We start from the raw sequence: 57127 nt of genomic DNA, 5'->3' as shown, positions 1-57127 counted from the left end.
CCGCGGCGGCCTTCGCCGCTGCCACCACGGGGCCGCCCCGCATCGCGCCCGCGATTGCCACGGGCTGCGGATTGAACGCCTCTCCAACCTGTGTTCAGGACCATGGGGAAGCGCGCCCGCATCCGCCTCATGGGCCCCGGCGCGCCGACAACGATAAGCTCCGGGAAAGCCTGCCATGAACTTCGACCTCACCGACGAACAGGAAATGATGCGCGACACCTTCGCGCGTTTTCTCGACGAGCATTCCAGCACGGTCCGGGTCCGCAAGGCGCAGGACACCGGCGGCTTCGATGCGGCCCTGTGGAGCGGCCTTGCCGAGCTTGGCGCCTTTGCAATGCGCGTGCCCGAAACGGCGGGCGGCATGGAGCTGGGCCTGTTCGACGCGGCGCTGCTGATGGAGGAGGCGGGACGCACGCTGGTTTCCGGCCCGCTCGCCGAGGCCTTGGTCGCCACGCGGCTGCTGGGGCAGCTTGGCGGGCAGGACGACCTCCTCGAACGGGCGATCGGCGGCGAGGCGGTCGTCACCATCGCCCTGCACGACATCGCGGACAAGCCGGTGCAATGGATCGCCGGCGGCGCCGTCGCCCAGGCCGTCGTCGCGCGGCGCGGGGCCGAGGTGGTGCTGGTGACGGTGGACGGTGCGGGCAGCGCCGAGCCCAATCTCGCCACCACTCCGATCGCCGAGATCGACCTCGCCGCCGCCGCGACGGAGGTGCTCGCCGCGGGCGAGGAGGCACTCGCCACGTTCGCCGCGGCGGTCGAGGAATGGAAGCTGCACATCGCCGTCGGCCTATCCGGGATCGGCCGCCAGGCGCTCGTCATGGCCGCCGCCTATGCCGGCGAGCGCAAGGCGTTCGGCCAGCTCATCGGCACGTTCCAGGGCATCTCGCACCCGCTGGCCGACCTGCTGTGCGACGTGGACGGCGCCAAGTTCCTCGCCTGGAAGGCGATCCGCGACATCCACGACGGTTCGCACGAGGCCGGGGCGACGATCTCGCTGGCCTACTGGTACGCCTGCGACGCCGCCGCGCGCGCGGTCGCGCAAGGGCTGCACACGTTCGGCGGCTTCGGCCTGTCGAGCGAGTACGACATCCACCTCTACAACTTGCGCGCCAAGGCCTTGCCGCTGGTGGCGGGCGACCCCGCGCTGGCGCTGGAGGAGGCCGGCCGCCGCCTCTACGCCGACGAGACCCCTGCCCTGCCCGCCGCCGGCGACGTCCCGCTCGACTTCGATCTCGGCGAGGAGGCCCGGCAGGTCTGCGCCGAACTGGCCGAGCTTTTCGCGACCAAGGTGACGCCGGAGATGAAGGCCAGGTTCCACTATTCCTGGGAAGGCTACGTCCCCGAAGTCCACAAGATGCTGGCCGACCACAACCTGCTGTTCCCCGGCCTGCCCGAGCACCTCGCCGGCCGCAGGATCACCCCCTACGCGCGCATCGCGGCGATGGGCGAACTCGAACGGCAGGGGTACAACACGCCGGGCGCCAATGTCGCGGCGATGGTCGCGATGATGATCGACAAGTACGGCAGCGACGAACTCAAGACCGAGGTCCTGCCCCGGATCACGGGCGGCGACGTGCTGTGCTCGCTCGGCTATTCGGAGCCCTCGTGCGGCTCCGACGTCTTCGCCGCGCAGTGCAAGGCGACGCAACAGGAGGACGGCTCCTGGCGCATCGACGGCACCAAGATGTGGACCAGCGGCGCCAACCTTTCCAGCTACGTGCTCATGCTCACCCGCACCAATCCCGATGTACCCAAGCACAAGGGGCTGACGATGTTCATCGTGCCTCTCAAGACCGAAGGGGTCACGGTCCAGGCCGTCCACACCTTCCAGGACGAGCGCACCAACATCACCTTCTACGACGGCGTGGTGATCCCGGACTCCTGGCGCCTGGGCGAGATCGACGGCGGCGTGAAGACGATGAGCGCCGCGCTCGAACTGGAGCACGGCGGCGGCTTCTCCAAGGTCATGAAGGCGATGATCGAGGCCGCCGAGGACCTGACCCGGCAGATCGGCATCGCCGGCGAGACCCGCACCCAGTGCCGCCTCGCGCGCAGCGTCGCGCACTTGTGGATCTCGGACATGCTGACGTATCGCGCGCAGTGGTCGAGCATCGAGAAGAAGCCCAACCATGCGTTCGGGCCGATGGCGAAGATGTACTCCTCCGAGAAGTTCCTCAGCGACAGCCGCGACCTGCTCGACCTGACCGCGCCGCTCTCCCTGTCGAAGCGCGAAGGGGCCGCCCGACTGCTCAACCAGTGCTACCGCCATGCGGCGGGAACCACGATCTACGGCGGCACCAGCGAGGTGCACCGCTCGATGGTCGCCGAACGCGGGCTGGGCCTGCCGAGAACGCGGGGTTGACTTTGCCTCTCGCGCCCATCGTCATTGCCAGGGAATGGGCCGGGGAATGGCCCGGGGAATGGGACGCAGTTCTGGATCGTTGCCGGAAAATGGAACCAACACGATGACCGACGAAGCACCGCATCTGCTGACCGAGGACGTCGAGGGCATCCTCGTCGTCACGCTCAACCGCCCGGACAAGCTCAATGCGATCAGCCGGCCGATGATGGACCTGCTGACCGAGGCCGTGCTGCGCCTGCGCGACACGCCCGAACTGAAGGTCATGCTGATCCGCTCGGCCGGGCGCTACTTCAGTTCCGGCGCGGACTTGCGCGGCGACGACCGCAACCTCGTCTCGCCGGTGCACGACGGCTCCAGCGCAAGGGGCATCCGCGAGAACCACCGGCTCAACCTCAACAACATGCAGCAGTTGTGGGACGAGATGGAACACGTCGAGAAGCCCATCGTCGTCGCACACCATGCGATGTGCGTGGGCGGCGGGCTGGAGATGAGCCTCTCGTGCGACTTCCGCCTCGCCGCGAAAAGCGCAGGCTATGCTTTCCCCGAAGGCCTGTTCGGAGTGCTGCCGGCCTCGGGCGGGGTCTCGCGCCTGACGCGGATCTGCGGGCCGCACTGGGCGCGCTGGCTCATCATGGCGAACAAGCCGGCCAGCGCCGACATGGCCCTGACCATGGGCCTCGTCCACCAGGTCTACGAGGACGAAGGCTTCGAGGAAGAGGCCATGGATTTCTGCCGCCACCTCGCGAAGCAGAACGGCGAGCAGATGGGCGCGGCCAAAGTCGCCATCGAGCTTTGCGCCGAACTCGGCCGCGATTCCGCCCGGCATGTCGAGCGCATGGCGAACAGCGCGCTGATGCTCAACCCGGACTACATCAAGGGCATGCAAGCCTACCTCAAGGGCGTCGGCGGCAAGGGCAAGTAGCCGCCCCCGGCCCGCCTATGCGGACGTCGCCACGACGAGCGCATCGACCGCCCCGAGCAGCGGCCCGGCTTCGGTCCGGGCGAGCCAGTCCGGCGTGACGTCGATGAAGCGGACCGTGCGGTCGCGGTCGATCACGATCGTCGTCGCCTGCGGGAGTTCGTCGTTGCTGGTGCCGATCACCGCGCTCAGGTCCAGGCCCTTGCGCTCGAGATAGGCACGGGTCGTCGCGTTGGGGGCATAGGTGATCCCCAGGTAGCGCGAAAAGCGGTTGTCGGGATCGGATGCCACGGTGAACGACAGATCGTGCCGGCTGCGGATTTCGCCGAGCGGCCCGGGGACCTGCGGGCTGATCGCGACGAGGGGAATCCCCAGTTCCTCTAGCCGTGGCCACAGGTTGCGCTGGTAGTAGGGCAACGCGATGTTGCAGGCGGGGCAGCCTGCGAAGCGGAACACGACCAGCACCGCCGGACCGTTGGCGACGACATCGTCGAGGCTGAAATCCCCGCCCTGCACGTCGGTGAAGACGAAATTGTCGAGCCGGGAGCCGACCGCGGGCGATCCGGCCGGATCGTAGCTGTCCTCGAGTTCACGGCGCTGGCGCACGTTGGCTTCCACGTCTTCGGGCGGAAGGGTGCGCACCCGCTCCTCGTGGAGCCTGCCATAGAGTTCGCGAAGCGATTCGGTCACGTCATCCTCCCGTGCGATGTGCAGGGGGGTAGGCTAGGCGCGTCCTGGCGATCTCACGAACGGGTATCGCTGATGTGCTTATTGGCCGTGGTCATGAGTGGCGGGCGGCGGCCGTGCCTTCCTCCCTGGCATCGCGGATCGCGAACTCCATCAGCCGTGCGCCGGGGACCAGGTAGCGGTCCTCGTTCACTTCCGGACCCATTTCCACCAGCCGGCGCAGTTCGCGGTCGGTCACCAGCGTCACCGAACGCTCGATGCCGATCATCAGCATCGTCGCCATCGAGGTATGCGGGCCGAGACCCAGCGGCTCGTCGCTCATCTGCCGCACGATCAGGCCGATGATCGGGCGGCTGCTGTCGATGCGGTGGCGCATCATGCGTAGGTCCTGCTGGTCCGCAAGCGCGTTGCGCATGTGGAGCAGGCGCGAATGGCGCAGCCAGAAGCCGTGGTAGCGCCGCACGAAGCGGTAGCAGTGGTCGTAAAGCGCGTCGTCCGGCCAGCGCTCCTTGATGACCGAGAGGTAGTCCTCCTGCGCCGTCGCCATGACCGGATCGAGCACCGCCAGCAGCAGCTCGGTGATGTCGGTGAAGTAGTTGTACACCGAGGTCATGCCCAGCGAGGCTCCGCGCGCGACGCGCGCGAGCGTCACCGGCTCGGCGGATTCCTCGATCAGCACGATCGCCGCGGCCAGGATGCGCTCGCGCGTCACCCTGCCCTTGGGGCCCAGCCGCTGTCCGTTGAGATTGTGGCTGACGGTCGCGCACGCCCCCGTCACCGCCGCCGACAGCGACGGCGAAAGGGCCGCGAGGTGGCCCGCGACGGGAGCCCCCTCGTCTTCCTCCGGCACGCTCTCCACCGCGAAAGGCTCAGGCCGCCTCGACCTGTCCGACCGGCCAGGCCAGCATCTTGACGTCGGTATATTCCTCGATGCCCTCGACGCCCCATTCACGGCCCATGCCGCTGGCCTTGAAGCCGCCGAAGGGAATGTCGCCGGCGATGCACATGCCGTTGTTGATGCTCATCGAGCCGGTCTTGACCCGCCGCGCGATATTGATCGCCCGCTCGTGGCTGCCCGACACGCCGCCCGAAAGGCCATAGGAGCTTTCGTTGGCGATGCGGATCGCGTCCTCGTCGTCCTCGTAAGGGATGACGACCAGGACCGGCCCGAAGATCTCCTCCTGAGCGATGCGCATGTCGTTGCTCACGTCGACGAAGCACGTCGGCTCGACGAACCAGCCGCCGCCCTTGTCGGGTCGGATCTGGCCGCCTGCGAGCAGGGTCGCGCCTTCCTCCTGGCCGAGGTCGATGTAGCTCTTCACCCGCTCCATCTGCCGCTTCGAGACGACCGGGCCCATGATGTGCGCCGGATTCTCCACGTCGCCCCAGTTGTCGGCGAACTTGCCGTAGGCGCCCTTGAGGATGGCCTTGGCTTCCTCGTATCGACTGCGGGGCACCAGCAGGCGCGAATGCACCGCGCAGCCCTGCCCCGCATGGAAGACCAGCATCGTCATCGCCACGTCCATGGCGAAATTGGGCGCATCGTCGAGCACGATCTTGGCCGACTTGCCGCCCAGTTCGAGGAACACCCGCTTCAGGGTCGCGGCGCCCTGCTCCATGATCCGCTTGCCGACGCCGGTGGAGCCGGTGAACGAGATCAGGTCGACGCGCGGGTCGGTGACCAGCATCTCGCCCGCCAGCGCCGGGTCGGCGCCGAACACGACGTTGATGACGCCCGCGGGGAAGCCGGCTTCCACCGCCAGTTCGCCGAAGATCGCGCCCATGCCGGGCGTATTGGGCGCGGGCTTGAGAATCACCGTGCAGCCGGCCAGCAGCGCCGCGACGACCTTGCCGATGTTGACGTAGAGCGGCACGTTCCAAGGCGTGATCGCGCCGACGACGCCCACCGCCTCGCGCACGCCGACGCGCTTGTGGATCAGGCCGAAGGCGGCCTTCTCGCCGTAGTCCTTCTCCCAGTCGAGCTTGTCGAACACGGCGAGATATTCGTCCCAGCCGTCCAGCGCCATGCCGACGTGGGCGCGGCCCACCGCACCCTGCGCCGCGCCGGCCTCGTTGATGGCCAGTTCACCCAGCCGCTGGCGTTCGCGTTCGAACAGTTCGCGGTACTTCCTCACCAGCGCCACGCGCTTTTCGCGGTTGGTCGACCAGTCGGTCTCGTCGAAGGCGCGGCGGGCGGCGGCGATCGCCTCGTCCACGTCGGCGGCGGTGGCGTCGGCCGCCTTGCCCGCCGGCGCGCCGGTCCAGGGGCTGATGATGTCGAACGTCGCGCCGCCGGTGGCATCGCGCAGCTTGCCGTCGATGGTGAGCCGGGCATCGGGAAGAGTGGTCATGCAATGATCCTTGGCAAGAATTCGATTAGACGAAGATGGCGCTCAGGCCTTGCGCGCGCCGACGGAGACGTGGGAAACGCGCACGTCCGGCGGCAGGTCGATGACCGCGCGGAACACCCCGGTAACCGAACCGGAATGCGAGATCGGACGGGTCTGCAAGTCGAGGCCGTTGCGGGCGCAACCCGCATGGAAGCGCATCGCGGCATCGCGGTCCCAGGCGGGTGCTTCCTTGCCCTGGTCGTGCATCGGCCCCGCGCGCACGAGCGCGACGCGGATGCCGCTGTCCTCCAGTTCCGCCTCGAGCGCCTCGGTGAAGCGTTCCAGCCCCGCCTTGCTGCACTGGTAGAGCGAAAGCATCACGAACGGCACGGCGACGGATTCGCTGCCGACGTTGATGATGACCCCGCCGCTGCCCATCATCGGGATGGCGGCGCGGCAGCAGTAGATCGGGCCGTTGAGGTTGGTGGCGATGATGGAATCGATCTGCCGGTCGGTGGCCTCGGCCACCGTGAACGGCTCGTAGATCCCGGCATTGTTGATGAGCACGTCGATCGCGGGGTGCATCCGCGCGATCGTGGCGAAGGCGGCGCGCACGGAATCGGCGCTGGCGACGTCGCATTGCACCGCGAGGGCATTCCCCCCGATCTCGTCGGCCACGGCCTGGACCTTGGAGAGCGTGCGCCCGAGCAGCACCACGGTCTCGCCCTCTTGCGCGAAACGCAGCGCGAGGGCCTTGCCGAGCCCGGCTCCGGCGCCGGTGATGACGATCGTCTTGCCCACAGTTCCTCCTCGACCCTGCCGCCCGCTGCATGCGGGTCGGCTGATTGCGCCCACCATAGCGGCTCGCCAATCCCCCGCCTATCGCGACGACGATGGATCGTGTCCGATCGGCCGTGACGCGCCCCGGCGATACCGTGTCGAATACCCGCGGCCCCGGCCCGACCTTATCGATCGAGGGGATCGGTCGCCGCCGGCTTGCCGGTAAGGTTGCCGCGCATCGTCTCCAGCGTCGCCAGAAGCTGCGCCTGGTCGGCCTCGCTGATCCCCGCGAGCGCTTTATCGGAGGTCTCGATGGCGAGCGGCTGGAGCCTTTCGATCATGACGCTGCCGCGCTCGGTGAGGTGGAGGTTCCAGGCGCGGCGGTCGACCGGGTCGGCCCGGCGCTCGACGAGGCCGGCTTCCTGCATGCGGTCGATCATGCGGGCAGCGGTGATCGGTTCCACTTCGAGGATGTCGGCAAGGCCCGCCTGCCGGATGCCCTCGTGCAGGCGCAATACGCCGAGCACCTGCCACTGCGGCCGGGTCACCCCGATCTCGCGCGCCCGCTCGTCGAAGGCGCGCCGCATCAGGCGCGACACTTGAGCCAGGACGTTACCCACCCTGCGTTCCATCGCGGAAAGGCTAGAGCGGCCACCCGGGATTGGCCAGACAATTCGTCGTCACGCGCCGGGGCGGTCCATCTCGACGATCAGGCGGGTGAGGGTCTGGCGGGCAATCCTCCAGCCCTCGGGCGTGCGCACGCAAGTCTCGTGATAATGACCGTATCCGGTGAGCGCGAAGTCGCCCTTGACCACCCGGTCCTGCATCGCCCAGACGGCCTGCGCCTCGTCGCCGTCCAGGGTGATCTGCGGGGAATGGACCTGGTGCGCGGTCTTCGCCTCGGCAAGCGAACGGGCGACCATCGCCACGAAGCGCTCGCGGCCCTGCTCCACCGTGCCGCCGCTCGCACTGGTGTCGATCACGCAGTCGTGCGTGAACAGCGCTTTCCAGCCTTCCCAGTCCTTGGTGTCGAGCAGGCGGCAATAGGCGGCCTTGAGATTGCAGATGGCAAGCCAGTCGGCGAAATCGGGGGTGCCGTGCATGGGTTCTCTCCGGATGGACGCCGCCATGGCCATTCCCGCGACGGTTCAGCCATCCACCCCCGCCAGCCGCTCCGCCGCCAGCTTGCGCAAGTCGGCGGTCTTGATCTTGGCACTACCGGTGGTCTTGAGATCGCTCTCCGCCACGAACAGCACGCGGCGCGGCAGCTTGTAGCTGGCGAGCTTGTCCTTCGCGAAGGCGCGGATCGCCTCGGGGCTCGGGCTCGCGCCTTCCACCGGCACGATGCAGGTCACCACCAGTTCGCCCAGCAGTTCGTCGGGCACGCCCACGGTCTGCGAGACCTTGACCTCGGGATGGGCGCGGATCACCTCGTCGATCTCCAGCGGCGAGACGTTGGCACCGCCGGTCTTGATGATGTCGCCCAGCCGCCCTTCCCAGAACAGCCGCCCTTGCGCATCGACGTAGCCGCCGTCCGCGGTCCGCAGGAACCCTTCGCTGTCTAGCGATTCGTCGAGCGGGATGCCGAGGTAGCCGAGCATCAGCGTCGGTCCCTTGACCGCGATCTCGCCGCGTTCGCCCAGCGGCATCGTCTTGCCGGTCAGCGGGTCGACGATCTTCACCGTCGACCCGGCGGTGGGGACGCCGTGGGAAGTGCCGGCGATCTCGGGCGGCGTTCCCGCCGCGAAGACCGAGATCAGCGTGAAGGTCTCGGTATTGCCGTAGGCTTGGCCCGGCTCCAGCCATTCGACCGAGACGGTGGGATGGCGGGCGATCGGCGTGTTCGCGTCGACGTAGACCAGCGAGGACAAGTCGACCTCGGCGTAGTTCGGCGCGGCCTCAAGCTGCGGCCACTGGTGCGGCCAGGCGAGCGCCATGGTCGCGCGTTCCCTGGCCATGACGTCGAGCGCCTCGGCCGCATCGAACCAGCGCTGCAGCACCAGCGTGCCCCCGCGCGACAGCGTGCCGCCCAGCGCCATGGTGAAGTTGCCGGACCAGAAGAAGCCGTTCGCGGACCATGTGCGCGCCGGAGCATCGTCGCGGATCGCATACCACTGCGGCCAGCGCCACAGTTGCAGGCAGACCCCGCGATGGGCGGACAAGATGCCCTTGGCCTTGCCGGTCGAACCGGAGGAAAACAGCAGGATGCCCGGATCGCTGGGTGCCACGGCGTCGCTCGCGGCCAGCACGAGGTCCTCCGCCACGTCCCGCCCGCGCTCGAGGAAGGCGCCGAAGCCCTCGATCATGCCGAGCGGTTCCTCCGCATCGATCATCGCCGCATGGCGCAGGAACGGAAACTTGCGCGAGGCCAGTTCGCCGGGCGCGCTGGTCAGCACGTCGGGCTCGAGGCCCGCGAGCATCTGCGCGAAGTCCTTCCGAAGCACCGAGCGCTCCAGCAGCAGCACCGAAACTCCCGAGGCCTTGAGCACCACTTCCAGTTCGGTGGGCGTGAAGAACGTGCTGATCGGCGTCGCCACGCAGCCCGCCAGCGCGGCACCGAACACCGCCGAGAGGAACTCCGGCCGGTTGGTCATCAGCACGCCGACCCGGGTGCCCTTGCCGGTGCCGAGTGCGACGAGCGATTTCGCCACCTCCAGCGAGCGCGCGTAGAGGTCGTCGTAGCTCCAGCGCACGATCTCGCCTTCGAGATGGATCACCGCCGCCTCGCGCGGGCCGAATGCCTGCGCGATCTCGCGCACGTAGCCCCCCAGGGTCAGCGCGCCGATGCCCTGCTCTTCGCTCAGGGGAATGCCGTGCACGATGGACAGACCGTCCACCACCTCGACCGAACCCGTCATGCAATGCCCACTTCCTGATTGAAGGTCTTCATTTTCCCGTCATTCCCATGCAGCCCGCGCGGGAACGACGGCAACGTGGCTCAGGCGTTCACGTCGACGATGTAGCGGCCCTTGACCTCGCCGGACATGAACCGGGCCGCTGCCTCGATCGCCTCGCCCAGGCCGATCGTCTGGCCGATGGTGTCGAGCGCCGCCGGGTCGAGGTCCTTCGCCAGCCGGTCCCAGGCCTTGAGCCGCTTGGCCTTGGGCGCCATGACGCTGTCGATGCCCAGCAGGGCGACGCCGCGCAGGATGAATGGCATGACGGTGGCGGGAAGGTCGAAGCCCTGCGCCAGTCCGCAGGCCGCGACGGCGCCGCCGTACCTGGTCTGGGCGCAGGCGTTGGCGAGCGTGAAGCTGCCGGCAGTGTCGACGACGCCTGCCCAGCGCTCCTTCTGCAGGGGCTTGCCCTTGGCGGAAAGCTCGGCACGGTCGATCACCGTCTGTGCGCCCAGGGCCTTGAGGTAGTCCGCCTCGGACGCCTTGCCGGTGAGCGCGGCCACCGAATAGCCCAGCTTCGCAAGGATCGCGATGGCCACCGAACCCACTCCCCCGGTCGCCCCGGTGACGAGCACTTCGCCCTTGTCGGGCGTGACGCCGAAATCGACCAGCGCATCGACGCACAGCGCGGCGGTGTAGCCCGCCGTGCCGATCGCCATCGCCTGGGCCGGAGTGAAGGCGGCGGGCAGCGGCACCAGCCAGTCGCCCTTGAGGCGGGCCTTCTGCGCCAGGCCACCCCAGTGACCCTCCCCCACGCCCCAGCCGTTGAGCACGACCGTGTCGCCGGCCTTCCAGTCGGCGTGGTCGCTCTGGGTGACGGTGCCGACGAGGTCGATGCCGGGCACCATGGGGAACTTGCGCACCACCGGCGAGCTGCCGGTGATGGCAAGGCCATCCTTGAAGTTGAGAGTCGAATAGGCGACGTCAATGGTGACGTCGCCTTCGGGCAGTGCGGCCTCGTCGAGCTGCTGCAGGGTGACGGCCTGGCCTTCATCGGTCTTGTCGATCACGATAGCGGAAAACATGGGGTATCCCTCCTCGACGGGCGTGGCGCTCCCTTGCGGGATCGCGCGCTTGAAAACGTGCCCCCTGCTGAAGGGATCGCAGGCGCCGCGTCAATGGCGCGGGGGACCGGCATCGCCTAGGCGAAATAGTGCGACGACAAGCCGCCCGGACGGGAGGTGAATAGGAGAGCCGATGCGCATCCCGGGCTCGATCCGGGACGACGATGGGCTCAGACGCGTGGCTTGCCGTCTTCGGCCGCCAGCCGCTCCGCGACTTCGGGAAAGCGCGGCGCGTTCATCGAGCCATACATCGACAGGCGCAGGATCTCGTGCGTGAAGCGGTGCGAAAGCACGTTGCGCTCGTCCTCGTTGGCGGCGTGGGAGCGCGCGAAGATCGGCCAGAAGAACACGCCGGCCAGGTTCATCACCGCCAGCACTTCGGCATCGATGCCGGGCATCGCCAGCCTGGTGTCGGCAAAGCGCTGGAGCGATCCGGCGTACTCGCGCCAGAACGGGTCCTGGCTCGGATCGGGCGATGCCAGCACCTGCTGCAGCCACACGCGGCAGATTTCCGGGTTCTCCATGGCGAATCCGCACAGGCGATCGGTGAGCGCGGCGGTGTCCACTTCCTCGACCCGCCGTTCGCCCACGGTCTCGGGATCGCCGAAGACCGCGCGGAACAGCTTGTCCGAGACCCACTGGATAGTGGCCTCGATCAGCTTCTCACGCGTTTCGAAATGCTGGTAGGCGGTGCCCCGGTTTACCGCGGCGAGGTGCGCCACGGCGGACAGGCTGACGCCTTCGAGCCCGTCCTTGGCCAGCAGGATGCAGGCCGCATCGAGGATCGCCTCGCGCGTCGCGGCCGGGTCTCTGACCCTGCGCCTCGTCCTGACTTCCATGGTGTGCCCCCTTCGACCGGAAAGGGCACGGCTATAACGAGAGTGTCACTGACCGACAATGTTGATGATATCGTGGCAATGCTCCCTCGTCCCGGAGCTGGTCCGGGACGAGGGTGCCTTCAAACTAGTGCCGCGACTTCGCGCAGGACCAGCTCGGCATGTTCCTTCCGGCAGATCAGCAGGTCGGGCATGTAGACGTCTTCCCGGTTGTAGACCAAAGGCGTGCCGTCGATGCGCGAGACGTGCAGGCCCCAGCCCAGTGCGACGGCGGCCGGCGCGCAGCTGTCCCATTCGTACTGGCCGCCCGAATGCAGGTAGATGTCCGCCTGCCCCAGCACGATCGCCATGGCCTTGGCGCCCGCCGAACCCATCGGCACCAGTTCCGCACCGATCGCCTCGGCGACGCCGGTGGCTTCCCGGGCGGGACGGGTACGGCTCACCACCATGCGCAAGGTTTCGGGCGCGGGCGGAACTTCGCCCGGCTCGTCCGAGCGCAGCACGAGTCCGGCCCCGGGCAGCGCCACCGCGCCGAGCACCGGCACGCCGTCCACCGCCATGCCGACGTGGACCGCCCAGTCGGCGCGCTCCTCGCCGTATTCGCGGGTGCCGTCGACCGGGTCGACGATCCACACCCGGCTCTTGGCGAGGCGGTCGGCGTTGTCCTTCTCCTCTTCCGAGAGCAGGCCGTCCTCGGGCCGCTGCTCGCGCAAGGCGTGGCAGAGGAACTGGTTCGCGGTCTGGTCCCCGGCCTTGCCCAGCGCCTTGCCGCCGAACAGGCCCGAGGCGCGGACCGAGAGGAGGATCTTGCCCGCCTCGTCGGCCAGCTTCGCGGCGAGATCGCCATCGCTGTAGCTCATCAGATGTCTCCCAGCAGGGTGTCGACGATGAGATTGGCGGCCTCTTCGGGCGAGATCACGGTGGTGTCGACGCGCACTTCGGGGTTGCGCGGCGCCTCGTAGGGACTGTCGATGCCGGTGAAGTTCTTCAGCTCGCCGGCACGTGCCTTCTTGTACAGGCCCTTGACGTCGCGCGCCTCGGCGACCTTGAGCGGAGTGTCGATGAACACCTCGATGAACTCGCCGTCGGGCAGCATCGCGCGCACCATCTCGCGGTCCGCCTGGAACGGCGAGATGAACGCGGTGATGACGATCAACCCCGCGTCGGTCATCAGCTTGGCCACTTCGCCCACGCGGCGGATGTTCTCGATGCGGTCCGCCTCGGTGAAGCCCAGGTCCTTGTTGAGCCCGTGGCGCACGTTGTCGCCGTCGAGCAGGAAGGTGTGCCGGTTCATCCGGTGCAGCTTCTTCTCGACGAGATTGGCGATGGTCGACTTGCCCGAGCCCGAGAGCCCGGTGAACCACAGCACCGCCGGCTTCTGGTTCTTGAGGCTGGCGTGCTGCTTGCGGTCGATGTCGATCGCCTGCCAGTGCACGTTCTGCGAACGGCGCAGGCTGAAGTTGAGCATGCCCGCCGCGACCGTGGCGTTGGTCATCTTGTCGATCAGCACGAAGCCGCCCAGCGTGCGGTTGTCGGCGTAGGGCTCGAAGACGATCTGCTTGTCGGTGGTCAGCTCGGCGACGCCGATGGCGTTCAGTTCGAGCGTCTTGGCCGCCATGTGCTCCATGGTGTTCACGTTGACCGTGTACTTGGGCTCCTGCACCGTGGCCGAGACCGTCTGGGTGCCCAGCTTGAGCCAGTAGGCGCGGCCGGGGATCAGCGCCTCGTCGGCCAGCCACACGACGGTCGATTCGAACTGGTCGGCGGTCTGCGGCGGATTGTCCGCGACCGAGATCACCGAACCGCGCGAGCAGTCGATCTCGTCCTCGAAGCAGACGGTGACGGACTGGCCGGCGACCGCTTCATCGAGGTCGCCGTCGAATGTGACGACGCGGGTGATCGTACTGGTCTTGCCCGAGGGCAGGACACGGATCTTGTCGCCCGGCTTGACGCCGCCCGTGGCGATCAGCCCCGAGAAGCCGCGGAAGTCGAGGTTGGGACGGTTGACCCACTGCACCGGCATGCGGAACGGCTTGTCGGCATCGACCGAGGACAGCACCTCGACGGTTTCGAGGTGCTCGATCAGCGTCGGGCCCTTGTACCACGGGGTATTTTCCGATTTCGTGGTGATGTTGTCGCCCTTGAACCCGGAGATCGGCAAGGCGGTGAAGCTCTCGATCCCGATCGAGGACGCGAACTCGGTGTAGTCCTTGACGATGGCGTCGAACACGACCTCGTCGTAGTCGACGAGGTCCATCTTGTTGACCGCCAGGACGATGTTCTTGATGCCGATCAGGTGGCACAGGTACGAGTGCCGGCGCGTCTGCACCAGCACGCCCTTGCGCGCGTCGATCAGGATCACCGCGAGGTCGGCGGTCGAGGCGCCGGTCACCATGTTGCGCGTGTACTGCTCGTGGCCCGGGCAGTCGGCGACGATGAACTTGCGCTTCTCGGTGTTGAAGAAGCGATAGGCGACGTCGATCGTGATGCCCTGCTCGCGCTCGGCGGCGAGACCGTCGACCAGCAGCGCGAAGTCGATGTCCTGCCCTTGCGTGCCGACCTTCTTGGAATCGGCGGTGAGCGCGTCGAGCTGGTCCTCGAAGATCATCTTCGAATCGTAGAGCAGGCGGCCGATGAGGGTGGACTTGCCGTCGTCGACGCTGCCGCAGGTGATGAAGCGCAGCATCGTCTTGTGTTCGTGCTGGACCAGATATGCGTCGATATCGTCCGCGATCAGCTGGTCGGTGACGTAGACGGCTTCTTTGGTTTCAACGTCGGCCATCAGAAGTACCCCTGCTGCTTCTTGACTTCCATGCCGGCACCGCCGGCGTCCTTGTCGATGGCGCGGCCCTGCCGCTCCGATGTGGTGGTGAGGAGCGTCTCCTGGATCACGTCCGGCAGCGTCTTCGCTTCGCTCTCCACCGCGCCGGTCAGCGGGTAGCAGCCCAGCGTGCGGAAGCGGATCGAACGCATCACCGGGACTTCGCCGGGCTCGAGCGGGAAGCGTTCGTCATCGACCATCAGCAGCATGCCGTCGCGCTCCACGGTGGGGCGCTCGTCCGCGAAGTAGAGCGGGACGATCGGGATGTCGTTGAGGTGGATGTACTGCCAGATGTCCAGCTCGGTCCAGTTGGAGATCGGGAACACGCGGATCGATTCGCCCTTGGCCTTGCGGGCATTGTAGAGGTTCCACAATTCGGGCCGCTGGTTCTTGGGGTCCCAGCCGTGCGAGGAGGTGCGGAACGAGAAGATGCGCTCCTTGGCGCGGCTCTTCTCCTCGTCGCGGCGGGCGCCGCCGAAGGCCGCGTCGAAGCCGTACTTGTCGAGCGCCTGCTTCAACCCTTCGGTCTTCCACATGTCGGTGTGGAGGGCGCCGTGGTCGAACGGGTTGATGCCCTTCTCGATCGCTTCGGGGTTCTGGTAGACCAGCAGGTCCATGCCGCTGTCGCGCGCCATCTTGTCGCGCAGCTCGTACATCGCCTTGAACTTCCAGGTCGTGTCGACGTGGAGCAGCGGGAACGGCGGCGGCGAGGGATAGAACGCCTTGCGCGCCAGGTGCAGCATTACCGCGCTGTCCTTGCCCACCGAGTAGAGCATCACCGGCTTCTCCGCCTCGGCGACGACCTCGCGGATGATGTGTATGGCTTCCGCCTCGAGCCTGTCGAGGTGCGTGAGGGTCTTCATCAGGCTTCCCTTCATTGGGTCGGCCCCGTCGTTCGCAGGGTACGAATCGGCTTTTGCAGGGATGACAGTCGGGCAAACCTCCCATATGGGAGGGCGATATGGCGCTGACATCGACGGACGAGACAGATCTTCTGCTGCCGCTGATAGCCGGAATTGGCGACGCGGCGCAGTTTCGCGAGTTCCTCGGGCGCTTGCGGCGACGGAGCGATGCCGAATACGTCAGCATCGTCATGAAGCAGGGCGACGGCCCGCACGCCCAGATCACCGACTTCCACGCCGGGCGCGACCTGCGCAGCGCCGCGCGCGACCTCGATCCGTTCGAGATGCATGCGCTGGAACGCCTCCATTACGACCAGTTGCGGCCCGGTCGCGTCTATGGCGTCGGCGAATTCGTCGACCACGATCCCGTCTTCCGGGCCGAGCGCATGGCGAAGATGGGCCGCCTCGGCATCGCCGACGAGCGCGTGGTGCGCCTGCCGCGCATCGCCGAGACCGACGCCTGGCTGATCCTCGCCCGGGCCAAGCCCTGCGAGGCGGCGGACAGCGCCCTGCTCTCCTCGCTCGCGCCTTACGTCGAGGCGACGCTGCGCAGCTACCTGGCACTGGAACACCACCGCATCCGCGCGAGCGTGAGCGCACAAGGGATGGCACGCAGCGCCACCGCCTGGATGGTGTTCGACCGCGAGGCCCGCCTGCTGGCGATCGACCCGCGCCTCGATGCCTGGATGCGCGGCAACCTCGACTACGCGCCGCGCCCGGGCGAACGCCTGCGCGACCTCGGCGTCCAGCCCGAGCGGGAACTCGCGGCGGCGGCCCTGCTGTTCACCGCCGACGATCCCTCGGCACGCCCCCCGACACCGCGCCCGGTCCTGCTGCACGAGCATCCGAGACTCGAGGCTCTGCTGACCGCCACCAGCGACATGCCGCGCCCCTCGATGCTGGCACTGTGCCGCCTGCCAAACGCGCGCACCGCGCAGAGCGTCGATCGCCTGGCTCGCCTGTTCGACCTGCCCCCGCGCGAGGCGCAACTGGCGATCGCGCTCAACGAGGGCCAGTCGATCGCGGAAGCCGCCGAGGCTATGGGCCTGACCTTGGAGACGGCGCGCAACTATTCCAAGCGCCTCTACGCCAAGCTGGGCGTGCGCGGACTGCCCGAACTGGTCAGGCTGGTGTGCGACAGCGTGGCGGTGATGGCGTGAAGGGGTGGGACGCACACGCCGTCCCGGACGAGGACCCCGCATCGCCCCACAGCGCCGCCGCCGCCGCCAGCCCCTGCTCCCCGCGCCCGCCCAGTTCGGCAGTGAGCAGCTTGAGGCGGTAGGTCCACAAGTGCAGCGGATGCTCCAGCGTCATGCCCATGCCGCCTAGGAACTGGTGATAGTCGTAGCACACCCGCCTGGCCGCCTCCTGCGCATGGAGCAGCGCCAGCGCCGCGTCCCCCGGATCGCCGGTCCCGGCGGCACGCAGGGCGAGCCAGTGGACGCTGTTGGTGACGACCTGATCCTCGGCCAGACGGTGGCGCATCGCCTGGAACGTCGCCAGCGGGCGCCCGAACTGCTTGCGATCCGACACGTAAGTCACCACGCTGGCCAGCGCCGCGCCCAGCAGCCCCGCCGCTTCCGCCGCGATCGCGACGCGCCACGCGCGCAGGACTTGCGCGGCGTCGACGTCGTGTGCGGTGGTCGCCTCGGGCACATGGGTCAGGAACGCGACCGGATAGGCATAGAGCGTATCCCCCTGCGCCGGCGCGATCATATCGTGCGTCGCGGTGAAGCTGCGCACGCCCGAAGGCCCCACGACCACCACGCTCGCCCCCGGACGCAGGAAGCGGAGCGGCCCGCCGGTGCGCCCTTCCTCGACGAGGCACAGCGGGCGCGGCAGGTCGGGATCGACCAGCGGCCGCACCAGCGCGGATAGGGCCGCCTCCACCGCGAAAGGCAGGCGCGCCAGTTTCTCCACCACCAGCGCGGCGGTGACCGGCCCCAGTTCCTCGACCGCCATCACGTCGAGGAAGCCGTTCTCCACCAGCGCGGCGTCGAGGTCCGCGCTTTCCAGCGCCAGCGAAACGTCGTGCATCGGCAGCGTGGCATAGGGCCGCGCGAGGGCGTCGATGAAGTCGAGGACCTGGACCTGGTCTTCGCTCAGGGCAAGCTGCATCAGCGCGGTTCCCGGGGCAGTTCCAGCACGTCGCTGGCGATGATGTTGAGCTGGATCTCGGCCGATCCGGCGGCGACCCCGGCGACGATGCCGCGCTGGTGGTGCATCTTGAGGTAGGGCGATGCCCCGGCCAGCGCCTGCGGCACGAACTCGACGACGAACTCGCACACCGCCCGCTCGGCCATGACCGTGGCGTAGCGGGCCGAACTCGACTCCGCGCCGATGGCGAGGCCGTCGACGCGCTTCTGGACGACGGCGTAGTTGGCCGTCCTCGCCGCCTCGCACAGCGCCGCGCAGCGGGCCGCCTCGATCCGCACGTTTTCGCGCTCGAACCGGCCCTCGTCCTGCAGCATGGCCACCGCCCGGTCGAGCGCGGCGCGCGCCAGCGTGAAGCGCGGGATGCCCAGCCGCTCGTTGCGCAGCGAATAGGCGACGATCTCCCAGGCCTGCCCCTCGTCGCCGAAGCGCGCGGTTTCGGGCACGGTGACGTCGTCGAAGAAGACTTCGTGGATGTCGCCCTCGCCGATCAGCGAGGGTATCTGGCGGACCGTGATGCCGGGCGTATCCATCGGCACCAGGATGATGGTGATGCCTTTCTTGCGGTCGTCGCTGGTGCGGGTGAGCAGGAAGCAGGTGTCGGCAAGGCCGGCGTAGCTGGTCCAGATCTTCTGGCCGTTGAGGACGTAGTGACCATCGGCAAGCACCGCCCGGGTGCGCAGCGCGGCGAGGTCGGACCCGGCGTCGGGCTCGGAAAAGCCCTGGCACCACAGCGACTGGCCTTTGGTGATCGGCTCGAGGTAGCGGGCTTTCTGCTCGTCGGTGCCGTACTTCTGGAGCGTCGGGCCGATCCAGTTGACGTTCATGTACTGGCCGCCGCGCGGCTCGCCGGCGGTCCACATCTCCTCGGCGAGGATCTGCTGCTCCCACGGGCCCAGCCCGTCGCCGCCCATCTCGACCGGCCAGTGCGGGAAGAGGATGCCCGCGTCCGCGAGCTTGACGCAGAATTCGCGCGCGAAGGCGGTGAGCGCCGGGGATGCCGGGCCGTGCTCGGAGAACGCCTCCCAGTCGCCGGGCAGGTTGGCGTGCAGGAAGTCCCGGATATTGTGCCGGAAGTCGTCCTGCTCGGGTGTCCATTCGAATTGCATCGGCGCAGGCCTCTCCCAGTCCTCGGGCCGTGGGTAGACCCGGCCTGCGGGCGTGAACAAGGGCGGCACCGCGTTTACCGCCGGGACGAACAAGGCACGACGAAACCGGCCTCCCGCCTTCTCCATTATCGCGCCGGCGGCTTTCTCCCGCTCTGGCGCGCGCGGCGCGCTTGCGCCATGAGGGCACGCAAAGCGGGGCCGGAGCAAGGCCCGGGAGAAGAACGATGCAGAAGGTCGAGACAACACGATGAGCGAGAAGGCATTCGTCGCGGTGGCGAAGCTGGAGGAGGTTCCGGCGGGCGGCAAGAAAGTGGTCGAGGTGGGCGGGATCAGCGTGATCCTGGTCAACGCGAAGGAGCGCATCTTCGCAGTGCGCAACTTGTGCAGCCATGCCTACGAGGCGCTGGAGTGCGGCCGGGTGCGCGCGGGATGGATCTCCTGCCCGGTCCACGGCGCCCGCTTCGACCTGGAGACCGGCAAGCCGATCAACCCGCCCGCGACGATGCCGATCGAGACTTACGCGGTGCGCATCGAGGGCGATGTTATCGAGGTGGCGGTGTAGTCAAGGAAAGGCGGCATCACGCGAAGGCGCGAAGGTGACGGTGCTGCGTCGCAGGCTATTTCCTTCAGCGAGGCCGTGGCCCCCGCGCCATCGAGATGGCAAGCGGCCATGCCGCGAGTGCCGCACTTTCGCGCCTTTGCGCCTTCGCCTGAGCCCCCCCTTTCCTGCTTCCCACCCGATATCGCCCGCGCGTACCGCCCCTTGTGGACGCACGGGAGGCCGCTGTGCTTGGACGTGCGGATGACCGATACGCCCGATCTCGAAACGCTGCGCCAGGACGTGCGCGCCTTCCTCGCCGCCGAGGCCCCCACCGGGTGGCGCGACGCGAGCCGCACGCAAGGCGACTTCGTCGCCACCCAGCGCGACTGGTTCGCCCGCCTGGTCAAGGCCGGCTACGCGATCCCGCACTGGCCCGCGCGGTTCCCGGGCGGCGGACGCAGCCTCGCCGAGCAGAAGGTGATCTACGAGGAACTCGCCAAGGCCGATACGCCGCGCCTGCTGCTGTCCTTCGTCTCCACCTACCACGCCTTCGCCACGCTCCACGAATGCGCGAGCACGGAACTCCAAGACAAGTACCTGCCCCGCATCCTCGAGGGCGAGACGTGGTGCCAGGGTTTCTCCGAGCCGGGTGCCGGATCGGACCTCGCCGCGATCAAGACCCGGGCAGTGCGCGAGATGCGCGACGGCCGCGAGGTCTACGTCGTCAACGGCCAGAAGGTCTGGTCGACGATGGCCCAGTTCGCGCAGAAATGCCTGCTGCTGGTGCGCACGTCCTCCGACGGGGCCAAGCAGGCCGGCATCACCTACCTGCTGATGGACATGGCCGCGCCCGGCGTCTCGGTGCGCCCGATCCACCAGATCCAGGGCGACGAGGAATTCGCCGAGATCTTCCTCGACGAAGTGGTAATCCCGGTCACCGAGCGCGTCGGCGAGGAGGGCAAGGGCTGGGCCGTGGCGCAGGCGACGCTGGCCTCCGAACGCGGCCTCACGCTGATGGAACTGAGCTACCGCATGCGCGGCGCGCTCGGCCGCATCGCCGCGCTGGTCCGCGACCCCGAAAGCGGGCACGGCGAGGATCGCGGCGTGCTGCGCGACTTCGGCGAACTGGTCACGCAAGTGGACGCGGTATGCGCCGTCGCCGACCAGTTCCTCGACAACCGCATCAGGGGCGTCGAGCGCATGGGCGACGCCTCGATCGTGAAGAACAGCTACAGCCGGGCACTGCGGGCCTATTCGAAACTGGGCCTGCGCCTGGGCGGCATGGCCGAGCAGTACGTCGCGCCGATCACCTTCGGCGACCTCAATACCGGAAACTGGATGGCCGACTTCATGAACTCCTACGCCTGGACCATCGCCGGCGGCAGCGAGGAAGTGCAGCGCGGCATCATCGCCGAACGCATGCTCGACATGCCGCGCGAACCGAAGAACTGGGTCTTGTGACATGATCGAACTCAACGAACTGACCGATGCCGCGCGCAAGGCCTTTCCCGCCGACGCCCTCTCCCCCGGCCGCGACGAGAGCTGGCGACTGGTGGCCGAGATGGGCTGGCTGCTGGTCCGCCTTTCCGAAGCCGACGGCGGGCTGGGTCTGGGCCGGGAGGCATCGACCGCGATCCATTGCGAAATGGGCCGGGTCCTGGCGACGACGCCGCTGATCCCGGCGCAACTGGGCCTGCAGGCGGTGGCCGCCAGCGATCTCCTCGACGCCCGCGCCGACTGGCTGGAGCGCCTCGCCGCCGGCGAATACGCCCCCCTGCACCTTCTTCCCGCCAGGCTGGCGGCGGCGGCGGACGGCACGATCTCGGGCGTGATCGCCGGCGTGTTCGATGCCGACATGGCGGTAGCCGTGGTCGCCGGGCTGCCTGCCGGCTACGCACTGGTGCCGCGCGACGCGCCCGGCGTCACCATCGTCGAACGGCAGGTGTGGGACCCCGGCCGCCGCCTCTTCGACGTGGTGCTCGAAGGCTATGCGCCAGACCCGGCGCTGCGGCTCACCGATGCCGATGGCGCTGCCGCGCTGCACGACCTGCTCGCGCCCGAGGCTCACCTGGCGATCGCCGCCGACTGCCTCGGCGCCGCCGGGGCCGCGCTCGACCTGACGATCGACTACATGAAGATGCGCCGCCAGTTCGACCGGCCGATCGCCATGTTCCAGGCCCTCAAGCACCGCGCCGCCGACATGAAGACCCGCCTCGCCGCCGCCGAGGCGCTGGTATGGAGCCGCGCGCGCGACGAACAGGCCAGCATCGCGCAACTGGGCGCCGCCAAGACGCTGGCGGCCGAGGCGCTGGCCTTCGTCACCGAGGAGGCGATCCAGCTCCACGGCGGCATCGGCCTGACCGAGGAACACCCCATCCACCACTTCATGAAGCGGGCGATGCTCAATCTCCAGCTTTGCGGTTCGCCCGACCTTTGGAAGGAACGCATGGGCCGCGAAGCACTGGAGAGCCTGAAATAGGCAGGCGCCTTTCTATAAACGCCGCCATTACGAAGAATAACATCGTTTTTCATTTGCGATGATCTGAACCGGTCCGACACTTTTACTCCAGGCAAGGGGAAAATTTCGGCATCGCGCACGTCGGCTGGCTGGTGAAGCTCAAGATGAGCATGCTGCACTTCGAGATGTTCGCAGGCACCGAGTTGGGGGCGCTTTCCACCGATACGCTGCCCTTCCGGCGGCGCGGCGACCTGATCGACCCGACCCCCTATCTCGACGCGGCGCTGCTTCTCAAGGGAGCGACGCAAGGCGAGATCAGGGGCGACGCCGACCCCACCCGCTTCGCCAACGTCGCCTGAGCGAGTCGTTCTGCCCGCTTGCCGCGGAATCGGCATAGGGCAAACTCTCTCGGCGCAGGCGAAACGGGCGGGCGTCTCGTTCGTTGTCCCGCCATGGCCACCGCTAACCCTTCCGCTCCCGACCGGGGCGGTCCTTCGCACATCCGTGACAACATCGTCCTTTACGGGGCGCTCGCGGCGAACGTGGGGATCGCCATCGCCAAGTTCGCCGCGGCGGCGATCGGCGGTTCTTCCGCGATGGCGACCGAGGGCGTCCACTCGCTGGTCGACAGCGGCAACCAGGTCCTCCTGCTCTACGGCCAGAAGCGCGCCCGGCGGGCGCCCGATGCCGGCCATCCCTTCGGCTACGGACGCGAGCTGTATTTCTGGGCCTTCGTCGTCGCGATCCTGATCTTCGCAGGCGGCGCGGGCATTTCGATCTACGAGGGGCTGGCGCACATCCGCGAACCCCACCCGATCGAGGACCCCACCTTGAGCTACGTGGTCCTGGGCATCGCCTTCCTGATGGAGGGCACGTCCTGGGTCCTTGCCGTGCGCGAATTCAATGCCGGGCGCGACGGACAGGGCTGGTGGCAGACGGTCCGCCGCTCGAAGGACCCGCCGGGCTTCATCGTCCTGTTCGAGGACAGCGCCGCGCTGGTCGGCCTCGTCGTCGCCGCGCTCGGCATCTGGGCGAGCGGGTATTTCGGCGATCCACGGCTGGACGGCGCGGCATCGGTGCTCATCGGCCTGGTGCTGGCGGGCGTGGCGGTGCTGCTGGCGCGCGAGTCCAAGGGCCTGTTGATCGGCGAAGCGGCCGATCCCCGCCTTATCGAGCAGTTGCGCGCGGTGATGGACGGCAATGCCTGCATCACCGCGGTCAATCACGTGCGCACCGTCCACACCGGACCCGACGCGGTCTTCGTGGCGATCAGCGCCGACTTCGCCGACGACCTGCCGATGGGCGAGGCCGAGACACTGATCGAGGAACTGGAAACGCGGATGAAGGCGCTCTCGCCCAAGATCACCTCGATCTACATCCGGCCGGAGAAGCGGGAGCAAGCCTTCGTCGGGTGAATGCCCGGCCCGCGTATCCAGGCGGACGGCAACGCAAAACCCCTCCCCCGCCAGGCGGGAGAGGGGCATGGCGTCGTCCGGCGGTCAGCCGGTCACGCGTAGGCGCACAAGGCCTTGGCGGCGGCGGCGATGTCGGCCGGCTGCACGAGGAAGGCATCTTCCAGCACTTTGGCGAAAGGCACCGCGCTGTAGGGCGCTCCGAGCCGGCGGACCGGCGCCTTGAGCTTGCGGAACAGCTCTTCCTGGATGGTCGAGGCGATCTCGCCGCCCGGGCCGAAGTGGCGCACCGCCTCGTGGACGACGATGGCACGGCCGGTCTTGTCGACCGAGGCGAGGACCGCGTCCTTGTCCCAGGGCGACACCGTGCGCAAGTCGATCACTTCGGCGGAGATGCCCTGCGCCTGCAGTTCCTCGGCGGCCGCAAGGCAGTTGGCGACCATCCCGGAATACGTGATGAGCGAGATATGCGTGCCCTCGCGGGCGACGCGGGCCTTGCCCAGCGGGATCGGGCCCTGGTCGGGCGCGACTTCCCCGGGGACGAACAGGGTGCGGCTGTTCTCGATGAACAGGACCGGGTCCGGGTCCTGGATCGCGGAGAGCAGCAGGCCCTTGTAGTCCGCCGGAGTGGCAGGTGCGACGACCTTGATGCCGGCGGTGTGGGCGAACCAGCCCTCGTAGTGGTCCGAGTGCTGGCCGGCGGTCTGCCAGCCGGCGCCGGTCAGGGTGCGGATCACCAGCGGGACCTGGCTCTGCCCGCCCGACATGAAGCGCAGCTTGGCGGCGTGATTGACGATCATGTCCATGGCCACGGTGATGAAGTTCATCAGCATGATCTCGGCCACCGGCTTGTAGCCGGCCATCGCCGCGCCGACCGCGGCGCCCATGATCGACTGCTCGGCGATCGGGGTGGAGCGCACCCGCAAGTCGCCGAACTTGCTCGAAAGGCCGCGCGTCGTACCCATGACGCCGCCGCCCTCGCGGTCGGCCACGTCCTCGCCGAAGACGAGGACCTTGGGATCTTCCTCCATGGCCTGGAACAGCGCCGCGGTGATCGCGGCCTGGCCGGTCATCTTGAGCATGTCTACGGTATCGGTGCTCATGCCGGAATCTCCTCGGCAAAGACGTCGCGGCGCAGTTCGTCCACCGACGCGTATCCACTCTCGAAGGCGAAATCGATGGCGTCCTGGACTTCGGCCTCGATCTGCGCCTGCATCTCCTCCAACTGCGCCTCGGTGGCGACGCCGGTGTCGATCAGCAACTGGCGGAACAGGACGAGCGGGTCCTTGGCCAGGGCCTCGGCCTTCTCCTCCTTGGTCATGTAGGCGTCGTTGTCGCCGAAGACGTGCCCCATGAAGCGGAAGGTCTTGCATTCCAGAAGGGTCGGGCCTTCGCCCGCACGGGCCCGCTCGATCGCGGCGTGGGCGTGGGCGTACATGTCGAAGGGATCGTTGCCGTCGACGGTGTAGCCGGGCATTCCGTAGCCGATCGCGCGCTTCGAGATGAAGTCCACCGACGTGCCGTTCTCGTAGCGGGTATGCTCGGCGAAGCCGTTGTTCGAGCACACGAAAATCACCGGCAATTTCCACACCGAGGCGAGGTTGAGCGATTCGTGGAAGGCGCCGATGTTGCTGGCGCCGTCGCCGAAGTAGGCGATCGTCACGCGCTTCGATCCGTCGAGCAGCGAGGCCCAGGCGAAGCCGTTGGCGATCGGCATCGAGGAGCCGACGATGCCCGTCGTCACCATCACGCCGGTTTCGGGGTGGGTGAGGTGCATCGGGCCGCCCTTGCCCTTGCAGGTGCCGTCGACGCGGCCGCAGATCTCGGCCCAGAGCGGGCGCAGCGGCATGCCCTTGGCGACCATGTCGTGGATGCCGCGATAGATCGTGCAGATCACGTCGTCGTCGGTCATCAGGTTCGACAGGGTGGAGGGGATCACTTCCTGCCCGCGCGCCGAATAGTAGGGCGCTGTGATGCGGCCCCGGCGAATCTGGGTGCGGGTGAATTCGTCGTTGCGCTCGATCCGCAGCATCCGGCGGAAGATGTCGAGCTGGGTGGCGGCGTCGGGCGATGCCCTGTTCTCTGGCGTCTGGCTCATGGGTCCTCTCTCGCTCGGCTTGGCCTGCCGGCCGATCGGACGAGGGTCCGGTCGGGCGGGGGCTGAACATCAGTTCAGTACCTGTCGTACCGGCCCGTGCAAGCGCGAGCGAAACGCCTCGGCGGTATCGCATATGTCCCATCGAGCGATGGCATGGGCGCGCCGGGGCAAATGGCGGCAAACCGCCGTTTTCCTACTTGCCCCGGCTTGCGCTACCATCGCGCCATGCCGCAGCCCTGCCCACCGATCATGCCGCACCTCACGCCGGCGCCCCGCGCCGCGCAAGGTGACAGGGCGAGGTGCACGACCAACCTTCCGCGCCAAGGTTGCGCCATTCGCCCCCTGGACCGTGTAAACCGTGTAAACCGTGTAAACCTGGGTACCGTTGCCGCGGCGAGGAGCCTAGCCGAACTGGTTGCCCAGCCCCGCCGCATGCCTGGCGGCGATCCAGCCGAACGTCATCGACGGCCCGACGCTGGCGCCCGCCCCCGGATAGACCCGGCCCATCGGCGACGCGGTTGCGACCCCGCAGGCATAAAGGCCGGGAATGACCGTGCCATCCTCGCGCAGAACCCGCGAATCGCAGTCGCACACCACCCCGCCATAGGTGCCGACGTCGCCCGGCACGATCGGGATCGCGTAGAACGGGCCCTTCTCGATCGTGCCCATGCACTGGTTGGGCCCATCCTTGAAGAACGGGTCGCCCAGCCAGTTGTCGTAGGCGCGCTCGCCGCGTGCGAAATCCTCGTCGCGGCCGCTGCGCACGAAGCCGTTCCAGCGCTCGACGGTGGCCGCGAGCGCTTCGGCGGGGACGTCGATCAGCGCGGCCAGCGCCTCGACGCTTTCGGCGCGGCGCATCCAGCCCGAGGCGAGCCACTTGTCCATGCCCTTCTTCGCCGTGCCTTTGCCGGCGACGGCGTATTCGTCCATGTACTGCTGGTCCATGATCGCCCAGCTCGGGATGGCGGGCACGGTGCGGTTGCGCACCAGCATGTTCTCGCAGAACTCCTCGTAGGAGCCGCCCTCGTTCATGTAGCGCACGCCGCTCTGGTCGACCTGGATGGCGTGGGGCTTGCCGGTGGTGCTCTGGGTCCCGGGCTTGACGTAGTCGGTATCCCAGCCGGGCGCCTCGCTCATCTGGAAGCCGACCATCTGGTCCATCTGCGCCAGTCGGGCGCCCTTGCCGGCGAGTTCGCGGTGCAGGTCGCCGGTGTCGGTCTCGATGCCGTTCGACCACTTCGACTGGGTTCCGGGCATGTACTGGTCGCGCATGGCCTGGTTCATCGCGAAGCCGCCCGCGTTCACCAGGATGCCCAGCTTCGCGCCGATGCGCCACGGCGCGCCGTCGCGCACGGTGACGACGCCCACCGCCCGCCCGCCATCCATGAGGACTTCGGTGACGGGCGAATCGACGCGGATATCGGCCGCCTCCTTGTCCAGCACCGCCTTGAGCATCCGCCCCTGCAGCGCCGCGCCGGCCGTGACCCAGTGCTTGCCGGTCAGCTTCCCCGCCACGAGCTTGAGCGCGATCCGGAAGAACATCCGCTTGATCGCCCAGGAATGCTTCATGAACGGCAGCTTCATGCCGTCGTCGAGGCGGACGGGGACTTCGAGGAAGCCCTGGCGCAGCTTGGGCGCCCATTGCCTGCCGAGCTGGTTGGTGTCGAAGGGGACCGCGGTGACGGTGCGGCTGGTCTTCACGCCGCCGGGCAACTCGTCGTAGTAGTCGGGCCAGAAGGTCGATCCACGCTCCATGGCCACGCCCTGCCCGACGATGAAGTCCAGCATCTTGGGGGCCTCCGCCGCGTAAGTGCGGCGGCGCGCGGGGCTGGTGCCGGGCGAATCCGGGCCATCGGGCACGACCGCGTCGAGGTAGCGGCAGGCCTGCTCCAGGCTGTCCTCGCCGGGGTCCATGAAGCGGTTGTTGGGTATCCACATGACCCCGCCCGACTTGGCCGTCGTGCCGCCCACCCACTGCGCCTTCTCGAGGATGACGACCGACCTGCCGGCCTGCTTCATCAGCAGCGCCGAGGCCATCGAGCCTGCACCGCTGCCCACGACCACCCAGTCGAAAGTCTCGTCGAACTGCGTCATCGTGGCTGCTCCTCTCGTCCGTCAGGCTGCGCTGCTGCGCATGCGTTCAATAGCGTAGAACGAAGTTCTCGACCTTTGGCAACGCGCAACGGCGCGCGCGCCTCAGGTTTCGCCGGAGCGAATGGTTGCGCCCGAACTTGCGTTTTCGCGTGGCCTCGAACGCACCTGTGCCTATGGGTGCGGCAAGAGAGAGGGAGACCCGCCGCATGACCGAGACCGCCCCCGCCCTGCCCGCCCTGCCCGCCCTGGGCACGATCGAGATGGCTCGCGAAGGCCGGTTGCTGCGCATCACGCTGAACCGGCCGGATGCGCTCAACGCGGTCAACCTGGCGCTGCACGACGACCTCGCCGCCGCGCTGTTGTTCGCGCAAGTCGACACCGGCTCGGACGTGATCGTGCTGACCGGGGCCGGCCGCGCCTTCTCGGCCGGCGGCGATCTCGACCACATCGAGAACAATGCCAGGAACCCGCATCTGTTCGACCACGAAACCCGCGTCGCCAAGCGCATCGTCTCGACCCTGCTCGACATCGACAAACCGGTGGTGTGCCGGTTGAACGGACACGCGGTGGGCCTGGGCGCGACGCTGGCGCTGTTGTGCGACGTGATCTTCGCGGCGGAGGGAGCGAAGATCGGCGACCCCCACGTCGGCCTCGGCCTCGTGGCCGGGGACGGCGGCGCGGTAATCTGGGCCCAGCGCATCGGCTTGACGCGCGCCAAGGAATACCTGCTGACCGGCGAACTCCTCACCGCAAGCCAGGCAGCCGAGATCGGCCTGGTCAATCACTGCGTACCGCTGGAGGTCCTGGATGCGGCCGTGGACGCGTTCTGCGGCCGGCTCCTGAACGGCGCCACCTTGGCCATCCGCGCGACCAAGATCCTCACCAACCTCGAACTCAAGCGGCTCGCCACGGCCCTGATGGACGCCGGGATCGCCTACGAAAGCCTCAGCGTGCGCAGCGCGGACCACCTCGAAGGCATCCAGGCCTTGAAGGAAAAGCGCAAGCCGAACTTCACGGGGCGGTAGCGCGTACCGCCCCGCGCAGCCTGCCCGCTACCTCAGCTAGGCACCACCCGCTCGCCGTGTTCGGTGAACAGCGCGGTGTAGCAGGTTCCGAAGTCCTGCGCGTCGTTGGTGGTCAACTCACCGGATTTCGCGGCGGCGCCCATCGCGCCGAGGAACGTCATCGGATCATCCGCCTCGATGTCGTAGATCGCGAGGAATTCGTTCTCGTCGCTGCCCATCAGCCGGGCGGCGAGCTTGTAGCGCTGGGCGCCGGCCATGCCGAACTTGTTGACCAGTTCGGGCAAGTGCGTGGTGTCGTACCACTCGTTGAACTCCGCCTCCCGGCCGGGTAGCGGACGGGTGAGCGCGACGAGTTTCATCTTCATGGGCATCTCTCCTGAGGTCTTGTGCGACGAACATTCGCCGGCCCCCGTGGCGATGCAAGCACGCGCCATCGCGGCCCGGCAAGCATCGCCCCAACGCGCTTTTTGCCCCCTCCCTACTGCAAACGCCCGCCGCCCATGCGCCAGCGTGGCGAGGGAGAGGGAGAGTGCGGGGGAGGCGGAACCGCGATCCGCGCGCCATCGGCACCGCACTCGCCGCGATAGTCGCGAGGGGCGCCGCCGAACGCGCGCTTGAACATGCGGCTGAAGTGCGCCGGGCTCTTGAAGCCCACCCCGTAGGCGATCTCGCTGATCGAGATTTCGCGCGGGTCGGACCTGGACAGCCAGGCCCTGGCCCTGGCGAGCCGCTGCTCCCACATCACCTCGGAAAACGAGGTGTCCCGCAGCCGTAGCAGGAACGAGAGGTAGCGCGGCGAAATGCCGCATCCCCTGGCGACCGTCGCGGTCGACAGCCGCGGGTCCGACAAGTGCACGTCGATGAAGCGCAGCACGTCCTCGAGCCGCCGCTCGGCGATGGACTGCCGGGCCGGCTGTGGGTTCTCGCCGGCGCGGACCGCGTTGCCGATGAGGCCCAGCGCCGTATCGACCAGCAGCCGCGCAGATTCCTCGCCCAGCCCGCAGTCGTCGTGGAGCACGTCAGTCAGGATGGTCTCGGCGATCGCCAGTTCGGGGCGCTCCATCGCCATGAACAGGCCGGCCCCGAAATCCCGTTCGAGGTGGCCGCGCAGGATGTGGGTAGGCACGGTGACGTGCAACGCCTCGTGCCGTCCCTCGGCTCCCTTGCGGCATTCCAGGATGAAGGGCACCGTCGAGCAGGTGACAGCGAAATCCCCGGGCCGAGCCACGCGGTTGCCGCACTGGCTGGAAATCGCCAGTTCGCCGTGCTTCACGAACCACAGGATCGACAGGTCGGTCGCATCCTGGCGGATATGCTGGCGGGAACGGCGGAAGAACAGGTTCGCGCCCGACCGCAGGCGGATGATCGAGATGGCCCCCACCGTCCGGCGCTCGGTGCGCGCGTCGATTGTCGAGCCGTCGTCGGTCCAGACGTCGCCACGGCAGCAGTCCTCGTCGCTGGTGCCGCGGAACATGAGCGGGCCTCCGGGGACATTGCGCGGGTCGAACGCGAACGACGTCTCTGCCATGGCTCTCTCCCGGTGGCGGGATGCAAGGCGCACGATGCACGTCCTTCGCATTCTCGCCCATGACCGCCGCCGACTGATGTCGATCGGTTCGGATTCTTCGCGCGCATCATGCCCGGCGCGGACGACTCCGCAAGGCAGGCAAGCCGATCTTCATCGTGCCGGGCCGACAACATCGCCCCGGCGCTTGGCCCGGTGCCTGGAGGCGGTACCGGACGCCGCGCACAAACGGGCTTCACGCCGTCAGCAGCACGATCCGCCCCGCCGCCTTGCCGGAAAACGCCGCGTTCATCGCCGCCGCATAGTCCGCGATCGGGTAACGCGCGGCGATTGCCGGCGAAAACAGTCCGTCGCCGGCCAGTTCGATGACCTTCCGGCGCATGGCCGCGGCCTCGGCCGGTCGCTTGAGTGCATGGTCGCGCATCTGCACGCCCACGAGGCTGGCGCTCTTGAGCAGCGGCAGGTTGGTCCGCAGCGCCGCGATCCCGGCGGTGAAGCCAATCACCAGATGGCGCCCGTCGTAGCCGAGGCCGCGGAAGGCCGGTTCGGTCGCCTCGCCGCCGACCGGATCGAAGACCACGTCGACCGGCTTGCCGTCATTGGCCGCCACGACCTGTTCGCGCCAGTCGGGCGCGCCGCTCGTCACCACCGCGTCGGCACCGCCTGCCCGGGCTACGGCCTGCTTGTCCGGGGTCGATGCCGACGCGATCACATGCAGGCCCAGGTGCCGGCCGACCTGCACTGCCGCGAAGCCGGTCCCCCCGGCCGCCCCCAGCACCAGCAGCGTCTCGCCGGGCCGGACACGGGCGCGATCCGCCAGCGCATAGTACGCCGTCTGGTAGTTGACCGCGAAGACCGCGGCGGATTCGAAGCTCATCGCCTCGGGGATCTGCGCCAAGCCGGTCGCGCGGAACAGGTTGGACTGCGCGAAAAGGCCGCCCATGCCCCCGCAGAACACGCGGTCGCCCTCGGCCAGGTGGCTGACCCCGGGACCCACCGCCTCCACCACGCCCGCCGCCTCGCTGCCGGGAATGTAGGGCAGCGTCGGCTTGAACTGGTACTGGCCCATGGCGGTCAGCACGTCGACGTAGGACACCCCGGCGGCGCGGATGGCCACCCGCACCTCTCCCTCGCCCGGCGCGCCGGGGTCGAAGTGTTTGAGGGCATAGCTTTCGGGCGGCCCGAACTGGTGGGCCATGACGGCAAGGGTCATGGAAAACTCCTTTCTTCTCCCCCTGCGGTGGAGGGGCACTCCCGCACGACGAAAGCGTTGAAAAGCGTGCGCATGCCCCTCAACCACTCTGCGAGTGGTCCCTCCTCCGCATGCCGGGGAGGACTAATGCTGCCCGCCGTCGCAACGCACGATCGAGCCGGTGACGTTGACCGAAGCCGGGCTGGCCAGGAACAGGGCGGCGGTGACGATCTCCTCCGGATTTGCCGCGTGCCCGCGTGGGATCGCGATCGGCCCTTTTCCCTTGTCGGGCCAGGCCTCGGCTATGTCGGTGCGAAAGGCGCCCGGGGACAGGGTGTTGACCCGGACGTGCGGCGCATATTCCCATGCCAGCGAGCGGCTCATCGCATTGAGTGCCGCCTTCGATGCTCCATAGGTCACCACTTGCGGCAACGGCATCATCGAGCCCGAGGAGGTGACGTTGATGATGCACCCGCCCGGCCCGCCCGCCTCGCCCGTGTCGAACATCTGCTTGGCAACGAGCGAGGAGAGCCGGAACGGGCCCTTGAAGTTCAGGTTCAGCACCGCGTCGAACAGCTTCTCGCTGACCTCGTGGCTGGGCAGGCGCGGGCTCATCCCGGCATTGTTCACAAGGATATCCACAGCCCCGAACGCCGCGTAGGCCTGCTCGACCAGCCGGTCGCACTCGTCCCAGCGGCCGACGTGGGCGGCGATCGCCAGCGCCTTGCGGCCCATGCCGCGCATCTCCTCGCAGACCGCCTCGCAGGCATCGAGCTTGCGGCTGGCGACGATCACGTCGGCCCCGCGCTCGGCGAAGGCGCGGACCATCTGATAGCCGAGCCCGCGCGAGCCGCCGGTGACGAGCACGACCTTGCCGGTGAAGTCGAACAGCGGGTCCATCTCAGGCGGACCGCGCGTCGGGGTAGCGTTCGAGTGCCCTGGCCGTGCGCGTGGGGATATGCTCGGTAGGGAACATGCCCTCGGCCGGCGTGGCGCGCTTGAGGTAGGCCCGCGCCAGTTGCGAGCGGTGCGCGTCGGTCGGCCCGTCGGCAAAGGCGAGCGCCATGTTGCCGCCGTACCATTTGGCCAGCGGCATATCGAGCGAGATGCCCAGCGATCCGTGGATCTCCAGCGCCCGGCCCACCACATTGGCGTAGACCTGCGCCATCGCGACCTTGCACATGCCGATGTGCTTGCGCGCGGCTCCGTGCTTCAGGCGGCCGGCCTCGATCTCGTCGATGAGCCAGGCGGTCTTGAGGACGAGCAGGCGGAACTGTTCCAGTTCGATCACGGAATCGGCGATCTTGGCCTGGACCAGTTGGTGCTCGCCCAGCGGCTTGCCCTTGGTGCGGCGGGAAACCGCGCGCTCCAGCATCATGTCCAGCGCGCGGTTGCACATGCCGACCGTGCGCATGGCATGGTGGATGCGCCCGCCGCCAAGCCGCGCCTGCGCGACCTTGAAGCCCTCGCCCGGATTGCCCAGCATGTGATCGAGCGGCACCCGCACCTTGTTGTAGCGCAAATGCGCGTGGTGGCCGTTCTCGGGGTCGAAGTCCCCGGCGATGGCCACATTGCGCAGGATCTCGATGCCGGGCGTCTCGGCAGGGACCACGAACATGCTCATCCGTTCGGTCAGCGGCGCTTGCGGGTCGGTCACGGCAATGACCAGCAGGAAGCTGGCGAAGCGGGCGTTGGACGAGAACCACTTCTCGCCCTCGATCACCCACTCGTCGCCATCCCGCGTGGCCCGGCAGGTGAAGACCTCCGGGTCGGAACCGCCCTGCGGCTCGGTCATCGAGAAGCACGAGACGATCTCGCCGGCCATCAGCGGTCCGAGGTACTTGCGCTTCTGTTCGGGGGTGCCGAACAGGGCGAGGATTTCGGCATTGCCGGTATCCGGCGCGGCCGTGCCGAAGACGGTCGGCGCCCAGGTGGAGCGGCCGATGATCTCGTTCATCAGCCCGAGCTTGACCTGCCCATAGCCGGGTCCGCCCAGATGCGGGCCGAGATGGCAGGCCCACAGACCTTGCGCTTTCACCTGTTCCTGCAGCGGCCCGAGGTGCCGCCGGGCGGCCGTGTAGCCGGGGTCGAACTGCGCGCCCTGTTCGGGGAACAGCAGGTCCATCGTCTCGCACTCGTCGCGCACGAAGCGCTCCATCCAGTCGAGCCTGGCCTGGAATTCGGGTTCGATTGAGAAATCGATCATTGGTTCTCTCCCATTCCTCCCCCTTCCCCGCTTAGGGAAGGCTTCAGCGTATCCTTGCGACCATCGCAGCCGTGTCGACGAAGCACTGCTCCACGATCCTGGCGAAGAACCGCCCGGTTTCCTTGCTCAGGATTCCCGCCTCGGCCTGCGCCACCTTGTATTCGAGCAGGCATCCCGACTTGAACTTGGCGAGGATCGAGAAGTAGTCGAAATCGCGGATGTCACGGCCGGTGCCGGCGCAGTAGTAGCGCCCCAGTTCCTGCCTCGTCGGGAAGTGGGCGGGATTGTTGAGCGCGGTGGGGAACGCCTTGTCGGGCTCGTCCTCGTCTCGCATGCCGCCGGTGAACCAGCCCATGTCGATCATCGGATCGCCGATGGTGGACAGCTCCCAGTCGATCATCGCCGCGAGCCGCGCGGGCGGGCCGTGGCGGAACATCATGTTGGGCGTGCCGACGTCGCCGTGGATGATCCCGCGCGTCTCGCGGGGCAGGACATTGGCGCGCAGCCATTCCTCGGTCGCGGCATATCCGGGCAGTTCGCGCCCCTCATAGCCGTAGCGCTGCTTGTACGAGGCGAGCTGGCCGGCCCAGCGGTCGACCTGGCGCTCGAGGAACCGGCCAGGCTTGCCGTAGTCGCCCAGCCCGATCGCCTCGTGATCGACGTTGGCCAGCTTGACGAGGCCGTCGACGATGGCGAAGGGGATGCCGTACTCGTAGGGCATCGCGTCGAACGGCGGCTCGTTGCGGATCTTCTCGTCGCGCAAGTTGGGCGCCCAGCCGTCCACCTTGTCCATGACGTAGAACGGCGCGCCGACCACGCCATCGTCGGCGCAGGAGCCGTGGCAGGCCGGATGCGGTACGTCCGTCGCCCCCAGAGCGGTAAGGATGCGCGCCTCGCGCAGGACGCCTTTCTCGGCGCCGGGCGGGGGCACCGCGGGCGGGCGGCGCATCACCATCGCCCCCTCGCCGCGATCGAGCGTCAGCACCACGTTGGACGTACCGCCCGAGAGCACCGCCGTCCGCAATGGCCCGCTGCCCAGGTGCGGCACATGGGCGTCCAGCCATTCGGTCAGCGGTCCGATCGGCGCGAGTGTGTCGAGATCGGCGTCCATCGTCCTCTCCTCAGCGAGCGCGCGCAGCCTGTTTCAGCCGCGCCTCTATCTGTTTCCGGATGTCTTGCAGCGCTGCCGCCGCCGCGCGGATTTCCCCGCCGTCGAGGCCCGGGACCAGTTCTGCGGCGATGGCGTCGGCGCGCATGTCGATCTCGCGCTTGAGAGCGATGCCGGCCGGCGTCGGCCGCAGCAGCGCGGCGCGCTTGTGGTCGGGATTGTCGCAACTTTCGATAAGCCCGGCTTCCCGCAGCGAATTGGCGGCGCGCTGCACCAACTGGCGCGCCTGCCCCATCGACCGGCCGATCTGCGCAACCGTCGGCGCCTGCCCGGCCTCGACCACGGCGTTGAGCACCATGTGCTCGCTGTCGTTGAGCGCGCATCCCGCACGCGCCGTACCGAAGACGCTGCGCAGGCGACTGTTCAGCCGGATGGTCTCGTCGACCAAGGCCACCAGCGGATGCCGCGAACTCGAATGCTTGCGTGTCCATGGCCTCGAGTGGCGCGTTGACACGATCATGTCATTTCTTTGCTGCGCCGGACGGGCAGGCATCGCCGGGGCGACGTGGAGAGGCGTGCTTCGGGCCGGGAATTGCCGAGCGCCCGGGTCAGCGCGAGCCGGCCCCCGGCCCGGTCAATATACGCCGCCCTGCTCTTCCGCGAAATTCCCCAGGTCGCCCGCAGCCCCCGCCGCATCCGCGTTGCGGGCCTCGCGCGCATTGCGGATCTGCGAGACCAGAGCGTCGCGGCGACGAGTGAATTCGTCTTCGGCGGTGTACTGGCGTGGTTCGGTGTCGGGCTTGAAGGCTTCCCAGATCACGGCGGCCTTGGGCTCGTCCCCGGGCTCGACGCCCATGACGCGCTTGCCGGTCACGCGGTCGATGCGGACCATGCGGATGCCGGCCGGCGCGACGAAGGGCTGCATCCCCCAGCGCTTGCGGGTGGCCTCCACGACTTCCTTGAAGATTGGCGCGGCAATGCGGCCACCCTGGGCATAGCCACCCAGCGAACGCGGATTGTCGTACCCCAGATAGACCCCGCCCACGTAGTCCTGGTTGCCCCCCATGAACCACACGTCGGTCGGGCCGTTGGTGGTGCCGGTCTTGCCGAACAGCGGCAGCTTGAGGTCGCGCAGGCGCTCGGCCGTGCCCCGCGTGACCACACCTTCGAGCATGTGGACGACTTGGTAGGCTGTCGCGGCGTCAAGCACCTGCTTGCCCTTGCGCTGGATGCGCGGCATCGGCTTGCCGTCCCACTGGGCCATGTTGCAGGTATCGCAGCGGCTCTTGTCGGCGCGCCAGATCACCTTGCCGTTGCGGTCCTGGACATAGTCGATGACCGAGCCCGAGAACTGCACGCCGTTGTTCGCCAGCGCCGCATAGGCGTTTATCATGCGCGACACGGTCGTCTCGCCGGCGCCCAGTGCGAACGAGAGATAGCTCTGGTAGTCGCCGATGCCCATGTTGTGGAACGTGCGGGTCACGCGCTTCATGCCCACGTCGTTGGCGATGCGCACGGTCATCAGGTTGCGCGACTGCTCGAGGCCCCAACGCATCGTGTGGCTGCCCGAACCGCCCTCGCCGCCGAAGTTGCGGAAGCACTTGTTGCCCAGGTTCGCGCCCTGGAACACGCAGAAGGTGCCGTCGAGCACTTGCGTCGCCGGGGTCATGCCGTTCTGCAGCGCCGTCGCATAGACGAACGGCTTGATCGTCGAACCGGGCTGGCGCTCGGCCTGGACGGCGCGGTTGAAGGAATCGAGGCCGGAATCGAAGCCGCCCTGCATCGCCACCACGCGGCCGCTGCCGGGCTCCTCGATAATCATGCCGCCCGAGACCTCGGGGACCGAGCGCAGCGCCCAGGTGCCGGCGGTGACCGGCGCGGCGGTGACGAGATCGCCGGCCTTGGCGCGCTCGGAAATGCCGGTCAGCGTGGCGATGTTGCCGTCGGAGAAGCCGATGCGACCCGTGCCGTTCGCGGTTCCGGGGGTGTCGAGCACGACCCCGACGCGCCAGTCCTTGTAGTCGACCGTCTTGTTGGCGACGACCAGTTGCGACTGCCAGCTCTCGAGGTCGTTGAGATGCGCGATCGGTCCCACCCAGCCCCGGTTGCCGTGATAGCGCAACAGGCCGGCGCGCAAGGCGTCGCGCACCGCCTTCTGCATCTCGGAGTCGAGCGAGGTGCGGACCCACAGGCCGCCGGCGTAGACGCTGTTCGGGCCGTCTTCCGCCTTTTCGCCGTACTGCCCGATCAGGCGACGGCGCACTTCCTCGATGAAGTAGCCGTTGGCGGAATCGTAGTCGTTGCCACGCTGGGTGACGAGGCCGAGCGGCTCGGCCTTCGCGGCGGCGGCGGCCTGCTCGGTGACCCAGCCGTTCTTGACCATCTGGTCGAGCACCCAGTTGCGGCGCTCGATCGCCCGGTCCTCGTTCTTCTTGCGGCCATAGACTTCGGGCGCGCGCGGCAGGATCGCGAGGAACGCGCTCTGGCTGAGAGTCAGGTCCTCGACGTCGCGGTCGAAATAGGCGCGCGCCGCGGCCTGGACACCGAACGAACGTCGGCCCAGCGGAATCTCGTTGAGGTACAGCTCGAGGATTTGCTGCTTGGTCAGCACGCCTTCGATACGGCGGGCGAGGAGCATTTCCTTGAGCTTGCGGGTGACCGAATATTCGTCGCCGATGAGGATGTTCTTCGCGACCTGCTGGGTGATCGTCGAGCCGCCCTTGGCGCGCACGCCGCTGCCGTACTTCGAGGCGTAATCCACGACCGCACCCGCGAGGCCGCCGATGTCGACGCCGCCATGGGTCCAGAAGGTCTTGTCCTCGGCCGAGAGGAAGGCGTTTATCATCGGCCGGGGAAAGTCGACGAACCGTAGCTGCACCCGCCGCTCGCGAGCGTAGGAATAGACGATCTCGCCGTCCATGCCGCGCACCATGGTCGGCAGCGGCGGCTGGTATTCCAGCAGCTTGTTGGCGTCGGGCATGTCGCGCGTGAGCACGATCCAGAAGCCGATCAGGCCGATCAGCCCGGCCATGCAGAGATAGCCGAAGCGCCGCAGCCACTTGCGTTCGCGCCAGGCCCTGCCGATCGCGGCAATACCGCCGGACGCCTCGCGGCGGATGCGGAAGGTCGCGTCTTCGGGCGGCTGCTCGCCGGGATCATTCGCGTCGGTCATCGGGTGTGCCTCTAGCACGGCGATTTCGCGCAAGGGAACCTTTGGCGGATTGGCTCGTCGCAAAAAATCGCAGGCCCCGTTTGAAAACCCGCGTCGTCCCGGGCTCGCCCCGTGACCGTGGGCAAGGCCGCGCGCGCTTGAGCCTGAGCGCGGCGTCGCAGTGCCCCATCGCGAGCTATCGCCTCAAGAGTACCCCGCGGCCCCGGATCAGATCCGGGACCTTGGGTGTCGCGAGGTCAGCCTCCCAGCTTCCTCGCGAAATAGGCCCGGATCGCCTTGGCGCCGGCCTCCGCCAGCGCCTGCTGTCCGCGCGCCGAGCCGAGCACTTCGGCGTCCTGCGGATTGTTGATGTACCCGGTCTCGAACAGGATCGAGGGAATGTCCGGTGCCTTGAGCACGGCGAGCGCGGCGGTTTCGGGCCGATCGCGGTGCAGGCCCATGCCGCTGTCGCCCAGTTCGCGCAGCAGCAGCCCGGCGGCCTGCGTCGAGCCCGCTTGCGCGCCGCGCTGCGACAGGTCGAGCAGGATCGCCCCGACGTTGGCATTCGTCGTCGACAACGCGACGCCGTTGACGCGGTCCGCCCCGTTTTCGCGCGCCGCGAAACGCGTCGCCGCCTCGCTCGAACCGCTTTCGGAAAGCACGTAGACGCTCGCCCCTCGCGCCGAATTGGCCGGAGCGCTGTCGGCGTGGATCGAGACGAACAAGTCCGCGTTGAGGCGCCGGGCGATGTCGGGACGGTCGGCCAGCGCGATGAAGCGGTCGGTGTCGCGGGTCAGCGCGACGCGCAGGCCGCCGCTCGCCAGGAGCTTGTCGCGCAAGGCCAGAGCAATCCGCAGCGCGATCGCCTTTTCCTTGAGCGCGCCTTGCCCGGCGCCAGGATCGAAGCCGCCATGCCCGGGGTCGATGACCACCAGCGGACGGCTCGCATCGGGCGGTCCGTCCACCCGGGGCAGCCCGACCGGGGCATTGACGCTCGGCAGGTCGAAACGGACCACGTAGTCGTAGGCTCCGGCGCCCGTGGCAATCGTCCCGTTGAGTACGAAGGCCGCAGCCAGCAGCGCCAGCGGCGTCGACAGGACGAGGATCAGCTGCAGGGTGCGCGACATGGCCGGACTGACTAGGTCGACATCACGCGCCCCGCAATCCACCGGCGGGGCCCTTTCCCACCGAATTCTTGCGCCGCGCCCGGTCACCCCCTCCCGCCATAAAGGCGAGCCGTCCAAGGAACTTGCCGTACGTGGCCATGGATGCTACGCCCATGCGACCGGGGCCACCATGCCTTTCGGTCCTCGCATTCCGGAACAACATCACCATATGATGCCGGGCAGGACCGGCAGAGCCATAGCTCCGGCCCAGGGAACCGGAAAATCCTTTCCGGAAAGACCTCACAGGTTGAAGCGAGCCATGAGAAGCCAATTGCTACCCTGCCAGCCGACGCCCGAACGGGCGGTGGCGGTGTGGTCGCAATTTTCCGCGCGTGCCTTCGCGCCGCGCTGTCTCCCGCTCGCAGACACACGCAGCGCTCATGCAGCGATGCCCCCCCGCGCCGCTTTCATAGCGGCAGCGACACCTGCCGCCTTCAGGGCGGCCCCTAAATTCGCCGCGCACGAGGCGCTGGATTGCCTCGGCTCCCTGCCGCTCGCAGAGCAGCAGACGCAAACGCACGAACATGCCCCTGGACTTACGCGCTCCACGATGGGCCCCGCCGCAAACGGCCGGGCCATCGGCGCACGCACGGGCACATCCGAACACAACGAACACATTCGCGTCCCCCAGGCTGATCCGGCCGGGCGAGGACGCGCACGGAGACTATCAAATGGCAACGCGCATGCTTATCGATGCGCGCCACCCGGAAGAAACGCGGGTGGCGGTACTCAAGGGCAATCGGATTGAAGAATTCGATTTCGAATCGACCGAACGCAAGCAGATAAAAGGCAACATCTACCTGGCGAAGGTTACCCGCGTGGAGCCGTCGCTCCAGGCTGCCTTCGTCGACTTCGGCGGCAATCGCCACGGGTTCCTGGCCTTCAGCGAAATCCACCCGGATTACTACCAGATCCCCAAGGAGGACCGCGAGGCCCTGCTGGCCGAGGAAGCCGCCCACGCCGAGGAAGAAGCCGCGCTGCGCGCCAGCGAAGGTGACGACGAGGACGACGACGGCGATTACGGCGACGACGATGGCGGCATCACCGAAGTCGACACGTCCGAAAAGGACCACGTCGCCACGATCGAGGACGGTTCGGTCGAGAACCCGTTCCACGCCGACGACGAAGGCGAGCACGCCGACGAAGAATTCGATTCCGGCAACCGTCGCGGCCGTGGCCGTCGCCGCCAGGGCAAGCCCTCGGGCCGCTCGAAGGAAGCCGACGACCTGCGCGCACGCCGCATGGCCCTGCGCCGTCGCTACAAGATCCAGGACGTCATCCATCGCCGCCAGGTGCTGCTGGTCCAGGTCGTCAAGGAAGAGCGCGGCAACAAGGGCGCGGCGCTGACCACCTACCTCAGCCTCGCCGGCCGCTACTGCGTGCTCATGCCGAACTCGAGCCACGGTGGCGGCATCAGCCGCAAGATCAGCTCGGCCTCGGACCGCAAGCGCCTCAAGTCGATCATCTCGGAGCTGCAGCTTCCGCGTTCGATGGGCTGCATCGTGCGCACCGCCGGCCTCCAGCGCACCAAGACCGAGATCAAGCGCGACTTCGACTACCTCGCCCGCCTGTGGGACGACCTGCGCGAAGTGACGCTGCGCTCGGCCGCGCCGACGCTGATCCACTCGGACAGCGATCTCATCAAGCGCGCGATCCGCGACATCTACAACCGCGACATCGAGGAAGTGGTCGTCGAGGGCGAGGAAGGCTTCCGCGCGGCGAAGGACTTCATGAAGCTCCTGATGCCCAGCCACGCGCCCAAGGTTAAGCCCTATTCCGACCCGGTGCCGCTGTTCCAGCGCTTCGGTGCGGAAGACCAGCTCACCGCGATGTACGACCCGGTCGTGCAGCTTCGTTCGGGCGGCTACATCGTCATCAACCCGACCGAGGCGCTCGTCTCGATCGACATCAACTCGGGCCGCGCCACCAAGGAGCACGGGATCGAGCAGACGGCGGTCGCCACCAACCTCGAAGCCGCTCAGGAAATCGCGCGCCAGTTGCGCCTGCGCGACATGGCGGGCCTGGTCGTGATCGACTTCATCGACATGGAATACGGCTCGAACGTCCGCAAGGTCGAGAAGGCCGTGAAGGACGCGCTCAAGAACGACCGCGCCCGCATCCAGGTCGGCCGCATCTCCAGCTTCGGCCTCATGGAAATGAGCCGCCAGCGCCTGCGCACCGGCGTGCTGGAAGCGACCACGCGTTCGTGCCCGCACTGCGACGGCACCGGCCTGGTCCGCACCGCCAGTTCCGCCGGCCTCTCGGCGCTGCGCCTCATCGAGGACGAAGCGGCCAAGGGCAAGGGCGTGGTGGTCTCGCTGTTCGCCTCGACCGAAGCGGCGATCTACATGCTCAACGCCAAGCGCGCCGACCTGGCCGACATCGAGGATCGTTACGGCGTCACCGTCGAAGTGATCCCCGAGGGCGAGAACGAAGGCGCCAAGATGCGCGTCGTCTCCTCGGGCCCGCGCAACGAGTTCGTCCCCCGCTTCGACCCGATCGCCGAGGAAGTCGAAGACGACTTCATCATCGAGGAAGAGGAAGAAGAGGAAGAGATCGAGCGCGAGGAAGCCGCTGCTCCGCGTGAGCGTGGCGAGCGTCCCGAACGGGCCGAGGGCGACGAAGGCGAAGGTGGCCGTGGCCGCAAGCGCCGCAAGCGCCGTCGTGGCCGCAACCGTGATCGCCGCGACGAGGACGGCAACGAGACCGCCGAGACCGAAGGCGAAGCCGAGGACGAAGCCGAGACCGCACAGGTCGAGGGCGACGAAGCCGAGGACGACGCCGAGATCGCCGGCGAGAGCGAAGGCTACGCCGAGGGCGAGACCGACGCGGAAGGTGGCGATGCCCCCAAGAAGCGCCGCCGTCGTGGCGGTCGTCGCCGGCGCGGTCGTCGCGGTGACGGTGAAACCGGCGGCGAAGGCGAGAACGGCACCGAAAGCGGCGAAGGCTTCGCCGGCGACGACGCCGTCGCGCCCGCACCCGTCGCCGAACCGGTGAGCCAAGCCGAGCCCGAAGCGCCGGCCGAGCCGGTCGCCGAGGAGGCGCCGGCCAAGCCCAAGCGCACTCGCCGCAAGAAGGCCGACGTGGCCGAGGCAGCGGCCGAAGCACCTGCGGAAACGGTTGCCGAGGCCCCGGCCGAGGTCGTTGCCGAGGAAGCGCCGGCCAAGCCCAAGCGCGCGCCTCGTCGCAAGAAGGCCGAAGCCGTCGAGGCGGAAGTCGTGGCTCCCGTCGAAGTGGTGGCACAGGCTCCGGCCGAAGTCGCCGCCGAGGAAGCACCGGCCAAGCCCAAGCGCGCACCGCGTCGCAAGAAGGCAGACGTCGTCGAAGCGGTCGAAGCGCCGGTGGAAGTGGTCGCCGAGGAAGCGCCTGCCAAGCCCAAGCGCGCACCGCGTCGCAAGAAGGCCGAGGCATCCTCGGCTCCGGGTGAAGCGGCCGTCGCGGCCGCCGAACCGGAAGCCGTCGAGCCGGAGGCGGCGACCGACGGCGACGCACAGGCCAACGCCGACGGTTCGCCCCGTCGCGGCTGGTGGCAGCGTACTTTCGGCGCCTGATCGCCCGCTGAAGACAAGGCAGGCGCCGCGCGCGATCTTCGGATCCCGCGCGGCGTTTGTCGTTTGGGGCCGACCTGCCGTGGCCATCGTCGCCCCGGATCGAGCCCGGGACGACGGCCCGTTCAAACCCCCGCCGCCATGCCTCCGGTCACGCGCAGCGTCTCGCCCGTCACGAACCGGGCCTTGCTCGACGCGAGGTAGAGCAGCGCGTCGACGATATCCCCTTCCAGGCCGTCGCCGGCGATCAACTGCATCGCCTGGATACGCTGCCGGGTGGCTTCCGGCAGTTCGGCGCGGATCGTTTCGGTCAGCACTAGACCCGGCGAGATCGCATTGACGCGAATGCCGTCCACTCCCAGTTCGCGCGCGAACGTGATCGTCAGGCCAGCGACCGCGAGCTTGCTGTCGCCATAAGCCGAGCCGCCCATGTGCGCCGCGCTCGACGCGATGTTGACCACCGAGGCGCCGGCCCTGCCCGCCATGTGCGGATGTGCTGCCAGCGTGCAGCAGACCACGCCAAGGACATTGACCTCGAACAGCCGCCGCACTTTGGCGAGGCCCATCTTCAGGATCGGCTGGCCATAGGCGTCGGAATGAAGCCCGGCATTGTTGACCAGCAAATCGATGCCCCCGCGCGCCTCGGCCGCCAGCGCCATGATCGCGTCCATGCGCTCCTCGTCGGTCACGTCGCCGCCCAGGCCCCGGGCCGAACCGCCCTGCCCGCGAATGACGGCCGCCGCCGCTTCGGCCTGTGCCTCGTCGATGTCCACCAGCACGACATGCGCGCCCTCGTTCGCCAGCGCGGTGCCGAACGCCTTGCCGAACCCCCTGCCGCCGCCGGTAATGACCGCTGTGCGGCCGTGCCATTCCGTCATGTCGGTGCTCTCCGTCCCTGTCGTTATTCCTCCCACGACAAGCACCTCGCCGCGGACGCGACAAGCGGCGCCGCTGCTCATCGCTGCTGCGGTTCCGATCTTGCAACCCCTTGCCGCGACGCGTGAACTACGACCTTGCTGCGAACGCGTCGCAACTTCGAACGCAATTTCTCTTCCCGCCGAACCTCGGGGAAAATCCGATTCTCCGGCGCTGCTGCTTGCGAGGGGCACAATTCATGCCGAGGCGCAGACAATCCCCCACAAGATCGGCCGGCCACGATAGCCGCGCGTCCACCGGGAGAAAACGCCGGACGGTCAGATTCATGCGAGGCTCGCCATCGATTATTATTCTTTATAGTCAGTAATTTAAGGAAACCATATTTCCCGCAAATCACGGTAGCCTACATGCAGATCGCCCCTCGCCCCGGCCTATCGGACCTATACGTACCCAGGACGTTTTGCAGCATTCGGTCGCCGCGCGACCACCAACGCTAACCTCGCCATTGTCACCCCTTGCCCTGCGCGGACGAATCGCTAGAGGGAGACATCAGTCGCGGTTCATGCCGCAGTGCAAGATCACGGGGATTCTTCATGGCGACCTTCACCCTCCCGGCCAACAGCAAGATCAAGAAGCAGGGCAAAGTCCACAAGGCCGAGGGCGCCAACAAGGTGAAGAAGTTCACCGTCTATCGCTACGACCCGGATTCGGGCGAGAATCCGCGCTACGACACGTTCGAGATCGACCTCGAGAAGTGCGGGCCGATGGTGCTCGACGCGCTCATCAAGATGAAGAGCGAGGCCGATCCCTCGCTTACCTTCCGGCGCTCGTGCCGCGAAGGCATCTGCGGTTCGTGCGCCATGAACATGAACGGCAAGAACGGCCTCGCCTGCACCACCGCGATCGAGGACCTCAAGGGTGATATCCGCATCACCCCGCTGCCGCACATGGACGTCATCAAGGACCTCGTTCCCGACTTCACGCACTTCTACGCGCAGTACGCCTCGATCCGCCCTTGGCTGCAGACCGTCTCGACCACCCCGTCGGGCAAGGAACGCCTGCAGACCCCGGAACAGCGCGAAAAGCTCGACGGCCTCTACGAGTGCATCCTGTGCGCCTGCTGCTCGACCTCGTGCCCGAGCTACTGGTGGAACTCCGACAAGTTCCTGGGCCCCGCGATCCTGCTCCAGGCCTATCGCTGGCTGGCCGACAGCCGCGACGAGATGACCGGCGAGCGCCTCGACGAGCTGGAAGATCCCTTCCGCCTCTATCGCTGCCACACGATCATGAACTGCGCCAACGTGTGCCCGAAGGGTCTCTCGCCCGCGCGTGCCATCGCCGAAATCAAGAAGATGCAGGCCGAGCGACAGGTCTAAGCCGGGCCAGGACACGGACTCGGGTTGTCCCGTGGCGCAAGGTGCATCCATACACGAGCCGGACCCGGATTATCCGGGCTGGCACACATGGCGCCTGGACGACGGTTCGCGCTTCAACTCGCAAGGCTTGGGCCGCATGATTATCCGCCGCGAGGGGGAGCGCGGCGCACGGATGCGCCTGCTCGAAGCGGAACAGCGCCACAGCAACGTACTCGACAACATCCACGGCGGCGTCACCCTCGCGCTCATCGACGTCGGCATTTTCGCGGGGACCTACCTCGTCATCGGCACCGATGCCGTCGGCTCCGTGACGCTCGACTTGCATAGCCAGTTCATCGGCGCCGGCCGCGTCGGCCAACCGGTCGACGTCGTTGCCGAGGTCATGAAGGAAACCAGGCGCTTGGTGTTCCTTCGCGGCACTGTCGAGCAGGACGACCATCTCGTCGCCAGCTTCGTCGCCACCTTGCGCAAGGCAAGCGCACCCAGGGTATCCCCGCAATGACGGCGATGCTCGAGCGATACGAAACGCTGGTCGCGACCGGCGAACTGCGCTCCGATCCGGAGCAGGCCGCCGCCGCCGAGCGGCTGAACCGGCTTCAGCGCGATCTCTACAAGGCCCAGTCCTCCACGGGCCTGTTCGGCAAGTTGCTGGGCAAGAAGGCGATTCCCCCGCGCGGCGTCTACATGTGGGGCGGCGTGGGGCGCGGCAAGTCGATGCTGATGGACCTCTTCGTCCAGACCCTCGACATGCCGGGCAAGCGGCGCATCCACTTCCACGCCTTCATGCTGGAGGTTCACGCGCTGCTGCGCGACGAGCGCAAGAAGGAACAGGGCGACCCGATTCCCCCCGTGGCCGCCGCGATCGCCCGCAATACTCGCTGCCTCGCGTTCGACGAGATGGTGGTGAACAATTCCGCCGACGCCATGATCATGAGCCGCCTGTTCACGTACCTCATCGTGAACGAGGGCGTGACGATCGTCACGACCTCGAACCGTGCGCCTGCGCATCTCTACAAGGACGGGCTCAACCGCGAGCACTTCCTGCCGTTCATCGCGCTGATCGAGCAGGAACTCGACGTCCTGACGCTCAACGGCCCCACCGACTACCGCATGGAGCGTCTGGGCGGCATGGCGACCTGGCACATGCCGCTGGGTGAGCCCGCCACCGAAGCCACGCGTGAGGCGTTCTACCGCCTCACCGACTATCCGCCGGAAGACAGCGAACACGTCCCCTCCGCCGACATCGACGTGGGCGGCGGGCGGATGCTCCATGTGCCAAAGAACCTCAAGGGGGTCGGCGTGTTCAGTTTCAAGCGACTGTGCGGCGAAGCGCGCGGCGCGGCCGACTATCTCGCAATCTCGCGCATCTATCACACCGTAATTCTGGTTGGTATTCCGAAGATGGGACCGGACCGCCGCAACGAGGCCGCGCGCTTCGTGACGCTGATCGATGCCCTCTACGAAAACAAGGTCAAGCTCATCGCCGCTGCAGATGCCTCGCCCGAGGACCTGTACCAGGCAGGGACCGGCCGCTTCGAATTCGAGCGCACCGTCAGCCGTCTCAACGAGATGCAGAGCGCCGATTATCTCGCACTGGGCCACGGCGAGAGCTGAGACCGGTTAACGAATCCCGAATCGGGATGCGAGTCGCGACGATTCGCGGTTAAGGCCGTCACATTCCCTTAAGCAGTAAGTTAACCTTGCAGCGCACGCGGGGCTGGAAAAGGCCTTGCGATCGGGAAACTGCGTCGAAAGCGATCAAGACCTGTGGACGGCAGGCAAAGAAAAAGCGCTTTTCAAAAGACAGGAGTTCTTCTGAAAAGCGCTTCTTTTTCTAGTAGCGGCCCGTTCGTTTGAAGCGGGCTTCAGTAGAAGGGGTCGTTATTAACGACCGCCGCCCCACCAACCGCCACCCCAGATGTCCTTGTTCATTGTCATTCCCCATGTGAACGACCGCATCGCTGCGGCCGCCACAATGGATAATGGTTAGTTAACGAGGCATCAAGGAATTTTTAACCAATCAGTCGTGCCCGCCGGCCGGAAACGAAGTCCAGGAAATCCCGGTATGGGACAGGACGGCTGATGTAGTAGCCCTGCACCAGGTCGCACTGCATGCCCGTGAGCATCTCGAGAACCTTCGCCGTCTCCACGCCTTCCGCCACGACCACGCGGTCGAGCGAGTGCGCCATCTCGATAATGGACTGCACCAGAAGCAGGTCGTCCTTACGACCTTCCATCAGGGAAACGAACGTCTTGTCGATCTTCACTTCGCTGGCCGGCAGGTAGCGCAGATAGTCGATCGTCGCGTTGCCGGTGCCGAAATCGTCGATTGAGAGGCGCAGCCCCGACTGGACAAGCCGCTGGAGCATCTGAAACGTGCGCGAGCTGCGATCGAGGCGATCGGTCTCGGTGATTTCGAGGATCAGGCGATTCGGAGACAACCCGTGGGCCGCCAGGATTTCGGAGATCATGCCGGGAAGACCCGGGTTGCGCAGTAGCTGGGCCGAGATGTTGACCGACATCGTCATTTCGTAGCCGGCGCGTTCCAGATCGACCGCGACCCGCACCGCGTCGTTGATGACGAAACGGGTGATACGCTCGATCCGATGGAATTCCTCGGCGATGCGGATGAACTTGTCCGGGCTGATCGGGCCGCGCTCGGGATGGGTCCAGCGGACCAGCGCCTCGGCTCCGCAGATGCGATTGGAGCGCAGTTCGAGCTTGGGCTGGTAGGCGACCCACACCTCGCCATTGTCGATGGCGCGATCGAGCGAGGTGAGCAGGGATATCTCCCACTGTGCCTCGTGCTTGCGGCCATCGTGCTGGTAGACCAGTTCGTCGTTGCGCACGGCTTCTTCTGCGGCCTGCATCGCGCTCGCGACACGGCTTGAAAGCGCACGGTCGAATTCGGAATCGATGCCGCAGTTGAACGAGAGGTCGACGTCGATCCCGCCCACCTGGATGCCGTTCTGGACGATCCGATGAAGGCCCTCGAGATTCTCGAACAGGTCAAAAGTGCTGCGGATTGACGAGAGCCAGACGAACATTCCGCCCTCGTGGTATATGAGCACGCTTTCGTCGCTGATGCGAATCCGGCGAACGATCTCCTTCGCGAGCTGCGCCTCGACATGTTCTGCGAAGCTGCCGATGATCGCTCCGTAATTGCGGATCTTGAGCGAGACGAGAATGCGGGTCGAAAGGTCGCCCGAATTGCGTAGCGCCTGCACGCTGGGAAGCCCCGATCCGGTGTTGGTCTCGCCGGCCTCCTCGACGCGATCGAGATTACGCATGCGGATGACAGCAACCAGCGCCACCGAAAGGGCCGGAATTATGTCGACCTGGATACTGAAGTAATCGAGCAGGAACGGAACCGCGCCGAGAATGGCCACCAGCCCGGTGAAACGGTAGATGTCCAGCATCCGCCCACGCCCCAAACCCGACACAATGACGATCATGACCAGCAGGAACGGCGGAAACCATCCGTAATTTTTGGGTATTCCATGCTTAAGCGTCTGGGCCCCGATAACGTGGAAGAACCCGCCCGGGGCATTCACGTTCTGACCCGGTATGCGGTGCACATCGTTGAGGCTGACTGCGGCTGCGGCGACGACGACGTCTTTCCCGCGAACTTTCGCCCGCTCGAAATTATCACGCATGACATCAATGTAGCTCAATGTCGGAATCGTGCTCACCGCCGTCGAAAAGTCGGGAAAGAACAACTCGTCCGAACGCGTTTTCACGCCAGCGAGTTGGACCGCCAACGAGGGAATGCGGCCGTCCACGCTATCCGACGAGTACGGTAGCTGCACGTTCAAGTTTAGCGGACGATGCAGCACCAGGGTCGAAACGGGAGTCGCATAGGCGCGAAACTCCTTGAGCGGCAAAGCAGCGTAATTGCCTTTCGAAAGGTCATCACCGGGCGTAGCGCCCAGAAAAACGCGACCCGGGTGTTGCTTCAACACTTCGACGAATTTGCGATCATCGTCGGCATTTCCGCGCTTGGCGAAAGATCGCGCAAAGTAGACGTCTCGCGCGCCTGCCGCGAACAGGCGCCGCAGCACTTCGGCGTCGTCAGCGTGGGTAACGTCCAGCGCGCCGAGCTCATCCAGGGTTCGCTCGTCCTGCTGGACCACGATGACTTGCTGATCCGAAGCATGGAGGCGCGACCACCAGCGAATGTTGCGCATGCCGTCCTCGAGCGGAAGCCCGAGGCCGCTGACGCCCATCGCCAGGCCCGTCAGCGCAGCCCAGAACACTATCCGGACGCGTGGTCTTTTCCAGAAATCGCGGACCTTGGTGAAGATGCTGGTCATGGCTCGACACTCGCGCGGGGGCGCACGACATGCACCGTCGTCGCGGAAATTCTCCGCTTCGAATACCGGCAATGGCGACCGATTCTGTTCATCTACGTCCCGCAATGACGCTTCGTCACAGCCGGGCTACAGCAAAGGTCCTAAGAATGAGTGTAGTTAATCCCGATCGCGTCGCCGAAAGCGACGGACTCGCTCATCGGGGGAGCGGGAGGCACTTTAACCGACACCAAGCCCGGTAAACGCCTTGTCAAGCATGAGCAATTGCCACAGCAGGCGCGAATTGTCGGCGGCTCCCGCGACATGCGCGTCGACGAGGCCGGACAGGCGCCGGGTGTCGAACCATCCGGTGCGGGCAAGTGCCGCGCCGCCGGCGATCTCGCGCGCGGTTTCGGCCAGCGGACCACGGAACCACTGGGCGATCGGCGTCACGAAACCCTGCTTGGGGCGATAGAGGATGTCGTCCGGCAGGTAGCGGCGCATCGCCTTCTTCATCAGCCACTTGCCCTGCCCACCGTGCACACGCATCGTTTCAGGCAGGCTTGCGGCAAACTCGATCAGGCGATGGTCGAGCAAGGGCTCGCGCGCCTCCAGGCTGACCGCCATGCTGGTGCGGTCGACCTTGGTGAGGATGTCGCCCGGCAGCCAGACCTTGAGGTCGGCATATTGCGCCTGGTCGAGCCCCGAGCGCGCGGGCGCCGAGCGCATCAGCGCCAGCACCGGGTCCTCGGCACGGTAATCGCCGCGCAGGCGGCGGAAATCGTCGGAGTATAGTCCCTCGCGCAGTTCCGGCGGCGCGAAGGCCATCGAGCGGGCGTAACCTTGCGCCGAATTGCCCGCGAGCGAGAGCAGCGTCGACTTCGCGCGCAAGGGACGCGGCGCCCAGTCGGCCTTGGGATAAAGCGCGCCGAGCGTGCCGAACACCGGGCCGCGCAAGGCCTGCGGCAGGAGCGAGCGGACCCGGTCCTCGCCGCTTTGGAAGACGTGGCGGCGATAGCCGGCCAGCGCTTCGTCGGCACCGTCGCCCGAGAGCGCCACCGTCACCGATTCGCGCGCGAGCTGGCATACGCGCCAGGTCGGTAGGGCGGAGGCATCGGCGAATGGCTCGTCGAACATGCCGGCAAGCTGGTCGATCGCGCCGAAATCGTCCGGCGAGACCTGCCGGGCCGCATGGTCGGTGCCGAACAGGCGGGCGACTTGCGTGGCGTAGGCACTTTCGTCCAGCCCGGCGACGTCGAAGCCGATCGAGCAGGTCCGCACCGGCCGCCCGCTCGCCTCGGCCATCAGCGCAACGACGCTGGAACTGTCGACGCCGCCCGATAGGAACGCGCCCAGCGGGACGTCGGCGACCATGCGCGAGGACACCGCCTGGCGCATCAGATGCACCAGTTCGGCCTCGAGGTCGGCGGGCTTGCCACGGCGGCGCTCGGCGAAGGAGACGTCCCACCACTGGCTCGGGCGCGGCAGTGACTGGCCGTGATAGAGCAGCAGCGAATGGCCGGCGGGCAGCTTGTGCACCCCCTTGAGGATAGCGCGGTCGTCGGGGACGTAGCCCCAGGTCAGGTAGTCCTCGATCGCCAGCGGGTCGACCTCGCGCCGCAGCAGCGGGTGCGCCATCAGGGCCTTGAGCTCCGAGCCGAAGGCAATGCTCCCATCGCTGAGCGGGGCGTAATAGAGCGGCTTCACGCCGAGCCGGTCGCGGGCGAGGAACAGGCTGCGCGCTTCCAGGTCGTAGATCGCGAAGGCGAACATGCCATGGAGACGCGTCACGCAGTCGGGACCCCAGCGCTGCCACGCGGCGAGGATGACCTCGCTGTCGCCGTCGGTGCGGAAGGTGGCGCCGGCGTTCTTAAGCTCCTGGCGCAGCTCGCGGTAGTTGTAGATCTCGCCGTTGAAGACCAGCATCGCCCGGCCGTCGAGCGAGGGCATCGGCTGCGGCGAGCCGGCGAGATCGATGATCGACAGGCGGCGATGGCCCAGACCCACGCCCGGCGCGGTCCATACGCCCTGCCCGTCCGGTCCGCGATGGGCGATCGCGTCGCACATCGCCTCGACCCGGGCGGGATCGACCGGCTTGGGCGTCTCGAGATGATAGATACCGGCGATACCGCACATAAGTCGGAGCTACCTGAGCTGGATCACACGGTCCACCCATCGGTCGAGCGGCCCTGTGGATGCACGGAAGGCGGCGATCGACTTTTCCGCCGCGCCGCGCGGGGCATCCTCGGACGAGAGGATCAGCGTGGCGGTGGGTTCGGCGCGCAGCAGCAAGTGGTCGCCGATGACGGCCAGCTTGAGGCTCGCGTTGCTGCCCGAGAACAGCGCCCCGTTGCGATACCAGGTCACGGCGACCCGCTCGACCGTGCCGTTGCCGAGGAGACGGTCGCTGGCACCCCCGGCCACGGCCGGACCCGGCGATTGCCAGGCCCAGGGGCTCTTGGGCATGAGCGCACCTTGCCCGAAGCCCCCGGCTTCGCGTCCGTCGCCCTGGCTGGCGTAAAGGGCGATGAAGACGTCGACGGTGTGCCCCGCCCCATCGCGATAGCGGCCGAGCAGGCGGTGCTCGGCGCCCTGGGCATGCGGCTCCCACCAGATGGCGGGGGCATAGTCGACGCGGGTCCAGCCGGCGACTTGCGGCAGGTCGATGCGGCGGGGCATCGGCGCTTCCAGCCGGTCCGCCACGAGCGCCCAGCCCCATGCCGCCGCAAGCACCAGCGCGAAACCGGCCAGCGCGGCACGACTGGACAAGGCATGGGTTTCCAGACGGCCCGCCCATTCGGAGCGGTTGATGGTAGCGGCGTCGATCATGGGATCGTTGATCGGTCGGTCGAAGAAGCGCCAGGCCCCGGCGATCACGAGAGCCAGGACGATGGCGAAGAAGAACCAGCCGTAGACGATGTGGTCGAACCCGGCCGCCACCTCCACGCCCCAGATCTGCGCGGCATAGATCGTCCCCCAGGCACGCACGCCATTGGCGAGGATCGGCACCGCCACGCAGGCAACCAGCATCGCGGCGCGGCGCTTCCAGGCGAGGAAGCAGACGTTGGCGGCGAGCACGCCGAACGCCACCATCGCGATCAGGAACTTCACGCCCGAGCACGCCTCCGCCACTTCGAAGAGGCCGGCAGGGGTGTCGATGAAAACGCCGTCGATCTCGGCCGGGATGCCGCTCAGGTGCGTCAGCGCGATGGTGATTTCGGCAGTGACGGTCTGGAGGACCTTCACCAGCTCCTCGCCCACGGGGACGAGGAAGACGAGGTAGCACAACGGGAACCACAATCCGGCGGTCACGCGAACGCCCAGCAGCAACGGCACGCAGGCGCCCAGCATGGCGACCGCACCGGCCTGGCGGGCAAGGTCGAGCCCGGAGATCGCGCCCAGCAGCCACAGGAAGGCGGCGGCGGCGAACAGCACGAGCCCCGGCCACCATGCGCGCGGCGCAAGCTTCTCCAGTTCGGGCCAGCGCTGCCACACCAGCCAGCCGAGGATCGGCGGGATCAACAGGATGTGGTTGTAGGTCGAGATATCCCACCATTGCCGCGCCATCGCCGCCCAGTCAGCGAAGAAGGCCGCGAACAGCACGGCCCAGGCGAGGCCAAGCCGGACCAGCGCCGACTGCCAGTGCGGCGCGATCGCACGCCAGTTTCGGGCGGGAGCGGCGGCCAGGGCGCTCGCGTCAGGCTGCATCGACAGGGCTTTCGTTCAGGAAGCCGAGGTATTCGGGCAGGCGCGCCAGGGCCGCCTCCCAGCTTGCGTGATCGATGATCCACTTGCGTGCGCAGGCGCCCATCTGCTCCGCCAGGTCCGGCGCGCGGCCGAGGTCGAGCAAGGCCTGGGCGATCGCCGCGTCGCTTTCGCGCACCGCGAACTCCTGCCCGTCGAGCGCGTCGATCCCGGTGGCCGCGCCCGGCGAGAGCACCACGGGCAGTGCCATGGCCATCGCTTCGAGCACCTTGTTCTGCACTCCGCGCGCGATTTCCAGCGGCACGAGCGCCATGTCGGCGGCAGCGAGCCAGGGGCGGATGTCGTCCACCCGGCCCCAGACGTGGATGCCGTCCTTGCCGCCGCGCGCCAGGAGCGCCGCCGCGGGATTGCGCCCGACGACATGGAGGCTCGCATCCGGGTACACCTCGCGTACCAGCGGCATGATCCGGTCGATCGCGCGAGTCACCGCCTCGACGTTGGGGGCATAGTCCATCTGCCCGGTGAAGACCACGCGCGGGCCAGGACAGGCGAGCATCCGCGGCTCGGGCACGACGCCCACCGGATCGAAATAGGCGGCGTCGAGCCCGTTGCCCATCGCGCGCACACGGCCGCTGCCTTCAGGCAGGCGCGAGCGAAGCAATGCGGCTTCGGCCCGGCTGATGAGCAGCGTCACGTCGGCGGCGGCGGCGATACGCGCCTCCTCGGCGCGCAGCAGCCGGGCCTCGCGCTTTTCCATCCAGGCGCGCAAGCCCCGGCCCCTGGCGGCATAAGCTTCGAACTTGACCGAATCGACGTCGACGAGATCGGCGACGAGGCGGCCCCTGAAGTCTTCAGGCACGTATTGCGCCATCTGGCCGGAAAACACGAAGATCGCCTCAATCGGCCGCTCGGCCAGCACTTGCGCGACGTAGGCTTCGAGGCGCGGGTCGTGGAAAGCCGGCAGGCTCAGCGCCCGGCCGCCGGCCAGCGCCTGTGCGCCCGCGACCGGGAGAGCCTTACGCCGGTGGACGAGGCGATAGCTGGCGGCAAGCGCGGCCAGGTCCGCCTCGAAACGGTCGTCATTCTCGTCGTCGGCGAACGTCGCGACGTGGACCGGGGCCAGCCGCCCCAGCGCCTTGAGGACGTGGTGCGAGCGGATCTTGTCGCCGCGATCCGGCGGAAACGGGATGCGGTGCGACAGGAACAGGATTTCCCCCATCAGCCGAGGTCCCTCACCCGATGCCCCTGGCGATCAGCGGGCCGAGGCGGTTGGCGAGGCCGAGCGGCAGGCGCTGCCACACCTTGATCTGCAGCGAGAGCTTGGCGCTGGTCGGATCGGCATCGCGCCTGGCGGTGCCGGGCTGGGTCCAGGTGGCATAGGTCAGCGGTTCGGGCTCGAAACCCCAGTTGCGCTTGAAGTGGTAGGCGCCGCTCAGCGTCTTGGAGCGACCGAAATCGAAGACGCTCGCACCGCGTCGCCGCGCATGGAGCATCAGCTCGTAGTACATCCGGTCGTTGGCGCGCAGCCGCCGCGCGTCCCAGGTGCCGCCGCCCCAGTACGGCATGACCGCGCCTTGGTGGTAGAGGCTGATGACGCTGGCGACCGGCTTGCCCTCGTGCCGCACGGTCAGGATGTCGGCATCGGCGCCGAAGGCATCGACGACACCATCGAGCAGCGCGCGCGGAAACACGGGCGTGCCGAGGTTGCGGTAGCTCTCGCAGAACACCGCATAGTGCGCGGCGCGGTCGGCCTCGGAGGTGCCGACGTCGATGGTCAGGTCGATCCCCAGCGAGCGGCGCACTTCGGCACGCTGCTTGCGCGGGATCGCGGTCAGTTGCGCCTCGTCGTCGATGGCGAGCGGCCGGGCGAAGTTGGCATGCGATTCGGTCTTGAGCGTCCAGCCCCCCCCTTCGCCGGGCAGGACGCCGCCGCGCAGTTCGATCGCCGGGCACGACAGGCGCCGGGCCAGTTCCTCGACCGCAGCGAAGACCGCATCGGCCTCGGCGCCCTCGACGGCCAGCAGGCCGCCGCCGACCGCGAAGCCGGTCGAAGCGAGCAGGCGGCCGAAAATCGGCGAATGGATCGCATCGAGCGGCAGGAAGGCGACGATCTCGCCGCCCCGCTCCTGCACCAGCGCCAGCGCCTCGTTGCCCGTGGCGCGGGCGACCGCGACGAACCAGGCCGGGCGGTGGAACGGGGTGCCGAGCGGATGACGCGCGACGAAGCCTTCGAGCCGGGCGATCTCGCCGGGGTCGCGCAAGTCCGCGAGGCGCACGTCGGCTAGGCTCGGCACGAACGGTGCGTTCATGCCGCCAGTGCCACCGGCGCGGCAACGGTACGCGCGGCCTCTCGCGCGGCCAGTTCGTCCATGCGGCCCCAGCGGAAATCGCCGATCAGGCGGCCCAGCTTGTCGGCCATGACGCCGAGATTGGTGTAGTGGCGCAGCCGCGAGCGCAGCGGCGCTCCGGCCACGCGCGGCTGGCCGGGATCGATCTCCCAGGGGTGGAAATAGAACACCGCCGGTCGCTCGTCCTCGCGGTTGACCTGCCGGATCGCCCAGCGCGAAAAGCCATAGGGCAGCACACGGAAGAACCCGCCGCCGCCGGCTGCCAGACGCCGTCCGCCGAACTGTGCGGTGGTCACCGGGATTTCCACGAGGTCGCTGTCGGCGATCGGCTTGAACGCGAAGCGCGGCGCCTCGCGCCAGCCGTAGTGGTCGTGCGCGATGGGCGCGACGCTGGAGCTATAGGCATAGCCCTGCTCCGCCAGCACCTCGAAGGCCCAGGGCGTGCGCGCGTCGATCGAGAAGCTGGGCGCACGGTAGCCGGTAACGGCCTCGCCCGAGGCATCCTCGATCACCCGGCGGGCGCGGGCGATGTCGGCGGCGAAGTCGGTGCGGCCGAGGCGGAACACGCGCTCATGATCCCAGCCGTGGCTGGCGATCTCGTGGCCTTGCGCGGCGATGCGACGCATCAGCGCGGGATGGCGCTCGGCGACCCAGCCGAGGGTGAAGAACGTGCCCTTGACGCCCGCATCGTCGAATAGCTGGAGGATCTCGTCGCAATTGCGCTCCACGCGCATGGCGAGGCCGCTCCAGTCGTCCCGGGCGATCACCTTCTCGAAGGCACCGACCTGGAACCAGTCCTCGACGTCGACCGAGAGGCCGTTGATCTGGGTGCCGAAAGGCATCGGTTCAAGCTCCGATCAGGCGACGTTGCGCTGGCCGTCGCCGGTTTCGATCCACTCGATCAGCATGGTGAGCGTGTGGCGCAGCGTACGGGCCTGCTCGTCCAGGCGCGCTTCCAGCTTCTCGGTGCGGGCGGCGGCCTGGGCCAGCTCGGCCTGGAGCGTCGCGATGGCCTCGCGCGCGCCGTCGTCCGCGGTATTCGTGGCGGCATGGGCAGCCGCCTCGTCGCGCGCTTCGGCGGCAGTGGCGAGTTCGACCACGGCGGACTGCAGTTCGACGATCTGCGCGTCGCGATCGGCCAGGGCCGCCTCGATCAGCGAGATCGCTTCCGCCGCATTGATCGCGTCGACGGGGGCCGGCGCCGCCGCCGCCTCGGGCTGCGCGAAGGCACGGACCGGCGCTGCGAAGACTTCGGGCTCGGCCTGTGGCGGCGTCACCACCGCCAGCGCGCCGTCGTCGCTCATCTCGTCGAGCACCTGCGTGAGCATGGCGGTGTCGATATGGTCGCGCTGGTCGACCGCGCCGAGCAGCAGCAGGCGGTTGACGATCTGGTTGATCCGGCGCGGAATGCCGCCGGTCGCCTCGTGGATCGCGGCGAAGATGTCGGGGTCGAAGCCGGGATTGCCGGTCCAGCCCACGCAGTTCAGGCGGTGCTCTACATAAGGCTGCACTTCGCGGACCTGCATCGCGCCCAGGTGGTGCGTCGCGATCACGCGCTGGCGCAACTGTTCGAGCTGGTTGCTCTCAAGCAGCGTCTCGCGGAATTCCGGCTGGCCCAGCAACAGCGTCTGCAGAAGCGGGTGTGCACCGAGCTGGAAGTTGGAGAGCATCCGCAGCTCCTCCAGTGCGCTGATCGACAGGTTCTGCGCCTCGTCGACGATCAGCAGGCAGCGCCGTCCGGCGCGGGCCTCGTCGTGGAAAAACGCCTCGATGGCGCCGAGCGCCGAGGCCTTGTCGTGGCCCGAGACCGGAATGCCGAACGACTGCGCGACGACGTGGACGATCTCCTCGCCGTCGAGCGCGCTGGTCACTACGTTGGCGGCAGTCATCCGCGCGGGGTCGATCGTCGCCATGAGGTAGGCGACGAGCGTGGACTTGCCCGCGCCGACCTCGCCGGTGATGACCACGAAGCCCTCGCCCTGGGCAAGGCCATAGCCGAGGTAGGACAGCGCCTTGCGGTGCGTCAGGCTCTCGAAATAGAAGGCCGGGTCGGGGGTGAGCTGGAAGGGCCTTGCGTCGAGCCCGTAGAAATCGTCGAACATGGCGTGGTTCCTTTAGAAGCTGTAGCGCAGGCCCGCGAGGGCC

48 protein-coding genes (1 of these 48 running past the window's edge) are annotated in these 57127 nt (G+C 67.7%); 13 read left to right on the top strand and 35 right to left on the bottom strand.

Translation table 11 applies throughout. The features are described from left to right. Positions 1-175 precede the first annotated feature (175 nt). A complete protein-coding gene (locus tag ACFFDA_RS13150) occupies positions 176-2365 on the top strand; it encodes an acyl-CoA dehydrogenase (protein WP_404480905.1) in 2190 nt (729 codons plus the stop codon). 103 nt (positions 2366-2468) lie between these two features. Beyond that, a complete protein-coding gene (locus ACFFDA_RS13145) occupies positions 2469-3287 on the top strand; it encodes an enoyl-CoA hydratase/isomerase family protein (RefSeq protein ID WP_404480904.1) in 819 nt (272 codons plus the stop codon). 15 nt (positions 3288-3302) lie between these two features. Here the strand turns inward: ACFFDA_RS13145 and ACFFDA_RS13140 are convergent, their stop codons facing one another. The 12 genes from ACFFDA_RS13140 to cysD all read right to left on the bottom strand — a co-directional run bounded on the left by ACFFDA_RS13140 (position 3303) and on the right by cysD (position 15562). Beyond that, positions 3303-3974: a peroxiredoxin-like family protein gene (locus ACFFDA_RS13140; RefSeq protein ID WP_404480903.1), complete on the bottom strand. Its 672-nt coding sequence runs from the start codon at positions 3972-3974 to the stop codon at positions 3303-3305. Positions 3975-4065: 91 nt separating this feature from the next. Continuing rightward, entirely contained in the window at positions 4066-4821 is a 756-nt protein-coding gene (locus tag ACFFDA_RS13135) for a TetR/AcrR family transcriptional regulator (protein WP_404480902.1), read from the bottom strand. A 19-nt stretch (positions 4822-4840) separates the two neighbouring features. Next, positions 4841-6322: an aldehyde dehydrogenase family protein gene (locus ACFFDA_RS13130; protein ID WP_404480901.1), complete on the bottom strand. Its 1482-nt coding sequence runs from the start codon at positions 6320-6322 to the stop codon at positions 4841-4843. Between the two features lie 42 nt (positions 6323-6364). Beyond that, positions 6365-7102 carry an SDR family oxidoreductase gene (locus ACFFDA_RS13125; protein ID WP_404480900.1) on the bottom strand — a complete coding sequence of 246 codons (738 nt, stop codon included), beginning with the start codon at positions 7100-7102 and terminating at the stop codon, positions 6365-6367. A 164-nt stretch (positions 7103-7266) separates the two neighbouring features. Beyond that, positions 7267-7701: a MarR family winged helix-turn-helix transcriptional regulator gene (locus tag ACFFDA_RS13120; RefSeq protein ID WP_404480899.1), complete on the bottom strand. Its 435-nt coding sequence runs from the start codon at positions 7699-7701 to the stop codon at positions 7267-7269. Between the two features lie 60 nt (positions 7702-7761). After that, positions 7762-8184, bottom strand: coding sequence for a nuclear transport factor 2 family protein (locus tag ACFFDA_RS13115; RefSeq protein ID WP_404480898.1), 423 nt, complete (start codon positions 8182-8184; stop codon positions 7762-7764). 45 nt (positions 8185-8229) lie between these two features. Beyond that, complete coding sequence (locus ACFFDA_RS13110) at positions 8230-9939, bottom strand: class I adenylate-forming enzyme family protein (protein WP_404480897.1); 1710 nt, start codon at positions 9937-9939, stop codon at positions 8230-8232. A gap of 80 nt (positions 9940-10019) precedes the next feature. Then, a complete protein-coding gene (locus tag ACFFDA_RS13105) occupies positions 10020-11003 on the bottom strand; it encodes an MDR family oxidoreductase (protein ID WP_404480896.1) in 984 nt (327 codons plus the stop codon). Positions 11004-11212: 209 nt separating this feature from the next. After that, positions 11213-11881: a TetR/AcrR family transcriptional regulator gene (locus ACFFDA_RS13100; RefSeq protein WP_404480895.1), complete on the bottom strand. Its 669-nt coding sequence runs from the start codon at positions 11879-11881 to the stop codon at positions 11213-11215. 119 nt (positions 11882-12000) lie between these two features. Then, the gene (locus ACFFDA_RS13095; RefSeq protein WP_404480894.1) at positions 12001-12738 is read right to left on the bottom strand and encodes a 3'(2'),5'-bisphosphate nucleotidase CysQ; all 738 of its coding nucleotides are present in this window, start codon (positions 12736-12738) and stop codon (positions 12001-12003) included. Beyond that, complete coding sequence (gene cysN, locus ACFFDA_RS13090; protein WP_404480893.1) at positions 12738-14660, bottom strand: sulfate adenylyltransferase subunit CysN; 1923 nt, start codon at positions 14658-14660, stop codon at positions 12738-12740. Before cysN ends, ACFFDA_RS13095 begins: the two co-directional genes overlap by 1 nt. Beyond that, positions 14660-15562: a sulfate adenylyltransferase subunit CysD gene (cysD, locus tag ACFFDA_RS13085; protein WP_404480892.1), complete on the bottom strand. Its 903-nt coding sequence runs from the start codon at positions 15560-15562 to the stop codon at positions 14660-14662. Before cysD ends, cysN begins: the two co-directional genes overlap by 1 nt. Before the next feature lie 98 nt (positions 15563-15660). Between cysD and ACFFDA_RS13080 the strand changes: the two genes are divergently transcribed. Continuing rightward, positions 15661-16761, top strand: coding sequence for a helix-turn-helix transcriptional regulator (locus tag ACFFDA_RS13080; protein ID WP_404480891.1), 1101 nt, complete (start codon positions 15661-15663; stop codon positions 16759-16761). Here ACFFDA_RS13080 and ACFFDA_RS13075 read toward each other — a convergent pair. Both ACFFDA_RS13075 and ACFFDA_RS13070 read right to left on the bottom strand, forming a co-directional pair. Beyond that, positions 16724-17719, bottom strand: a complete 996-nt coding sequence (locus tag ACFFDA_RS13075) for an acyl-CoA dehydrogenase family protein (protein ID WP_404480890.1) — start codon at positions 17717-17719, stop codon at positions 16724-16726. The two genes, ACFFDA_RS13080 and ACFFDA_RS13075, sit on opposite strands and share 38 nt — an antisense overlap. Continuing rightward, the gene (locus tag ACFFDA_RS13070; RefSeq protein ID WP_404480889.1) at positions 17719-18864 is read right to left on the bottom strand and encodes an acyl-CoA dehydrogenase family protein; all 1146 of its coding nucleotides are present in this window, start codon (positions 18862-18864) and stop codon (positions 17719-17721) included. Before ACFFDA_RS13070 ends, ACFFDA_RS13075 begins: the two co-directional genes overlap by 1 nt. 247 nt (positions 18865-19111) lie before the next feature. Between ACFFDA_RS13070 and ACFFDA_RS13065 the strand changes: the two genes are divergently transcribed. From ACFFDA_RS13065 to ACFFDA_RS13045, 5 genes are all read left to right on the top strand, one after another. Next, entirely contained in the window at positions 19112-19426 is a 315-nt protein-coding gene (locus ACFFDA_RS13065; RefSeq protein WP_404480888.1) for a Rieske (2Fe-2S) protein, read from the top strand. 240 nt (positions 19427-19666) lie between these two features. Then, positions 19667-20866 carry an acyl-CoA dehydrogenase family protein gene (locus tag ACFFDA_RS13060; RefSeq protein WP_404480887.1) on the top strand — a complete coding sequence of 400 codons (1200 nt, stop codon included), beginning with the start codon at positions 19667-19669 and terminating at the stop codon, positions 20864-20866. 1 nt (position 20867) lies between these two features. Beyond that, positions 20868-21884 carry an acyl-CoA dehydrogenase family protein gene (locus tag ACFFDA_RS13055; RefSeq protein WP_404480886.1) on the top strand — a complete coding sequence of 339 codons (1017 nt, stop codon included), beginning with the start codon at positions 20868-20870 and terminating at the stop codon, positions 21882-21884. Positions 21885-22027: 143 nt separating this feature from the next. After that, on the top strand, positions 22028-22222 hold the full coding sequence (locus ACFFDA_RS13050) for a hypothetical protein (protein ID WP_404480885.1): 195 nt from the start codon (positions 22028-22030) through the stop codon (positions 22220-22222). A 93-nt stretch (positions 22223-22315) separates the two neighbouring features. Next, positions 22316-23278 carry a cation diffusion facilitator family transporter gene (locus ACFFDA_RS13045; protein WP_404480884.1) on the top strand — a complete coding sequence of 321 codons (963 nt, stop codon included), beginning with the start codon at positions 22316-22318 and terminating at the stop codon, positions 23276-23278. 92 nt (positions 23279-23370) lie between these two features. On the opposite strand, the gene ACFFDA_RS13040 is transcribed toward ACFFDA_RS13045, so the two are convergent. From ACFFDA_RS13040 to ACFFDA_RS13030, 3 genes are all read right to left on the bottom strand, one after another. Beyond that, positions 23371-24378 (bottom strand): alpha-ketoacid dehydrogenase subunit beta, encoded by a 1008-nt coding sequence (locus ACFFDA_RS13040; RefSeq protein WP_404480883.1) that lies wholly within the window; start codon positions 24376-24378, stop codon positions 23371-23373. Next, positions 24375-25373, bottom strand: a complete 999-nt coding sequence (locus ACFFDA_RS13035; protein WP_404480882.1) for a thiamine pyrophosphate-dependent dehydrogenase E1 component subunit alpha — start codon at positions 25371-25373, stop codon at positions 24375-24377. Before ACFFDA_RS13035 ends, ACFFDA_RS13040 begins: the two co-directional genes overlap by 4 nt. A 402-nt stretch (positions 25374-25775) precedes the next feature. After that, positions 25776-27467, bottom strand: a complete 1692-nt coding sequence (locus ACFFDA_RS13030) for an FAD-binding protein (RefSeq protein ID WP_404480881.1) — start codon at positions 27465-27467, stop codon at positions 25776-25778. Positions 27468-27673: 206 nt separating this feature from the next. Here ACFFDA_RS13030 and ACFFDA_RS13025 point away from each other — a divergent pair, with 206 nt between their 5' ends. Next, entirely contained in the window at positions 27674-28492 is an 819-nt protein-coding gene (locus ACFFDA_RS13025; RefSeq protein WP_404480880.1) for an enoyl-CoA hydratase/isomerase family protein, read from the top strand. Between the two features lie 32 nt (positions 28493-28524). On the opposite strand, the gene ACFFDA_RS13020 is transcribed toward ACFFDA_RS13025, so the two are convergent. The 9 genes from ACFFDA_RS13020 to ACFFDA_RS12980 all read right to left on the bottom strand — a co-directional run bounded on the left by ACFFDA_RS13020 (position 28525) and on the right by ACFFDA_RS12980 (position 38801). Beyond that, a complete protein-coding gene (locus ACFFDA_RS13020) occupies positions 28525-28857 on the bottom strand; it encodes a hypothetical protein (protein ID WP_404480879.1) in 333 nt (110 codons plus the stop codon). Positions 28858-28970: 113 nt separating this feature from the next. Further along, positions 28971-30020 carry a helix-turn-helix transcriptional regulator gene (locus ACFFDA_RS13015; protein WP_404480878.1) on the bottom strand — a complete coding sequence of 350 codons (1050 nt, stop codon included), beginning with the start codon at positions 30018-30020 and terminating at the stop codon, positions 28971-28973. A 232-nt stretch (positions 30021-30252) separates the two neighbouring features. Then, the gene (locus ACFFDA_RS13010) at positions 30253-31230 is read right to left on the bottom strand and encodes an NADPH:quinone oxidoreductase family protein (RefSeq protein WP_404480877.1); all 978 of its coding nucleotides are present in this window, start codon (positions 31228-31230) and stop codon (positions 30253-30255) included. Between the two features lie 123 nt (positions 31231-31353). Continuing rightward, positions 31354-32109, bottom strand: a complete 756-nt coding sequence (locus ACFFDA_RS13005) for an SDR family NAD(P)-dependent oxidoreductase (protein ID WP_404480876.1) — start codon at positions 32107-32109, stop codon at positions 31354-31356. Position 32110: 1 nt separating this feature from the next. Continuing rightward, positions 32111-33415, bottom strand: coding sequence for an acyl-CoA dehydrogenase family protein (locus ACFFDA_RS13000; protein ID WP_404480875.1), 1305 nt, complete (start codon positions 33413-33415; stop codon positions 32111-32113). Positions 33416-33458: 43 nt separating this feature from the next. Beyond that, entirely contained in the window at positions 33459-34526 is a 1068-nt protein-coding gene (locus tag ACFFDA_RS12995) for a phosphotransferase family protein (protein WP_404480874.1), read from the bottom strand. Positions 34527-34536: 10 nt separating this feature from the next. Next, positions 34537-34977 carry a MarR family winged helix-turn-helix transcriptional regulator gene (locus ACFFDA_RS12990; RefSeq protein ID WP_404482908.1) on the bottom strand — a complete coding sequence of 147 codons (441 nt, stop codon included), beginning with the start codon at positions 34975-34977 and terminating at the stop codon, positions 34537-34539. 180 nt (positions 34978-35157) lie between these two features. Then, positions 35158-37695, bottom strand: coding sequence for a penicillin-binding protein 1A (locus ACFFDA_RS12985; protein ID WP_404480873.1), 2538 nt, complete (start codon positions 37693-37695; stop codon positions 35158-35160). Positions 37696-37931: 236 nt separating this feature from the next. After that, complete coding sequence (locus ACFFDA_RS12980; protein ID WP_404480872.1) at positions 37932-38801, bottom strand: N-acetylmuramoyl-L-alanine amidase; 870 nt, start codon at positions 38799-38801, stop codon at positions 37932-37934. 710 nt (positions 38802-39511) lie between these two features. Between ACFFDA_RS12980 and ACFFDA_RS12975 the strand changes: the two genes are divergently transcribed. Then, positions 39512-42391 carry an Rne/Rng family ribonuclease gene (locus ACFFDA_RS12975; RefSeq protein ID WP_404480871.1) on the top strand — a complete coding sequence of 960 codons (2880 nt, stop codon included), beginning with the start codon at positions 39512-39514 and terminating at the stop codon, positions 42389-42391. Between the two features lie 122 nt (positions 42392-42513). Here the strand turns inward: ACFFDA_RS12975 and ACFFDA_RS12970 are convergent, their stop codons facing one another. Beyond that, positions 42514-43266 (bottom strand): SDR family NAD(P)-dependent oxidoreductase, encoded by a 753-nt coding sequence (locus ACFFDA_RS12970; protein WP_404480870.1) that lies wholly within the window; start codon positions 43264-43266, stop codon positions 42514-42516. A 591-nt stretch (positions 43267-43857) separates the two neighbouring features. Between ACFFDA_RS12970 and ACFFDA_RS12965 the strand changes: the two genes are divergently transcribed. From ACFFDA_RS12965 to zapE, 3 genes are read left to right on the top strand one after another with little or no spacing between them, the layout of a single operon-like run. Further along, positions 43858-44640 carry a succinate dehydrogenase iron-sulfur subunit gene (locus tag ACFFDA_RS12965; protein ID WP_404480869.1) on the top strand — a complete coding sequence of 261 codons (783 nt, stop codon included), beginning with the start codon at positions 43858-43860 and terminating at the stop codon, positions 44638-44640. 31 nt (positions 44641-44671) lie between these two features. Beyond that, the gene (locus ACFFDA_RS12960; RefSeq protein WP_404480868.1) at positions 44672-45142 is read left to right on the top strand and encodes a PaaI family thioesterase; all 471 of its coding nucleotides are present in this window, start codon (positions 44672-44674) and stop codon (positions 45140-45142) included. Then, positions 45139-46254, top strand: a complete 1116-nt coding sequence (gene zapE / locus ACFFDA_RS12955) for a cell division protein ZapE (RefSeq protein ID WP_404480867.1) — start codon at positions 45139-45141, stop codon at positions 46252-46254. The genes ACFFDA_RS12960 and zapE overlap by 4 nt, the downstream gene beginning before the upstream one ends. 398 nt (positions 46255-46652) lie before the next feature. Here zapE and ACFFDA_RS12950 read toward each other — a convergent pair whose 3' ends face one another. From ACFFDA_RS12950 to ACFFDA_RS12915, 8 genes are all read right to left on the bottom strand, one after another. Then, entirely contained in the window at positions 46653-48827 is a 2175-nt protein-coding gene (locus ACFFDA_RS12950; RefSeq protein ID WP_404482907.1) for an EAL domain-containing protein, read from the bottom strand. A gap of 342 nt (positions 48828-49169) precedes the next feature. After that, complete coding sequence (locus ACFFDA_RS12945; protein WP_404480866.1) at positions 49170-51065, bottom strand: XrtA/PEP-CTERM system amidotransferase; 1896 nt, start codon at positions 51063-51065, stop codon at positions 49170-49172. Positions 51066-51074: 9 nt separating this feature from the next. Further along, complete coding sequence (gene xrtA, locus ACFFDA_RS12940) at positions 51075-52637, bottom strand: exosortase A (RefSeq protein ID WP_404480865.1); 1563 nt, start codon at positions 52635-52637, stop codon at positions 51075-51077. Then, positions 52627-53853, bottom strand: a complete 1227-nt coding sequence (locus ACFFDA_RS12935; protein WP_404480864.1) for a TIGR03087 family PEP-CTERM/XrtA system glycosyltransferase — start codon at positions 53851-53853, stop codon at positions 52627-52629. The genes xrtA and ACFFDA_RS12935 overlap by 11 nt, the downstream gene beginning before the upstream one ends. A gap of 13 nt (positions 53854-53866) precedes the next feature. Then, positions 53867-54943 (bottom strand): FemAB family XrtA/PEP-CTERM system-associated protein, encoded by a 1077-nt coding sequence (locus tag ACFFDA_RS12930; protein WP_404480863.1) that lies wholly within the window; start codon positions 54941-54943, stop codon positions 53867-53869. After that, positions 54940-55824 (bottom strand): XrtA system polysaccharide deacetylase, encoded by an 885-nt coding sequence (locus ACFFDA_RS12925; RefSeq protein ID WP_404480862.1) that lies wholly within the window; start codon positions 55822-55824, stop codon positions 54940-54942. Before ACFFDA_RS12925 ends, ACFFDA_RS12930 begins: the two co-directional genes overlap by 4 nt. Positions 55825-55839: 15 nt before the next feature. Further along, complete coding sequence (locus ACFFDA_RS12920) at positions 55840-57084, bottom strand: XrtA/PEP-CTERM system-associated ATPase (protein WP_404480861.1); 1245 nt, start codon at positions 57082-57084, stop codon at positions 55840-55842. Between the two features lie 12 nt (positions 57085-57096). Beyond that, positions 57097-57127 carry the 3' portion of a preprotein translocase subunit YajC gene (locus ACFFDA_RS12915; protein ID WP_404480860.1) on the bottom strand. Its footprint extends 1706 nt past the window's final position, so only the last 31 of its 1737 coding nucleotides appear in the window; its start codon lies beyond the right edge, outside the window — the gene reads right to left on this strand; the stop codon is at positions 57097-57099.

The organism is Novosphingobium sp. BL-52-GroH (assembly GCF_044813085.1).
Taxonomy (GTDB): Bacteria; Pseudomonadota; Alphaproteobacteria; order Sphingomonadales; family Sphingomonadaceae; genus Novosphingobium.
This window is presented reverse-complemented; position numbering and strand designations above follow the sequence as displayed.

What these genes read in the sequence shown, in the direction of transcription:
- ACFFDA_RS13150 (WP_404480905.1), top strand. Translation starts at nt 176, where the DNA reads ATGAACTTCGACCTCACCGACGAACAGGAAATGATGCGCGACACCTTC.
- ACFFDA_RS13145 (WP_404480904.1), top strand. Translation starts at nt 2,469, where the DNA reads ATGACCGACGAAGCACCGCATCTGCTGACCGAGGACGTCGAGGGCATC.
- ACFFDA_RS13130 (WP_404480901.1), bottom strand. Translation starts at nt 6,322, where the DNA reads ATGACCACTCTTCCCGATGCCCGGCTCACCATCGACGGCAAGCTGCGC.
- ACFFDA_RS13115 (WP_404480898.1), bottom strand. Translation starts at nt 8,184, where the DNA reads ATGCACGGCACCCCCGATTTCGCCGACTGGCTTGCCATCTGCAATCTC.
- ACFFDA_RS13110 (WP_404480897.1), bottom strand. Translation starts at nt 9,939, where the DNA reads ATGACGGGTTCGGTCGAGGTGGTGGACGGTCTGTCCATCGTGCACGGC.
- ACFFDA_RS13105 (WP_404480896.1), bottom strand. Translation starts at nt 11,003, where the DNA reads ATGTTTTCCGCTATCGTGATCGACAAGACCGATGAAGGCCAGGCCGTC.
- ACFFDA_RS13100 (WP_404480895.1), bottom strand. Translation starts at nt 11,881, where the DNA reads ATGGAAGTCAGGACGAGGCGCAGGGTCAGAGACCCGGCCGCGACGCGC.
- ACFFDA_RS13095 (WP_404480894.1), bottom strand. Translation starts at nt 12,738, where the DNA reads ATGAGCTACAGCGATGGCGATCTCGCCGCGAAGCTGGCCGACGAGGCG.
- cysN (WP_404480893.1), bottom strand. Translation starts at nt 14,660, where the DNA reads ATGGCCGACGTTGAAACCAAAGAAGCCGTCTACGTCACCGACCAGCTG.
- cysD (WP_404480892.1), bottom strand. Translation starts at nt 15,562, where the DNA reads ATGAAGACCCTCACGCACCTCGACAGGCTCGAGGCGGAAGCCATACAC.
- ACFFDA_RS13080 (WP_404480891.1), top strand. Translation starts at nt 15,661, where the DNA reads ATGGCGCTGACATCGACGGACGAGACAGATCTTCTGCTGCCGCTGATA.
- ACFFDA_RS13075 (WP_404480890.1), bottom strand. Translation starts at nt 17,719, where the DNA reads ATGCAGCTTGCCCTGAGCGAAGACCAGGTCCAGGTCCTCGACTTCATC.
- ACFFDA_RS13070 (WP_404480889.1), bottom strand. Translation starts at nt 18,864, where the DNA reads ATGCAATTCGAATGGACACCCGAGCAGGACGACTTCCGGCACAATATC.
- ACFFDA_RS13065 (WP_404480888.1), top strand. Translation starts at nt 19,112, where the DNA reads ATGAGCGAGAAGGCATTCGTCGCGGTGGCGAAGCTGGAGGAGGTTCCG.
- ACFFDA_RS13060 (WP_404480887.1), top strand. Translation starts at nt 19,667, where the DNA reads ATGACCGATACGCCCGATCTCGAAACGCTGCGCCAGGACGTGCGCGCC.
- ACFFDA_RS13055 (WP_404480886.1), top strand. Translation starts at nt 20,868, where the DNA reads ATGATCGAACTCAACGAACTGACCGATGCCGCGCGCAAGGCCTTTCCC.
- ACFFDA_RS13050 (WP_404480885.1), top strand. Translation starts at nt 22,028, where the DNA reads ATGAGCATGCTGCACTTCGAGATGTTCGCAGGCACCGAGTTGGGGGCG.
- ACFFDA_RS13045 (WP_404480884.1), top strand. Translation starts at nt 22,316, where the DNA reads ATGGCCACCGCTAACCCTTCCGCTCCCGACCGGGGCGGTCCTTCGCAC.
- ACFFDA_RS13040 (WP_404480883.1), bottom strand. Translation starts at nt 24,378, where the DNA reads ATGAGCACCGATACCGTAGACATGCTCAAGATGACCGGCCAGGCCGCG.
- ACFFDA_RS13035 (WP_404480882.1), bottom strand. Translation starts at nt 25,373, where the DNA reads ATGAGCCAGACGCCAGAGAACAGGGCATCGCCCGACGCCGCCACCCAG.
- ACFFDA_RS13030 (WP_404480881.1), bottom strand. Translation starts at nt 27,467, where the DNA reads ATGACGCAGTTCGACGAGACTTTCGACTGGGTGGTCGTGGGCAGCGGT.
- ACFFDA_RS13025 (WP_404480880.1), top strand. Translation starts at nt 27,674, where the DNA reads ATGACCGAGACCGCCCCCGCCCTGCCCGCCCTGCCCGCCCTGGGCACG.
- ACFFDA_RS13020 (WP_404480879.1), bottom strand. Translation starts at nt 28,857, where the DNA reads ATGAAGATGAAACTCGTCGCGCTCACCCGTCCGCTACCCGGCCGGGAG.
- ACFFDA_RS13015 (WP_404480878.1), bottom strand. Translation starts at nt 30,020, where the DNA reads ATGGCAGAGACGTCGTTCGCGTTCGACCCGCGCAATGTCCCCGGAGGC.
- ACFFDA_RS13010 (WP_404480877.1), bottom strand. Translation starts at nt 31,230, where the DNA reads ATGACCCTTGCCGTCATGGCCCACCAGTTCGGGCCGCCCGAAAGCTAT.
- ACFFDA_RS13005 (WP_404480876.1), bottom strand. Translation starts at nt 32,109, where the DNA reads ATGGACCCGCTGTTCGACTTCACCGGCAAGGTCGTGCTCGTCACCGGC.
- ACFFDA_RS13000 (WP_404480875.1), bottom strand. Translation starts at nt 33,415, where the DNA reads ATGATCGATTTCTCAATCGAACCCGAATTCCAGGCCAGGCTCGACTGG.
- ACFFDA_RS12995 (WP_404480874.1), bottom strand. Translation starts at nt 34,526, where the DNA reads ATGGACGCCGATCTCGACACACTCGCGCCGATCGGACCGCTGACCGAA.
- ACFFDA_RS12985 (WP_404480873.1), bottom strand. Translation starts at nt 37,695, where the DNA reads ATGACCGACGCGAATGATCCCGGCGAGCAGCCGCCCGAAGACGCGACC.
- ACFFDA_RS12980 (WP_404480872.1), bottom strand. Translation starts at nt 38,801, where the DNA reads ATGTCGCGCACCCTGCAGCTGATCCTCGTCCTGTCGACGCCGCTGGCG.
- ACFFDA_RS12975 (WP_404480871.1), top strand. Translation starts at nt 39,512, where the DNA reads ATGGCAACGCGCATGCTTATCGATGCGCGCCACCCGGAAGAAACGCGG.
- ACFFDA_RS12970 (WP_404480870.1), bottom strand. Translation starts at nt 43,266, where the DNA reads ATGACGGAATGGCACGGCCGCACAGCGGTCATTACCGGCGGCGGCAGG.
- ACFFDA_RS12965 (WP_404480869.1), top strand. Translation starts at nt 43,858, where the DNA reads ATGGCGACCTTCACCCTCCCGGCCAACAGCAAGATCAAGAAGCAGGGC.
- zapE (WP_404480867.1), top strand. Translation starts at nt 45,139, where the DNA reads ATGACGGCGATGCTCGAGCGATACGAAACGCTGGTCGCGACCGGCGAA.
- ACFFDA_RS12950 (WP_404482907.1), bottom strand. Translation starts at nt 48,827, where the DNA reads ATGCGCAACATTCGCTGGTGGTCGCGCCTCCATGCTTCGGATCAGCAA.
- ACFFDA_RS12945 (WP_404480866.1), bottom strand. Translation starts at nt 51,065, where the DNA reads ATGTGCGGTATCGCCGGTATCTATCATCTCGAGACGCCCAAGCCGGTC.
- xrtA (WP_404480865.1), bottom strand. Translation starts at nt 52,637, where the DNA reads ATGCAGCCTGACGCGAGCGCCCTGGCCGCCGCTCCCGCCCGAAACTGG.
- ACFFDA_RS12935 (WP_404480864.1), bottom strand. Translation starts at nt 53,853, where the DNA reads ATGGGGGAAATCCTGTTCCTGTCGCACCGCATCCCGTTTCCGCCGGAT.
- ACFFDA_RS12930 (WP_404480863.1), bottom strand. Translation starts at nt 54,943, where the DNA reads ATGAACGCACCGTTCGTGCCGAGCCTAGCCGACGTGCGCCTCGCGGAC.
- ACFFDA_RS12925 (WP_404480862.1), bottom strand. Translation starts at nt 55,824, where the DNA reads ATGCCTTTCGGCACCCAGATCAACGGCCTCTCGGTCGACGTCGAGGAC.
- ACFFDA_RS12920 (WP_404480861.1), bottom strand. Translation starts at nt 57,084, where the DNA reads ATGTTCGACGATTTCTACGGGCTCGACGCAAGGCCCTTCCAGCTCACC.